Here is a 57,671-nt window from a genome sequence, read left to right as displayed (position 1 = left end):
ACGACGCCCTTGGAGTAGCGGACCACGGTCGGCGCGTCCTCGACCTGGACGGCCTCGCGGAGCTGGGCGCGGAGCTGCTCGGCGTCGCGCGGGGCGGCGATGCTGAGGCCGGGGACGACCTGGAGCATCGACATGTCCCACATGCCGTTGTGGGAGGCGCCGTCGTCGCCGGTGACCCCGGCCCGGTCGAGGACGAAGGTGACCCCGCAGCGGTGCAGGGCGACGTCCATGAGCACCTGGTCGAAGGCGCGGTTGAGGAAGGTGGCGTAGACGGCGAAGACCGGGTGCAGGCCGCCCGTGGCCAGGCCCGCCGCGGAGACCGCCGCGTGCTGCTCGGCGATGCCGACGTCGAAGATGCGGTCGGGGAAGGCGTCGGCGAACTTCTTCAGGCCGACCGGCTGGAGCATCGCGGCGGTGATGGCGACGATGTCCTCGCGCTCGCGGCCCAGCTTGACCATCTCGTCCCCGAAGACGGACGTCCAGCTCGCGGCGGCGGCCTTGATGGGCAGGCCGGTGTCGGGGTGGATGGGGCCGATGCCGTGGAAGCGGTCGGCCTCGTCCTGCTCGGCGGGCTCGTAGCCGCGGCCCTTCTCGGTGAGGCAGTGCACGATGACGGGGCCGTTGAACCGCTTGGCGCGGGTCAGGGCCGACTCCAGGGCCTCGATGTCGTGGCCGTCGATGGGGCCGACGTACTTCAGGCCGAGGTCCTCGAACATGCCCTGGGGGGCGATGAAGTCCTTCAGGCCCTTCTTGGCGCCGTGCAGGGTCTCGTAGAGCGGCTTGCCGACGACCGGGGTGCGGTCCAGGAGTTCCTTGGTGCGGGCGAGGAAGCGCTCGTAGCCGTCGGTGGTGCGCAGGGTCGCCAGGTGGTTGGCGAGGCCGCCGATGGTGGGCGCGTAGGAGCGCTCGTTGTCGTTGACGACGATGACCAGCGGGCGGTCCTTGGCCTCGGCGATGTTGTTCAGCGCCTCCCAGGCCATCCCGCCGGTGAGCGCGCCGTCGCCGATGACGGCGACGACGTGCTGGTCGCGTTCGAGGAGCTGGTTGGCCTTGGCGAGGCCGTCGGCCCAGCCGAGGACGGTGGAGGCGTGGCTGTTCTCGATGACGTCGTGCTCGGACTCGGCGCGGGACGGGTAGCCGGAGAGGCCGCCCTTGCCGCGCAGCCTGGAGAAGTCCTGGCGGCCGGTGAGCAGCTTGTGGACGTACGCCTGGTGGCCGGTGTCCCAGAGCACCCGGTCGGCCGGGGAGTCGAAGACCCGGTGCAGGGCGATGGTCAGCTCGACCACGCCGAGATTGGGTCCGAGGTGGCCGCCGGTCTTGGAGACCGAGTCGACGAGGAAGGTACGGATCTCCTGGGCCAGCCGGTCCAGCTCCTCGGGGGTGAGCCGGTCCAGATCGCGCGGTCCCGTGATGCGGGTCAGCAGCGGCACCCGTGCCTCCTTGCAGTAGAGCTGATCGAGCTGTTGCCGGGCCTGTCGAGTCTAATGTTCCGCCCGCGCCGACGTACCGCAGGTGGTGCGTCGTACGTCACGCGTCCGCCCGTACGGCTCCGGATGGCCGTATCGCTCCGGATGGCCGTACGGCACGACTGTGCCCGGCACCGCCGTTGGTGCCGGGCACAGGGTCGTGCGGAGCGGAGGTCAGGCGCGGCCCGCCGTCCGCTGGGTCTTGCGGGTCACGGAGTCGATGACGACCGTGGTGAGCAGGACGCCCGCGGTGATCATGTACTTGACCGGCTCGGCGATGGACTCCAGTTGGAGGCCGTACTGGATGGAGACGATCACCAGCACACCGAGCAGCGCGTTCCAGGTGCGGCCCCGGCCGCCGAAGAGGCTGGTGCCGCCGATGACGGCCGCAGCGATCGCGTTCATCAGCAGGTCACCGGTACCGGCGCTCTGGTTGGCTGAGGCGATCTTGGAGGCCAGGAAGAGGCCGCCCATCGCCGCGAAGCCGCCGGAGATCGCGAACACCGAGATCCGCACCGCGGTGACGTTGATACCGGCGCGGCGGGACGCCTCGACGCTGCCGCCGAGGGCGAACACCTTGCGGCCGTAGGTGGTGCGGCGCAGCAGGAAGTCCGTCGCGATCAGGAACACCAGGAAGATCACGGTGGCCAGCGGCAGGCCCTTGTACTGGTTGTACATGTAGGCCGCGGCGAACGAGACCACCGCGAGCAGCGCCGTGCGCAGGATGGTGTCGTTGAGCGGCCGGGAGGGCACGCCCACGGCCTCGCGGCGGCGGTTGCCGAGGAACGAGCTGACGAAGAAGACGCCGGTCACCACGGCGGCCAGCACGTAGGCGGCGGCGATGTCGGTGAAGAAGTACGTGGTCAGCTGGCCGATGAGGCCGTCGCTGTCCAGGTTGATGGTGCCGTTCTCACCGAGGGTCTGGAGCATGAAGCCCAGCCAGAACAGCAGACCGGCGAGGGTGACCGCGAAGGCGGGGGCGCCCAGGACCGCGAAGAAGAAGCCGTGCACCGCGCCGATGGCGGCGCCCGCCGCGACGGCGATGACCACGGCCAGCCACTCGGGCAGCCCCTGGTTGACCGCGAGGACGGCGGCGATGGCGCTGGCCGCGCCGGAGACCGAGGCCACCGACAGGTCGATCTCGCCGAGCAGCAGCACGAAGACGATGCCGACGGAGATCATGCCGGTGCCGACCATCGTGACGGTGATGTCGCTGATGTTCTGCGCGGACAGGAACGCCGAGTTCAGGCTCTGGAAGACGACGCAGATGATGACCAGGCCGAGGACGACCGGGAGGGAGCCCAGTTCACCGGCCTTCATCTTCCGCTTGAACTCGCCGACGTAGCCCGCCAGGCCCTGTTCGCGGACCAGCAGGCGCGGGTCGACGGCGGTGACCGCGGCGGCGGCGGCCTCGGGGTTCTCGACGACGTGGTCGTCCTTGGCGAGGCTGGTGGAGGTGTTGTCGGTGCTCACTGGGAAACCTCCCCGGTCGTGCGCGCCGCACGGCGGGTCACGGCGTTGTCGGTGGCGCCGGTGATGGCGGAGATGATCTCCTCCTGCGAGGTCGTCTTGACCTCGAAGACGCCGTTGTTCTGACCGAGGCGGAGCACGGCCACCTTGTCCGCGACGGCCTTCACGTCGGCCATGTTGTGGCTGATGAGGATGACCGCGTGGTTGCGCTCGCGCAGCCGTTCGACCAGGTCGAGGACCTGGGCGGTCTGCTCGACGCCGAGGGCGGCGGTGGGCTCGTCGAGGATCACCAGCTTGGGCTCGCCGAGCATGGAGCGGGCGATGGCCACGGTCTGGCGCTGACCGCCGGAGAGCGAGGCGATCGGGATGCGCACGCTGGGGATGCGGATGGAGAGCGTCTGGAGCAGCTCGCGGGAGCGGCGCTCCATCTCGATCTCGTCGAGGACGCCGAACTTCCTCAGCTCACGGCCGAGGAAGAGGTTGCCGACGACGTCGATGTTGTCGCACAGCGCGAGGTCCTGGTAGACGGTCGCGATGCCGAGGGCCTGGGCGTCGTGCGGCTTGTTGATCGATACGGCCTTGCCTTCCCATTCGATGACGCCCTCATCGATGGGGTGCACGCCGGCGATCGTCTTGACCAGCGTGGACTTTCCGGCTCCGTTGTCGCCCACCAGGGCGACCACTTCACCGGCGTGGACCTCAAGCTCGACGTCGGTGAGCGCCTGGACGGCACCGAACCGCTTGGAGACCCCGCGCAACGCCAGCACGGGCGTAGCGGACACGTGAACCATCTCCTTCGCCGCCTGACCCGGCGGGAGGTTGTGCAGGAATGCGGGTGGGGGGCGGGGGAAACCCGCGGATGTTCCGTCCGGCGCCCCGCGGGTAGCTTGCGGGGCTGTCTGACACGGGGCGCCGGAAGGAGCCTGGGCGCCGCGCCGTCCCGGGGGTGGTACGGCGGCCCGGTACGGGAGTCCTGCGGGAACTCCCGTACCGGCCGGGTACCCGGACCCTCGCGAGCCCGCGTACGGGAACCCTGCGGGGATTCCCGTACCGGCTCGGGGCGGACGCGCGGCGGCTGGTGTTACTTGATGCCGAGCTTGTCGCAGGCGGCCTTGTACTTGGCCGTGCAGATCTCGTCGGCCGTGTAGACGCCGTCCTTGATGACGGTGTCGTTGATGTTCTCCTGCGTCAGCGAGGTGACGTCGACCAGGACGGACGGGACGGCCTTGGCGCTGTCGCTGTCGACCTTGTCCTTGGCGATGGCGCCGAGGTCCTCGCCCTTGGCGAGCGCGACGGCCATGGCCGCGGCGGCCTCGGCCTCGGGGGCGTACGGCTTGTAGACGCTCATGAACTGCTCACCGGCGACGATGCGCTGCACGGCGGCGAGTTCGGCGTCCTGGCCGGTGACGGGGACGTCGATGCCCGCGGCCTTCAGGGCGGTGATGATGCCGCCCGCCATGCCGTCGTTGGCGGAGTAGACGCCGACGATCTTGTCCTTGCCGATCGCCGAGATCGCCGCCTCCATGTTGGCGTTGGCGTTGTCCGGCGACCACTCCTTGGTGTCGTACTCCTTGCCGACCTTCACCTTGCCGTCGAGGACGGAGTGCGCGCCCTCCTTGAACATGGCGGCGTTCGGGTCGGTGATGGAGCCGTTCATCATGACGATCTGGCCGTCCCCGGCCTTGTCGCCCAGCGCCTCCAGCAGGGCCTCGCCCTGGGTCTTGCCGACCTGCACGTTGTCGAAGGACGTGTAGGCGCTGATCGGGCCCTCGGCGAGGCGGTCGTAGGCGACGACCTTGATGCCCTGGTCGACGGCCTTCTGCACGGAGTTCTTGATCGCCTTGGCGTCCACGGCGTCCAGGATCAGCACGTCCACCTTGTTGGTGATCATCGTGTCGACCTGCTGGGCCTGGAGGTTGGCGTCCTGGCGGGCGTTGTTGTACTGGATCTCCGCCTTGTTGTTCGTCAGCTCCTTGATCTTCTTCTCGATCAGGGGGCGGTCGAACTTCTCGTACCGCGCGGTCTTGTTCTCCGGAAGCAGGAGACCGACCTTGATGTTGTCGCCCTTGGCGGCCGACTTGGTGGAGTCGCCGCTGCCGCCGTCCGCCTCTTCGGCGCTGCCACAGGCAGCGAGCGAGACGGCCATCGCACCGGCGGCGATGGCAACGGCGGCACGACGCATACGCGTGTTCACTTCAGAAACCTCCCTGACGAGGCCGCGTCGTTGCGGCCGAGGTGGCTGGAAGTCAACTCGGCCACACGTGCGACGTCAAGAAGTAAATCCTTAACGGGTTGGCAACGGTGCCATCCGTTCTCTAAGTGAAGGCAGGTGCCGCGGTGTGCAGGGTGCCCCCCGCACTTCCGTCCAGAAGGGTTGAATCACCCATCTCGCTGAGTGCCAGGGCGAGCGCCCCGAGCACCTCCGCACGGCCACCGAGGGCCCCCGGGAGAACGGAGAGTTGACGCGCCGCGCTGGGGATCGCGTAGCGGCCGACGGACTCCCTGATCGGCCCGAGCACCAGTTCTCCGGCCTCGGCGAGATCGCCGCCGAGGACCACCCGGCTCGGGTTCAGCAGATTGCACAGGTTGGCGACTCCACTGCCGATGTGGCGGCCGACGTCGGCGATCACCCGACGGCAGCCCGGGTCTCCGTCCCGCGCCAGCCGCACCACGCCCTCCATCGTCAACTCGGTGCCGTGGCTGGGCTGGAGCAGCGGGAGCACATAGCGTGCCGCCGCGAAGGTCTCCAGACAGCCGCGGTTTCCACAGCGGCAGACGGGGCCGGACTCATCGAGTGTAATATGCCCGATTTCTCCCGCCGTGCCGCCGGGGCCGCGGTAGATCTTCCCGTCGATCACCAGACCCGCGCCGACACCGCTGGCGACCTTGATGTACGCCAGGTCCCGCACACCCTTGCCGCTGCCCCAGACCAGCTCGCCGAGGGCGCCGAGGTTGGCGTCGTTGTCCACGTGCACCGGCACCCCGAGGCGGGCGCGCAGCTCCTCGGCGGGCTTGGTGCCGCCCCAGCCCGGCAGGATGGAGGTCGAGCCCAGCGTCCCGGACTCCACGTCGATCGGACCCGGCACGCCAAGGCCCACCCCGGCGACCTTGGAGCGGTCCACGCCGGTCGCCGCGATCAGCCGGTTGACCAGCTGTTCCGCCCGGTCCAGGCCCTGGGCCGCGGAGGCGTCGACGTCCATCGGCTCGGACTCCTCGGCCAGTACCTGGTGGGCGAGGTTCCCGACCGCGACGCGCAAATGCGTGTGCCCGAAGTCGACGCCGACCACGATCCCGGCGTCGCCGCTCAGCGAGACGCTGCGGGCCCGGCGGCCCCCCGCCGACGTCGGCGTGACCTCGACGGTCCCGCCTTCCTTCAGCTCCCGGACGATGTTGGAGACGGTCGCCGCGGACAGCCCCGTCGTCCTGGCGATCTCCGCCTGGGTCAGCGATCCGGCCAGCCGCACGGCCCGTACGACACGCTCCAGGTTGGCTCGGTGCAGCGACGACTGCGACCCCGGAGTCTCCACGACGACCTCCTGCGCGCGGGGCCGCTTCTATGAGGCCCCGTCCATGTCCAACTAGTGAACTCTAAGCTGAGCCGTTCGGGGTGCCGCCCGTCAAGAGGTTGAACAGTTTCCGTGAACACGCACAGAACGGCGCACGCCGTCACCAGGGGCGGGAACGGCGTGCGCACGGGGCACTGCGGAGGGCTACGGGCGATTGTCTCCAGAAGCAGAGGTCGGGCGGCTCACTTGAGCGTGGCCGAGGTCAGGCCCGCCTGGACCTGGCGCTGGAAGGACAGGTAGACCACCAGCATCGGCACCATCGCGATCGTGACGCCCGCGAACAGGGCGGGCAGGTCGGAGGCGTAGCCCTGCTGCTGCTGGAGCTGGATCAGGCCCTGGGTGAGGACGTACCGCTCGGGGTCGTCGCCGCTCTGCGGCTGCATCAGCACCGTGGGCAGGATGAACTGGTTCCACTGGCCGAGCGTGTTGAAGATGCCGACGCTGATCAGACCGGGCTTGGCCATCGGCAGCATCACCTGGAAGAACGTCCGGGTGTGCGAGGCGCCGTCCAGGATCGACGCCTCGAAGACCGCCGTCGGCAGGGTCCGGAAGAAGGCGTGCATGAAGAAGACCGTGAACGGCATCGAGTAGGCGACGTACACCAGGATCAGGCCCTGGTAGGTGTTGAGCATGTCCAGCCGCCGGACCATGAAGAACAGCGGCACCAGCGCCAGGAACACCGGGAACATCGCGCCCGCGACGAAGAAGTAGTACAGCAGCCGGTTGCCCCAGAACTCGTAGCGGGCGAGCACGTACGCCGCCATCGAGCCCAGCAGCATCGTCAGCGGCACCGAGAAGGCCAGCACGATGACCGTGTTCAGGAAGTAGTCCCCGATGCCCTTCTCCCAGGCCCGGGAGAAGACGTCCAGGTCCCAGTTCTGCGGCCAGCCGAAGGCCGAGCCGCCGATCTGGGCGTCCGTCTTGAAGGAGCTGAGCACCAGCCACAGCAGCGGCAGGACGATCAGCACCGCCCACAGGACGAGGAAACCGTGCGAGAAGGCGTTCAGGACGACGCCCTCGCCGCGCCGCTCCCCGGTGCGGACGGGGGCCTTGTCCGCGGTGCCCCGGACGGGGGCGGGCGGCTCGGCCTCTTTGGTGGGTGCGCTCATGGTGGTCTCCCTCCTTCCTCAGAACTCGACGCGCTCGCGACGGGTGGCGCGCAGCATCACGACGGACAGGATCAGGGTGAGCAGCAGCATGACGACGCCCATGGCGCAGGCGTAGCCGCTCTTGCCGTAGATGAGGAAGTTGCGCATCAGGACGGTCGCCATGACCTCGCTGTGGTGGTCGGGGCCGCCGCCGAACTCGCCGCGGGGCACGGTCATGGTGGAGACGAGGATGAACATGTCCATCGCGACGATGCCGAGGTAGACCCAGGCGGTCTGCACGGAGTCCCACAGCAGCGGCAGGGTGATGCGGAAGAAGGACTGGGAGCGGCCCGCGCCGTCGATGAGCGCGGCCTCGTAGATGTCCTTGGGGATGGACTGCATGGCGGCGGAGAACAGCACGAGGTAGAAGCCGACGCCGTGCCAGACGACCACGGCGATCAGCATCCACAGCACCAGGTCGGGCTCGTTGAGCCATTCCACCGGCTCGCTGGCGTCGACCAGGCCCACCTTGATGAGCAGGCCGTTGAGCATTCCGCCGCCGTCGCTGCGGTACACCGCCTCGAACAGCACCGCGAGAATGGCCAGCGACAGCACCTGCGGGAAGAAGTAGACGACTTTGTAGAACCGGGAACCGGCGACGCCGGAAACGCCGCCCGCCCTGCCGCGCCCGCCCGCGTTCAGCATGAACGCGAAGAACAGGGCGAGCAGGATGGTGATCACCGGGATGAACACCAGGAACAGGATGTTGTGCCAGATGGCCCGCATGAAGACGTCGTCCTGGAACAGCGCCTTGTAGTTGTCCAGGCCGACGAAATTGAAGGTCTGCGACTGGCCCTTCCAGTCGGTCAGCGAATAGCCGAACGTCTGGATGTACGGCCAGATGACGAAGATCAGGTAAAGCGCCACGGGAGCGAAGAGAAATCCCGCGACGAACCGATACTGCCCTTTGCGCATTGGCGTTCCTGCCTGCCCCTGGTGTTCCCGATGGTGACCTGACGTCCCCCACAGGGCCTGCCGTCTGGATCATGCCGCGGACGCGGGGCCTGGCACCCGCGTCCGCCGCGTCGTCGTCACTCGCCGACTCCCCCAAGCTCTCGGCTGCGCTCGGGCAGGGGCACCCACGCCCCCGCTCACCGGCGTGGTAGGGCGCCCGCCGGTGTCCTGCGACCTGATCCGGACAACAGGCCCTCGCCGCTATTCGCGGCGGTTGTTCTTGGCGGCCGGGTCCTTGGCGGCCTTGTCGACGGCGGCCTGGGCCCGCTTCAGCCACTCCTTGGGCTGGATGCGCTTGGCCATCAGCTCGTTGGACGCGTTCTGGATGGCGGTGTCCATCTCGCTGTACCACTCGGTGTAGAGGTACCGGAAGGTGTTGTCACCGGCCGCCTTGGACGCCTCGACGGTGGACTGGGTGCCCGGCCGCAGTTGCACGCTCGGGTCGACGCCGTCCTTGAGGATGGTGAGCGAGTTGGCCTCCTTGGCGAACAGCGTCGACCACTCCTTGGAGAGCATCATCCGCATGAACTCCTTGGCCCCGGCGAGGTTCCTGGCCTTGGACGGGATGATGAACGGCTCGCCCGAACCGGCCCGGATCGCCTCGAACGGCATCGCGCTGCCCTCAAGCAGGGGCATCGGCAGGAACTTCATGTCGAAGTCGTCCGGGGTCTGCTTGAGCTGCTCGTTCTCCAGCCAGGAGCCGGAGGTGATGAAGGCGGCCTTGTACTGGTTCCAGCGGGTCTGCGACTCGGTGTGGGTCAGGCCGTTCGTGCCGGGCATCAGGTAGCCCTTCTCGACCACGTCGTAGATCGCCTCGACGGCGGCCTGCGCGGCGTCGGAGCCGACGAACGCCTTGGGGTCCAGGTTGTCGATCGCCTTCATGGCGTCCAGACCGCCCTTCTTGGCGATCAGGTCCATGATGGCGACGTTGATGTAGTACGGGTACTTGCCCTGGTGGGCGAGGCCGCCGATGCCCTCGGCCTTGGCGTCCTTGCAGATGGCGAGGAAGTCGTCCCAGGTCTCGGGCGCCTCCCAGCCCTTCTCGGCGAAGAGCTTTCCGGAGTACCACAGGCCCCACACCGTGTAGATGTAGTTGAGGGCGACGACCTTGCCCTCCTGCAGGCCCGGGTCGAGGGTGCCGGGGATGACGGTGTCGCGGACCTTCTTGGCCGGGTCGTCGACCGACGGGGCGTCCAGCACCTCGGCGAGGTCGAGGAGCTGGCCGTTCTTGTAGAGCACATCGATCTTGATCTTCTGGGCGCCGGAGTTGTCCACGATGTCCGGCGGGTTGCCCGCGTTGAACCGGGGCTGGAGCTTGCCGGTGATCTCCTGGGTGCCGGTGTGGCTGGAGGTCACGCCCCACTTCTTCTGGAAGGCGGCCTCCCACGCCTTGGCGTAGTCGTCGCCGTAGCCGCCCTTGAAGATGACGACGTCGAGCTTGCTGCCGTCCTTCACCCCGAAGGGGTTCTCCTTGGAGACCTTGCCCTGGGAGTCGTCGTCACCGGAGTCGTCACCGCCGCCGCTCGCGCAGGCGGACAGGAAGCTCATCGCGGGTACGGAGACCAGGCCCAGCGCCGCGGACCGCTTGATCAGGGAGCGTCGGCCGACGCCCGTGCTGCCGGTGGGCTCGACGGAACCGTTGTTCTCGGCGGAAGTGGATCCCATGCTCAAGTCCTCGCCTTCTTCCAGGACTCAGGCGGTGAACCGGATCCTCCCCGGCACCGCGGTGGGGTCTTGCAGGGTCTTGCGGGAAGCCGTGCAGGAAGTCGTGCAGGAAGCGGTATAGCAAGTGGTACGGGAACGTGCGGGAAGCCTCGCGGCGTGTCGTGCGGGTCGTACCGTGCGTGCGAAGTGCCGACAGGTATAGTCCACTTCCCGCCAGCGGAGCAAGATCGAATGCAAGGTTCGCCGTTGGTCTTTTCCGAGTTGAGACCTCGCGGAAATATGAGCCACCTGTGGGTGGCTTGCCGGAAAAATCCGCGACATTGGCCTCGAATGCCACGAGCAACACCCTTGACATCGCTGTCCACTTGACCACCTACTGATCCTTGCGCCCCCAAGGTGACAACGTTGTCCGCAGCGCAGGGAGGTACTCGGTAATGCAGCGCAGAACCCGGCCCAGAGGTGGGCCCGGATGGAGTACGGCGGTCGTGCTGACGGCCGCCTTCGTCATGGCCGTGGGCTCCCAGGGCGCCGCGGTCGCCCTGCCCGGCGCCCCCGCGGCGCCGGACCGGGAGTTCGCGTCCTCGTTCGAGGCGGACGACCCGGCGCCCGGCTGGCGCAACACCGTGGACACCGCCCCGGACGGCACCAAGCGCGCCTCGGGCGTCGACGGCGGCTACAGCAGCGGCATCCCCGGCAACGTGACCGACAAGGTCACCGACGTCCGCGCCAACGGCGAGAACTCCGGCGCGGGCGAGGTGAAGGAGAACCTCGTCGACGGTGAGCCCGGCACCAAGTGGCTGGTCTTCGAGTCCACCGGCTGGGCCGAGTTCGACCTCAAGGAGCCGGTGCGGCTGAAGACGTACGCGCTCACCTCCGCCAACGACTTCGCCACCCGCGACCCCCGGGACTGGACCCTGAAGGGCTCCACGGACGGCACCACCTGGCAGACCCTGGACACCCGCGCGGGCGAGACCTTCGCCGAGCGCTTCCAGACCCGCACCTTCGACCTCGCCGAACCGGCCGAGTACTCCCACTTCCGCCTGGAGATCACCCGCAACAACGGCGCCTCCGGCATCCTCCAGCTCGCCGACGTGCAGTTCTCCACGGGCGACGAGGACGGCCCCGTACCGCCGGACATGCTGTCCCTCACCGACCGCGGCCCGACCGGCTCGCCCACCGCGAAGGCCGGGGCGGGCTTCACCGGGAAGCGGGCCCTGAAGTACGCCGGTCAGCACACGGCCGACGGCAGGGCGTACTCGTACAACAAGATCTTCGACGTGAACGTGGCCGTGGACCGGAACACCTCACTCTCCTACAAGATCTTCCCCTCCATGGCCGACGGTGACCTGGACTACGACGCCACGAACGTCTCCGTCGACCTGGTCTTCACGGACGGCACCTCGCTGAGTGAGCTGCGCGCCACCGACCAGCACGGCTTCCCGCTCTCCCCGCGCGGGCAGGGCGCGGCGAAGGTGCTGTACGTCAACCAGTGGAACAACGTCGTCTCCCGCGTCGGCTCGGTCGCCGCGGGCAAGACCGTCGACCGCATACTGGTGGCCTACGACTCCCCGAAGGGCCCGGCGAAGTTCCGCGGCTGGATCGACGACGTCTCCCTGCGGCCGGTCGCCCCCGAGAAGCCGAAGGCCCACCTCTCCGACTACGCGGTCACCACCCGCGGCACCCACTCCACCGGCGGCTTCTCCCGCGGCAACACCTTCCCGGCGACGGCCGTCCCGCACGGCTTCAACTTCTGGACGCCGGTGACCAACGCGGGCACGCTGAGCTGGCTGTACGACTACGCGCGCGCGAACAACGCGGACAACCTGCCGACGATCCAGGCGTTCAGCGCGAGCCACGAGCCGAGCCCGTGGATGGGCGACCGGCAGACGTTCCAGGTGATGCCGTCCGCCGCGTCCGGCACCCCGGACACCGGCCGCGCGGCCCGCGCCCTCGCCTTCCGCCACGAGAACGAGACGGCCCGCCCGCACTACTACGGCGTCCGCTTCGAGAACGGCGTCAAGGCGGAGATGACGCCGACCGACCACGCGGCGATGCTCCGCTTCACCTACCCCGGCGACGACGCGAGCGTCCTCTTCGACAACGTCACCGACCAGGCGGGTCTGACCCTCGACAAGGAGAGCGGCACCTTCACGGGCTACTCGGACGTGAAGTCCGGCCTGTCCACCGGCGCCACCCGCCTCTTCGTCCACGGCGTCTTCGACAAGCCGGTGACGGACGGCGCCGCCAGCGGCGTCAAGGGCCACCTCCGCTTCGACGCGGGCGCGGACCGCACGGTGACGCTGCGCCTGGCGACCTCCCTCATCAGCGTCGACCAGGCGAAGGACAACCTGCGCCAGGAGATCCCGGAGGGCCAGACGTTCGAGTCGGTCCGGGACGCCGCCCGCGCCCAGTGGGACGGCATCCTCGGCAAGGTGGAGGTGGAAGGCGCGACGCCGGACCAGCTCACCACCCTCTACTCCAGCCTCTACCGCCTCTACCTCTACCCCAACTCGGGCTTCGAGAAGGTCGACGGCAAGGACAAGTACGCCTCCCCGTTCTCCCCCATGCCGAACCCGGACACGTCCACCCACACCGGCGCGAAGATCGTCGACGGCAAGGTGTACGTCAACAACGGCTTCTGGGACACGTACCGCACGACGTGGCCCGCGTACTCGCTGCTGACGCCGACCAAGGCGGGCGAGCTGGTCGACGGCTTCGTCCAGCAGTACAAGGACGGCGGCTGGACCTCACGCTGGTCCTCCCCCGGCTACGCCGACCTGATGACCGGCACGTCGTCGGACGTGGCGTTCGCGGACGCGTACGTCAAGGGCGTCGACTTCGACGCGAAGGCGGCGTACGAGGCGGCCCTGAAGAACGCGACGGTCGTGCCCCCCTCGGGCGGCGTCGGCCGCAAGGGCATGACGACGTCCCCCTTCCTCGGCTACACCAGCACGGCGACCCACGAGGGCCTGTCCTGGGCCCTGGAGGGCTATCTGAACGACTACGGCATCGCGCGGATGGGCCAGACCCTGTACCGCGAGACGGGCGAGAAGCGCTACAAGGAGGAGTCGGAGTACTTCCTGGACCGGGCCCAGGACTACGTCAACCTCTTCGACTCGAAGGCGGGCTTCTTCCAGGGCCGCGACGCTGCCGGGAACTGGCGCGTGGACTCCGCGAAGTACGACCCGCGCGTCTGGGGCCACGACTACACGGAGACCAACGGCTGGGGCTACGCCTTCACGGCCCCCCAGGACAGCCGGGGCCTGGCGAACCTCTACGGCGGCCGGGGCGCGTTGGCGGACAAGCTGGACGAGTACTTCTCCACCCCGGAGACGGCGTCCCCCGAGTTCGTCGGCTCCTACGGCGGCGTCATCCACGAGATGACCGAGGCGCGGGACGTCCGGATGGGCATGTACGGCCACTCCAACCAGGTCGCCCACCACGCGGCGTACATGTACGACGCGGCCGGGCAGCCCTGGAAGACGCAGGAGAAGGTCCGCGAGGTCCTCTCCCGCCTCTACACCGGCAGCGAGATCGGCCAGGGCTACCACGGCGACGAGGACAACGGCGAGCAGTCGGCCTGGTACCTCTTCTCCGCCCTCGGCTTCTACCCGCTGGTCATGGGCAGCGGCGAGTACGCGATCGGCTCCCCGCTCTTCACCAAGGCGACCGTGCACCTGGAGAACGGCCGGGACCTGGTGGTCCGCGCCCCGCACAACAGCGCGCGGAACGTGTACGTGCAGGGCGTGAAGCTCGACGGCAAGACCTGGAAGTCGACGTCACTCCCGCACGCGCTGTTGGCCAAGGGCGGCGTCCTGGAGTTCGACATGGGCCCGCGCCCGTCCTCCTGGGGCACCGGCGACGACGCGACGCCGGTCTCCCTCACCAAGGGCAACCAGAAGCCGACCCCGCGCGCGGACGCCCTGAAGGGCGACGGCGCCCTCTTCGACAACACGTCGGCGACGGAGACGGCGGTGACGGGTGCGGTGACCTTGCCGGTCCCGACGCCCACGAAGGCGACCCAGTACACGCTCACGTCTCCGACGGACCACTCGAAGGCGCCGTCCGCCTGGAAACTCCAGGGCTCCAACGACGGCACGACCTGGCGCACGCTGGACACCCGCAGCGGGGAGTCCTTCGCCTGGGACCGCCAACTGCGCGCGTTCACGGTGGACCGACCGGGGGCGTATGGGCAGTACCGGCTGGTGCTGGAGGGGGATGCGGTGACGCTGGCGGAGGTGGAGCTGCTGGCGTGAGTACCGACTGAGGCGGGGCCCCGGGGCTTCGGCTCCGGGGCCCCGCGTGCGTCCAAGGCCGGGGAGGGCGACGACTATGGCCTCGGCCTGCGTGAGCGCCGACCGCTCGGGTAATGCTCAACCGAATGCCTGCGTAAAGCCGCGCCCACCCGCCTGGAGTCCCCATGCCCCCGCCCGTCCCGCCCGACGGCATAGACCCGGCCTGGCTACCCCCCGCCGCCTTCCGCCCCCTAGGGTCCCGGCGGACGCTGATCCGGGGGCGTGGGGGGCCGTTGGTGGAGACGGTGTACGGGGAGGTCGCGGAGGCGTGTGCTCGGTTCGGGGGGTCGGTGGGGTGGGGCGGCGGGGCGGCGTGTGACCTGGTGCTGGACGTTGCTGGTGAGGCGGGCGACGACGAGTCGTTCACCCTCGTCCGCGACGCCGACGGCCCGACCACCGTCACCGCGTCCGGTGGGCGTGGGCTGCTCCACGGGCTCTTTCACCTGCTCCGGCTGGGCGAGGGCGCCTTCCGGGGGCGGTGGGAGCCCGAGGTCCACCGTCCCGCCCTGCCGCTCCGGATGCTCGACCACTGGGACAACGTCGACGTGCACCCGGTGATGGGGCAGGTGGAGCGGGGGTATGCCGGGGGCTCGATCTTCTGGGTGGACGGGCGTGCCCGTCACGAGCCTCAGCGCGTCCGCGCCTACGCCCGGCTGCTCGCCGCCTGTGGGATCAACGCCGTGGCTGTCAACAACGTCAACGTGCACGAGACCGAGGCGCGTCTGCTCACCGACCGGATCGGTGAAGTCGCCGCGCTCGCCGCGCAGTTCCGTGCCTACGGCATCCGCACCCACCTCTCCGTCACCTTCGCCGCGCCGATCGTGCTGGGTGGGCTGGCCACCGCCGATCCGCTGGACGCGGAGGTGCGGGAGTGGTGGGGCGAGGCCACCCGGCGCGTGTACGACGTCATCCCCGACTTCGGCGGGTACGTCGTCAAGGCCGACTCCGAGGGGCAGCCGGGACCCTTCGCCTACGGGCGCAGTCACGCCGACGGGGCCAACATGCTCGCCGCCGCCCTCGCACCCCACGGCGGTACGGTGCACTGGCGGGCCTTCGTCTACGACCACCGGCAGGACTGGCGGGACCGGTCCACCGACCGGGCACGGGCCGCCTACGACCACTTCGCCCCGCTGGACGGGGAGTTCGCCGCGAACGCCGTGCTCCAGGTCAAGCATGGGCCCATGGACTTCCAGGTACGGGAACCCGTGTCGCCCGTCATCGGGGCCCTGCCCCGGACCCGGCTCGCGGTCGAACTCCAGGTCACCCAGGAGTACACGGGGCAGCAGCGGCACGTCTGCTGGCTGGGGCAGATGTGGAGCGAGGTGCTGCGGTTCCGGCTCGACGGGGAGACCCCGGTCGGACAGCTCGCGGACGGGCTCGTCGGTGTGTCCAACGTCGGGGACGACCCCTACTGGACCGGCCACCCCCTCGCCCAGGCCAACCTCTACACCTTCGGGCGGCTCGCCTGGGACCCCGGCGCCGACCCCCGGCGCGTCCTCGACGAGTGGATCGCCCTCACCCATCCCGGCGCCCCCGACGCCCTGGTCAGCGGGCTGCACGCCGTCCTCGACGGGTCCTGGCGGTCGTACGAGAAGTACACCGCTCCCCTCGGCGTCGGGTTCATGGTGCAGCCGGGGCACCACTACGGGCCCAGCGTCGACGGGTACGAGTACAGCCCCTGGGGCACCTACCACTTCGCCGACCGCGACGGCGTCGGCGTCGACCGCACCGCCGCCACCGGCACCGGGTACGCCGCCCAGTACGCCAAGGTGTGGGCCGACGTCTACGAGTCGGCCGCGAGCTGTCCCGACGAGCTTGTGCTCTTCTTCCACCACCTTCCCTACGGGCACCTCCTGCGCGGTGGCTCCACCGTCATCCAGCACATCTACGACACCCACTTCGACGGGGTGGCGGAGGTGACGGCGGCCCGGGACACGTGGGCCTCCCTCCGGGACCTCGTCGAGCCCTCTCGGCACGCGCGCGTCGCGGAGCTGTACGAGGAGCAGCTTCGGTCCGCCCGGGAGTGGCGGGATCAGGTCAACAGTTACTTCTTCCGGAAGTCCGGGGTGCCCGACGCCCACGGACGGCGCATCCACTGACCCGCCCTGACGTGCCGTCACGCCGTGAAGTGCTCCTCCGTCTCGGCGATCAGCGGGCGGCTGCCGTGCAGGAGGGAGAGCAGGAACGGGGCGGCCAGCAGGGCGGGGGCGGCCTCGGTGAGCAGGGCGGTCGACACCGCCGTCAGGAGCAGCAGGGACGCCGCCGCGAGGGTGGCGCGGACGTGCCGGAGCAGGAAGTAGGCGGCGAGGCGGGCGGTGTCGCGGGCGCGGAAGGTGAACAGGGAGGTCAGGACCAGGGCGTGGGCGCCCCAGAGGAGGGAGGCCGCGCCGATCAGCGCCAGGAGCGCCGCCCACCAGCCCGGTAGGCCCGTGGCCGGGAAGTGGGTCAGGGTGAAGGCGATCACCGTCAGCCACGCCAGCAGCGGGGTCCACAGCTTCAGCGCGGGCCACGCGTTGAGGCGCCAACCCCGCCCGTAGGCGCGGGCCGGGTGCAGGTCGGTGAGGTCGCGGTCGCGGTGGTGCAGGGCGTAGAGGGCGGCGGACAGGGCCGGGGCGAGCGGGAGGAGGCAGAGGGCGGCCAGGGGGAGGTTCGCGGCGTCCGGGGACAGGAGGAACAGCCCGGCGAGGCCCGGAAGCGCCGCCGCCAGCAGCAGCGCCTCCACGGTGACCAGGGTGTGGACCAGGGCGACGGCGCGGGACAGCGGCCCCGCGCCGAAATCCGTCGTCGAGGTCATGGAGTCGCGGTCATCGTGCCGTGGGCTGCCTGCCCAGCAGCCGTCCCTCGTCCCACCACGACGGCGCCTCCTCCACCACCGGCGTCAGTTCGGCGAGGGTGATCTCGTGCCGGGCCAGGGTGAGCGTCAGGTCGGCGCGTCCCTCGGCCAGCGGGACGCGGGCGTGGCTGTGGGCGGGCTCGGCCGCCTCGTGCAGGACGTCGAGCTGGGCGGGCTTCGGTGAGCGCGGGCTGCCCATGTGCCGCCAGGCGGTGTAGGCGTTGCCGCGTTCCTCGTCGACGGAGGAGCGCCGCAGGAAGGCCCACGAACCGCCCGCGACCGGCACCGACAGCCGTACCGTGTGCCGCTCCGGGCCGGGTGTCTCGCCGGACGCGTCGACCGGCGCCCAGGCCAGTACCGTGACGCGGCCGTCGCGGTGCCGGGTGACGAGGTGGTCGGTGCCGTGGGCCAGCAGCTCCTCCCCCGAGCGGGCCAGGAAGGCGTACAGGTGGTACGTCGGCTTGCGGAGCTGGCGGTGGGTGAGGAGGCCGAAGCCGCCGTGGAAGAGGGCGGTCGGGACGCCCGCCTCCTCGAAGACGTCGCTGAAGGTCCAGTAGGAGAAGGAGTCGGCGTGCGCGTGCCCGGCCGTGACGACGGGGGCGAGGTAGGCGGCGTTGAAGGCGGTGTCGTGGATGAGGTTGTCGGGGCAGTAGGAGGAGTTGAACTCGGTGATGTGCACGGGGAGGTCGGCCAGCAGCGTGTCCTTCAGGACCCGGCGCGGCGCGGCGAACTGGTCGAGCAGGTCGTCGGCGGGGGCCAGGGTCTGGTGGGTGCCGAAGGGGACGTGCTGTCCGGGGCCGGAGGAGTAGGCGTGCCGGGAGACGAAGTCGACGGGGACCCGGCGGCGGTCGGCGAAGTCGGCGAACGAGACGAGCCACTCGTCCGCCGCGGGTGAGATGGCGGGGCCGCCGACCTGGAGCTCCGCGTCGACCTCCTTCACCGTGTGCGCGGTGATCTCGTACAGGCGGTGGTACGCCTCCTCGTCGGTGTTCAGCCAGAACATGGGGAGGTTGGGTTCGTTCCACACCTCGATGGGCCAGGTGCGGACCTCGTCGAGGCCGTAGCGGTCGATGAAGTGCGTGAGCGTGGCGCGGACCAGGGCGGCCCACTCCTTGTGGTCGGCGGGCGGGGTGATGTTGCCGCGCCACCAGAAGACCGTCTCGTCGCCCGAGGCCAGCTCGGACGGCATGAAGCCGAGTTCGAGGAACGGGCGGATGCCCGTGTCGAGGAGGGCGTCGACGACCTGGTCGGCGTAGGTGAAGCTGTGGTGGACGTGCCGGGTGCCCTGCCAGTCGTAGGGGCGGTGGATGCCCATGCCGTCGCTGAACAGGCCGTGGCCGCGCAGGTACCGGAAGCCGATGTCGCGCTGGAGGAGGCGCAGCGACTGCTGGTAGTCGTGGCGCAGGGCGAGGTCGAGGCGGCCGGTGCCGACGCACTGGCGCCAGGCGTCGGGGAAGGTGCCCTGGGGCTCGGCGGGGACGTGGATCATGCGTGCTCCTTCTGGAACCTGTCATGGGCCGCGTTGTGCAGTTCGATGAAGCGGTCCATGTTCTTCGCCTTCAGTTCGGAGACGTAGTCGTCCCACTCGGACAGCGGGCGCTTGCCGAGGACGAACTGGAGGGTGTTCTGGGTGACGTGGTCCTTGAGCGGGGTGTCCCAGAGGGTGGCCTGTTCCTGCTCGGTGGACTTCAGGGGGTGGGCGGGGTCGACGGGGAGCTGCTCGCGCTGGGACATGGCGTCCTCGAACTCCTTCTCGTCGGGGCCGAAGGAGGAGGAGACCAGGTCCCAGCTACCGCCGTAGGTGAAGACGCCGTTGAAGAAGCCGTAGTCCTTCTGGAGGTCCTTCGGGGCGTCGGGGTCGGAGCCCATGAGGCTGATGCCGTCGGCGAGCTGGTAGCGGCTGTCGGCGTGGGTGTACGTGGTGCCCTCGACGCCCCACTTGCAGAAGCGCTGGCCCTCGTCGGAGTACCAGAGCCAGTCCACGAACTGCATCAGCGCCACGAAGTCGTCGCCGTCCAGGGCCTTGCTGGAGATCATGACGCCGTTCTCCAGTCGGGAGCCGCCGAGGACGACCGGTCCGGCGGGGCCGAGCGGGACGGGGATCATGTCGATGGTGGCGCCCTTGACCTGCTTGCCGAGGTTGTAGCGGTAGTTCTGCACCAGCTCCTGCGGGTTGGCGCTGATCGCGAAGGACCGTTCCGACAGGAGCTTCCGCACGGCCTCGTCGTCGGTCTGGGTGAAGCTCTCGGGGTCCATCAGCTTCTCGGCGACGAGGGTGCGCAGGTACTCCACGAACTGCCGGTAGCGGTCGGTGGCGCCGGTGAAGACGAACCGTTTCTCCTGCGCGTCCCAGCTTGTGTTGTCGTAGGCCCAGCCCGCCTTGACGCCGTACGCCTGCCCCAGGCAGCGGGTGAGGGCCCCGGCGGGGAAGGGGGTGTTGGTGCTCCAGCGGTCGGAGAGGGGGTAGCGGTCGGGGTACTCGGCCTTGATCGCCTTGAAGACGTCGTACACCTCGTCCCAGGTGGTGGGGGCGGTGAGGCCGAGGCGGTCCAGGACGTCGGTGCGCAGGGCGAGGGAGTAGCCGGACTTGACCTTCTCGTGCAGGCCGGGCAGGAGGTAGAACCTGCCGTCGGACTGGCGGATGGAGTCCAGCTCGGGGGCCAGGTCCCACTTCTTCACCGCCGCCTGGAAGTGGGGCATCAGGTGGGTGTAGTCGCTGACCGGGAGGATCGCGCCGGAGGAGACGAAGGCGACCTCGGAGGGGTGGTACGTCTTCGGGATCAGTACGGGGGCGTCGCCCGCGCCGATGAGGAGGCTGCGCTTCTTCTCGTAGTCGCTGAGGGGGACGTTGACGGGCTTGAGGGTGATGCCGGTGCGGCGGGTGAGTTCCTTCCAGAACAGCCAGCCGTCCTTCATGGGGTAGGCCGGGTTGTCGTTGTGCAGGACGGAGAACGACAGCGGCTTGGCGGCCTTGAACTGGTCGCCGACGCGGTACTTCCGCATCGCGCCGTCCTGCTTCTTGCTGAGGTCCTTGGGGTCGCCGCCGTCGTCGCCCCCGCCGCAGCCGGTGAGGACGGTGAGCGAGGTGAGACCCGCGGCGGCGAGGAGCTGTCGGCGGGACAGTGGTCCGGGGTTCATCGGGGCTCCCTGAGGTGAGTCATGGGGGGACGCGCTCAGCCCTTGACCGCGCCGAGCATCACGCCCGAGACGAAGTAGCGCTGGATGAACGGGTACACACAGAGGATCGGCAGGGCGGTGAGCACGATCGTCACCGCCTGGATGTTCGCGGCGACCTGGGTGAGCTGCTCGGTGGTGGCCCCGGCGTTGCCGCCGCCGGTGGCGCCCGCGATCAGGTTGCGCAGGTAGACGGTGACCGGCATCAGCTCCGAGCGGTCCATGTAGAGGAACGCGCCGAACCAGGAGTTCCAGAAGGACACCGAGTAGAACAGCACCATCGTGGCGACGACCGCCTTCGACAGCGGCAGCACGATCCGCAGCAGGATGCCGTACGTGCTCAGCCCGTCGATCTGCGCGGCCTCCTCCAGCTCGGTCGGCAGGCTCTCGAAGAACGCCTTCATGACGAGCAGGTTGAAGACGCTGATCGCGTTCGGGACGGCCAGCGCCCAGAGGGTGTTCTTCATGCCGAGGCTGGTGATCAGCACGTAGTTCGGGATCAGCCCGCCGGTGAAGAACATGGTGAACACCGCGATGCCGACGAGCAGTCCGCGGCCCTTGAGGTGCCGCTTGGACAGGACGTAGGCGTAGCACGTCGTGAGGACCATCGCGATGACGGTGGATACGGCGGTGTAGAGCACGGTGTTGCCGTAGTTCCGCCAGAACATCGCGTCCTTGAAGACGATCTCGTACGTGGTGAGGTTGAACCCCTTGGGCCACAGGGTGACCTCACCGGCGCGGATCTGCCGTTCCCCGCTGAAGGAGCGGGCGACGATGTTGGCGAAGGGGTAGAGGGTGACCACGACGACGAGGGTGAGGATCACGCCGTTGACGCCCTGGAAGATTCGGTAGGAGCGGCTCGGCCGGATCACCACAGGCTCGTTCCCACCGTGCGCCGGGAGAGCTGGTTGGCGGAGGTGATCAGCACCAGGCCGATGACCGCCTCGAACAGGCCGATGGCGGCGGCGTAGCTGAAGCTGTTGGACTCAAGGCCGGTGCGGTACAGGTAGGTCGAGATGACGTCGGCGGTCGGGTAGGTCAGCGGGTTGTAGAGCAGCAGGACCTTCTCGAAGCCGACGGCCATGAAGGTGCCGATGTTGAGGATCAGCAGCGTGATCATGGTGGGGCGGATGCCGGGCAGGGTGACGTGCCAGATCTGCCGCCAGCGGCCCGCGCCGTCGATGCGGGCGGCCTCGTAGAGGTCCTCGTCGATGGTGGTGAGCGCGGCGAGGTAGAGGATGGTGCCCCAGCCCGCGGTCTGCCAGATCTCCGAGCCGACGTAGACGGCGCGGAACCACTCCGGTTCCTGGATGAAGCGGACCGGGTCGTGGCCGAACCAGCCGAGGACGTGGTTGACCGGGCCGTCCGTGGCGAGGATCTGGATGGTGATGCCCGCGACGATCACGATCGACAGGAAGTGCGGCAGGTACGACACCGACTGCACGAAGCGCTTGAGCGAGCGACGGCGGACCTCGTTGAGGAGCAGCGCGAGCACGATCGGGATCGGGAAGCAGAACACCAGCGTGAGCCCGCCGAGCCAGAGGGTGTTCCGGAAGACCTGCCAGAAGGTGGGGTCGGTCAGGAACATCTCCACATAGCGCAGCCCCACCCACTCCTCACCGAAGATCGACCCGCCCGGCTCGAAGCGGCGGAAGGCGATCACGTTGCCGATCATCGGCAGGTAGCGGAAGACCAGGAAGAACAGCAACGGCAGTACGGCCAGCGAGTAGAGCTGCCAGTCCCGGCGCAGCGCCCGTCGCCAACTGGTCGATGTCGCGGAAGTGCTCATGCATGGGCCTCCCGGTCTTTCTTCGAAACTTTCGGACGCGCTCCGGTAACTTTGCGGCAAAGTTAGGGGCGGCTGTAAGGGGTGTCAATGGGTGAGGCGAGGGGATGGATGGATGAACCGGAGGGATTTCAAGCCACTCCCGAGGCGAAACATTCACCTTCATAGCCGCAACGATCGGACGCTTGCTCCCGAACCCGCCCCGAACGCACCAGGAGGTCCCGTGCCCGCCTTCGACCTGCCACTGGAAAAGCTGCAGCGGTACCGCCCGGACGTCGACGAACCCGACGACTTCGACGACTTCTGGCGGCGGACGCTGACGTCGGCGGCCGAGCGCGAACCCGTGCTCTCCGCGCGGCCCGTGCCGACCGGTCTGCGGCTCGTCCGGACCTGGGACGTCACCTTCCGCGGCTTCGCGGGCGACCCGGTGCGCGCCTGGTTCAGCCGCCCCGCCGACGCACCCGAGGCCCTCCCGGCGGTCGTCGAGTACGCGGGGTACGGGCGCGGTCGCGGCTATCCGCACGAGCGGCTGACCTGGGTGAACGCCGGGTACGCCCATCTGCTGATGGACAACCGCGGCCAGGGCGACCAGTACGGCAGCGGCGGCGCCACCCCCGACCCGCACGCCACCGCGCCGGGCGGCCCGGGACCGGCGGTCCGGGGGCTGCTCTCGCCGCACGACCACCACTACCGGCGTCTCGTCACCGACGCCGTGCGCGCGGTCACGGCGGTGCGCGCCCTGCCCGGCGTGGACCCGGCGCGGGTCGCGGCGGTGGGCAACAGCCAGGGCGGCGGCCTCGCGCTGGCCGTGGCGGGCCTGGTCCCGGACCTCGCCGCGGCGCTGGTCACCGCCCCGCTGCTGTGCGGCATCCGGCGCGCGCTGGACCTCTCCGACACGGGGCCCTACGGCGAGATCGCCGCGTACCTCGCCGTCCACCGGGGCGCCGAACGCTCCGCGCACCGCACGCTCGCCTACCTGGAGGGCGTCTCCTTCGCCCGGCGCGCGCACGCGCCCGCGCACTTCGGCGTCGGCCTGCGCGACACGGTGTGCCCACCGAGCGGGGCGTACGCCGCGTACCACCGCTACGCGGAACTCACCGGCACCGATCCGCGCCGGGAGATCCACGCCTACCCCTACAACGGCCACGAGGGCGGCGACGCGGCCCACGTCCGCCGCCAACTGGACTGGGCGGCGGGGGTGCTGGCGGGGTGAGGGGCTGGCGGGGTGGAAGCGGAGAGGCGCGACGGGTTCCGGTCCGCAGCGTCAATGGGAGCGCTCCCACCCCTTGGGGGTGGAAGGTATCGCCGGGAGCGCCGGATGTAAACAGGGCGGACCGGACACGGGCACGTACGACGCAGGGCCGCGCCCCCGGGGTGCCCCGGGAGCGCGGCCCTCGACGACCGTCCTGTACCGCTTACTTGCGGATCAGGTTGCGCAGCACGTACTGCATGATGCCGCCGTTGCGGTAGTAGTCCGCCTCGCCGGGGGTGTCGATGCGGACGACCGCGTCGAACTCGACGCCCGTGTCGGTGGTGACCTTGACCGTGCGCGGGGTGGTGCCGTCGTTCAGCTCGGTGACGCCGGTGATGGAGAAGGTCTCCTCGCCGGTCAGGCCGAGGGAGGCGGCCGAGGCGCCCTCCGGGAACTGGAGCGGCAGCACGCCCATGCCGATCAGGTTGGAGCGGTGGATGCGCTCGTAGGACTCGGCGATGACGGCCTTGACGCCGAGGAGGGCCGTGCCCTTGGCCGCCCAGTCGCGGGACGAGCCGGAGCCGTACTCCTTGCCCGCGAGGACGACGAGCGGGATGCCCTGCTCGATGTAGTTGCGGGAGGCGTCGTAGATGAACGACACCGGACCGCCGTCCTGGGTGAAGTCGCGGGTGTAGCCGCCCTCGGTGCCCGGCGCGATCTGGTTGCGCAGGCGGATGTTGGCGAACGTGCCGCGGATCATCACCTCGTGGTTGCCGCGGCGGGAACCGTAGGAGTTGAAGTCGCGGCGCTCGACGCCGTGCTCGGTGAGGTACTTGCCCGCGGGGGTGTCGGCCTTGATGGCACCGGCCGGGGAGATGTGGTCGGTGGTCACCGAGTCACCGAGCTTGGCGAGGACGCGGGCGCCCGTGATGTCGGAGACCGGGGTGGTCTCCATCGTCATGCCCTCGAAGTACGGGGGCTTGCGGACGTACGTCGACTCGGGGTCCCACTCGAAGGTGTTGCCGGTCGGGATGGACAGCGCCTGCCACTGGGCGTCGCCCGCGAAGACGTCGCTGTAGGACTTGGAGAACATGTCCTCGCCGATGGCGTTGGCGACGACGTCGTTGACCTCGGCCTCGGAGGGCCAGATGTCCTTCAGGAAGACCGGGTTGCCGTCCTGGTCGGTGCCGAGGGCGTCCCTGGTGATGTCCACCTTCATGGAGCCCGCGATGGCGTACGCGACGACCAGCGGCGGGGACGCCAGGTAGTTCATCTTGACGTCGGGGTTGATCCGGCCCTCGAAGTTGCGGTTGCCGGAGAGCACCGAGGTGACGGCGAGGTCGTGGTCGTTGACGGCCTTGGAGACCTCCTCCGGCAGCGGGCCGGAGTTGCCGATGCAGGTGGTGCAGCCGTAGCCGACGAGGTTGAAGCCGACCTTGTCCAGGTACGGGGTGAGGCCCGCCTTGTCGAAGTAGTCGGTGACGACCTTCGAGCCCGGGGCGAGGGTGGTCTTCACCCACGGCTTGCGGGTGAGGCCCTTCTCCACCGCCTTCTTGGCCACCAGCGCGGCGGCGACCATGACGTACGGGTTGGAGGTGTTGGTGCAGGAGGTGATCGCGGCGACGGTGACGGCGCCGTGGTCGATCTCGTACGACGACCCGTCGGGCGCGGTCACGGTGACCGGGTTGGACGGGGCGCCGTTCGGGGCGACCGCCGGGGCGTCGGAGGCGGGGAAGGACTCGACACCGGCCTCGTCGACGCTGTCGACGTAGTTGCGGACGTCCTGCTTGAACTGCTCGGCGGCGTTGGCGAGGACGATGCGGTCCTGCGGGCGCTTCGGACCGGCGATCGACGGCACGACCGTCGACAGGTCCAGCTCCAGCTTCTCGGAGAAGTCCGGCTCGGCCTGCGGGTCGAGCCAGAGGCCCTGCTCCTTGGCGTACGCCTCGACGAGCGCGACCTGCTGGTCGCTGCGGCCGGTCAGGCGCAGGTAGTTCAGCGTCTCGTCGTCGATCGGGAAGATCGCGGCGGTGGAGCCGAACTCCGGCGACATGTTGCCGATGGTGGCGCGGTTGGCGAGCGAGGTGGCGGCCACGCCCTCGCCGTAGAACTCGACGAACTTGCCGACGACGCCGTGCTTGCGCAGCATCTCGGTGATGGTGAGCACCAGGTCGGTGGCGGTGGTGCCGGGCTGCAGCTCGCCGGTGAGCTTGAAGCCGACGACGCGCGGGATGAGCATGGAGACCGGCTGGCCGAGCATCGCGGCCTCGGCCTCGATGCCGCCGACGCCCCAGCCGAGGACGCCGAGGCCGTTGACCATGGTGGTGTGCGAGTCGGTGCCGACCAGGGTGTCGGGGTACGCCTTGCCGTCGCGGACCATGACCACGCGGGCGAGGTGCTCGATGTTCACCTGGTGGACGATGCCGGTGCCCGGCGGGACGACCTTGAAGTCGTCGAACGCGGTCTGGCCCCAGCGCAGGAACTGGTAGCGCTCCTTGTTGCGGCCGTACTCCAGGTCGACGTTCTGCTTGAAGGCGTCGTTGGTGCCGAACTTGTCGGCGATGACGGAGTGGTCGATGACCATCTCGGCCGGGGAGAGCGGGTTGATCTTGTTCGGGTCGCCGCCCAGCTCCTTCACGGCCTCACGCATCGTGGCGAGGTCCACGACGCAGGGCACGCCGGTGAAGTCCTGCATGATCACGCGGGCGGGCGTGAACTGGATCTCCTGCGCGGGCTGGGCCTGGGAGTCCCAGCCGCCGAGCGCGCGGATGTGGTCGGCGGTGATGTTCGCGCCGTCCTCGGTGCGCAGCAGGTTCTCCAGCAGGACCTTCAGGCTGTAGGGGAGCCGGGCCGAGCCCTCCACCTTGTCCAGGCGGAAGATCTCGTACGACTCGTCGCCCACCTTCAGCGTGCTGCGGGCGTCGAAGCTGTTCGCCGACACGACAGTCTCCTTCATTTATGTGCGCGTACCACCGCAATCCTGCCGCCACGCCGTCTTGGCCGATCCGCTAAGGTAAGGCTAAGTTAGGTAACCCTTACTGGGGTGGCGGGCACGGTGCGCCTCGGCAGATATCTCGATGTCGAGATAACTCTAGTACATGCGGGCGGGATGGTCATGCCCGGCTCCCCGGGTACCCGGTGTCGGCCGGTGCGGTGACGCGTGGGCATCACTAAGAACCCTCCGGGAGCGCACGAAAAAAGGGCCCGGCGACCGCTTGCGCGCGGTCGCCGGGCCCTGGGCGCCGGATCAGCCGGTGGCGCCCTTCTCCGACAGCATCTCGGCCGCCCCGGCGGGGGTTCCGGCGGCCGCCAGTTCGTCTCCGGCCACCTCCACCCCGTACCGCTTGGCGAGGATGACGCTCAGCTCGATCAGGACCAGGGAGTCCAGGTCGAGGTGGTCGAACCGGGTGTCGACGCCCGTGTCGGCGGGGACGTCGAAGTGCGTCTTGAGGAGGTCGAGCACGGCTTCCGGGTCGAGGGTGACTCGCCCTGTCATGGCGTTTCCTTTCGCAGAGCTGTGGTCAGGCGGGAGTGGTCCCCGGCCAGGTCAGTACGGCGGAGCCCCAGGTCAGACCGGCGCCGAAGGAGGTCAGCAGCAGCCGGTCACCGAGCCGGAAGCGGTCCTGGGCGGCGGCGTCGGCCAGGGCCAGCGGGATCGAGGCGGCCGAGGTGTTGCCCACCTGCTCCAGGTGGGTGACGACGCGCTCCGGGTCCACCCCCAACTGCCGGGCCAGCGCGTACAGGATGCGCAGGTTCGCCTGGTGCCCCACCACGTGGTCGACCTGGTCGAGGTCCCAGCCCGCGGTGGCGAGCACCGCCGACGACGACTGGGCCATCCGGCGGACGGCGTGCGGGAAGACCTCCCGGCCGTTCATCCGCAGGTACTGGTCCTCGGGTGCCAGCGCGCGGTCGGTGGACCGTGGCCGGGAGCCGTTGCCCGGGATGACGACCAGGTCGTGGAGCGTGCCGTCCGAGCCCAGGTCGAAGCCCAGCAGCGCACCGGCCTCGTCGGTGGTGCCGCGGCGCAGCACCACCGCTCCGGCGCCGTCGCCGAAGATCACCGCCGTGGTGCGGTCGGCGGGGTCGAGGTAGGGGCGGAAGGTTTCGGCTCCGATGACGAGCACGCGTTCGGCGTGCCCGGCCACCAGGGCGGCGGACGCGGTGGCGAGCGCGTAGACGAAGCCCGAGCAGCCCGCCCCCACGTCCAGGGCGGCGACCGTGCCGAGGCCGAGGCGGGCCGCCACCTCCGGCGCCGTGGCGGGGACCTGCCGGTCCGGAGTGGAGGTGGCCACGACCAGCAGGCCGATGTCCCCGGGCGCGTCGACCTGCGCCGACTTCAGCGCCCGGTGTCCCGCCTCGACGGCGAGGTCGCTCGTGGCCACGCCCGGGTCGGACCAGTGGCGCTGCCGGATGCCGGTCCGCTGGACGATCCACTCGTCACTGGTGTCCAGGCTGCGGGTGAGGTCGTCGTTGGTGACGACCCGCCGGGGCACATGGGTGCCGAGCCCGGCGAGGACGGCGGCGGGTGCGCTCATCGTCCGTCACCTCCCGCGCCCGCGTGCTGGGCGGGCGCCTTGAGGAGGTGTGCCACGGCGACCCGGGTCCGTACGCCGTGCAGGGCCCCGACCACCTCGGCCGACCTCCAGGTCCCGGCCGCCGTGGGCAGCAGCAGGGGCTGTTCCAGACGGGCCGTCACCTCACCGTCGGGCGGGGGCGGGGTGCCGTCGTCGAGCGTGAGGGTCGCCCGCCGCATCCAGAGGTTGTTGCTGTGGGCACGGTCGACGCCGTCCAGTGTGTAGAGCATGACCTGGCCCAGCTGCATCACGGCGACCAGGGTGTCGATCATGCTGGCCGACGCGTCGCCCCGGGCGTCCCCCGCCCCGTCCGGGACCAGTGCCACCCGGGCCGACGCCCGGGGGTCGTCCTCGTCGTCGCCGGTGACGCGCACCCCGGTGAGCAGTTGCCGACGGGCCGCGTGCGGGACGCCGTAGGGCGCGTCGATCCACGGGCCGGGCAGCTCCTCCTCCAGGTAGTACGCGCCGGGGCCGCCGACCGGCTGACGGCCGGGGCTGTGCCGGGCCCGTACCCGCGCCGACAGTGATCCGACCCGGCAGTCCAGGGTGGTCGACCACTGCTCACCGGCCGTCTCGGCGGCGACGAGCCGACCGCTCACCGGCACCTTCGCCAGGCCCTCCTCGTCCGGGCTGGACCCGGCCTTCATCTCGATCGACCGCACCTCGAAGCGGGCGTCCGGGGCGAGGCCGTAGGTGTGTGCCGCGTACAGGCCGGTGAGCCGGGCGGCGAAGAGCATCACGTCGATGGAGCTGAGGTGGGGCCTCTGGTTCTGGCCGCCCTTGCGGGACCAGACGCCCGGGATGGCGAGGTGGGCGGTGGCCTCGACGGCTCCGACGGCCCCGGCGTCGGCGGGCGTGATCGTGAGGTCGGTCAGCGAGTGTTCGACGCGCTTGAACCCCTCACCGAGGAATCTGCTGTCTCGTGGTCCTAAGAAGTCGTCGATGGACGCGAGTTCCAGGGAAGGCACAGGTGCTCCTGTTCCCGCCGAAGAACCCCGCCACGTTCAACGGCGGGAGCGGTTCGCTCACTCGCCGCTGACTGCGGTGAAGGCTTCGGCGATGGCATAGCTGTCCTCGTACATGTGATAACGGACTATCTGTCCGTCTTCTACCGATAAGTGCAGTGCGTAGGCGTTGGTGAAGGTCTTTCCGGTGGCCAGCACCCCGAAGGCGGACTCGGCCATGACCACGGCGTGGGGCCCGTCGACGAGGCGGGCGTGGAGGGTGAAGCCCCGCGGCGCGGTCAGCACCTCCGGGAAGACCTGGAAGAACTCGGAGATCTCCGGCCGGGTGGACCGGGTGCCCGTCCAGGGCACCCGCGGGCTCCCCGCCACGCGGAAGTCCACGCGGTCGGCGAACAGGTCGAGCAGCCCGGGCAGGTCCCCCGACCCGAACCTCTCGAAGAACGCGTCCACGACCGCCGCGGTGCTCCGCTGCTGCGCTGTCGTCATCTCACGTCACTCCGCCCTGGACCGCTCGACCGCTCGGCCGCCAGGGCCGCGCGGCCCGCCAGGTGGATCGCCGTCATCTGCGTGACGCGTTCGCCGAGGTGCTCGGCGGTGGCGATGTCCGCCTTGTGCATGAGGTCAGGGGGCAGGTCACCGGGCAGGGTGGCGGCGGCGCCGTTGAAGTAGCCGAGCCGGTTGAGGTCGTCCTCGCTCTCGTGGCTGAGGTGCCAGCCCGGGAGCAGGCCGAGGCTGACCCAGATCATGCCGTGCTGGGCGCCCAGCGTCGCGAAGTAGCCGAGGGTGGAGTCCTTGTCGCCCGCCTTGCAGGCGCCGATGGTGAACCCCGACCCGAGCTTGTCCTTCCACGCCTGCCGCGCCCAGCGCTTGTTGGTCGACTCGGCGAAGGTGTGGAACTTCCCCGACGCCGATCCCATGTAGGTGGGCGCGCCGAAGATGATCGCGTCGGCCTTGTCGAGGGTCTCCCACTTGGTGTCGTCCATGGCGTCGACGGTCAGCATGTTCACTTCGGCGCCCGCGGCCAGCGCTCCGGCCCGCACGGACTGTGCCAGTACGTCCGTGTGCCCCCTGCCCGAGTGGTAGGCGACGACGATCAGGGGTGGCTTTCCCATTCTGCTGTTCTCCTTCGACCGGAGGGGCGTGTGAGATGACGTCAGATGACTGACGGAACGCGGGGTTTCAGGCGCCCGCCGGGACCCGCTCGTGCTCCATGCGGAAGTCCTGGCGGCCGTACTCCTCGCGGGCCAGTTCGATGGCCTCGTCCGTGCTCATGACGGGGGTGAGGTCGAAGATCCCGGCGATGGCCTCAAGGCGCTCCGCCACGGTGCCGCCGACCACGTGGTACGGGATCTCCAGCTCGTCCAGGGTGGCGAGCAGCATCCCGTCGATGGTCGTGCGGAACTCGTCGTTCATCGGCCGGTGGCCGTCCGCGGCGATCGGCAGTTCGTGGCGCAGGTGGACGTAGGCGTCGTAGGTGGCCTTGACGTGCTGCTTGAAGGCCTGCCCGTACTGGTCGACGACCTTGGCGAAGAAGGCCATCTCCTCCGGCGTCGTCGTCGACAGGCCGTTCCCCCTGCGGCGGTGGCGTTGGGGTTCATGCCGTACCGGAGGCGGGCGGCGCCGTAGAGCCACTCCTGGAGGGAGGAGCCGTCGGAGATGAAGTGGTCTCCGAGGAGGGCTTCCTGGACCGCGCGGCCGGTGTGGCGGCGCATGGTGAGCTGGAGGAACTGCGCGGGCGTCACGTCCGCGAGCTTCACGCCCGGCAGGGCCTCCGGCATGATCTCCCTGATCGTGCGGGCGAGCGAGCGCGGTACGCCGGTGTAGTGCGACAGCGCCATCACCGTCGAGGTCTTGCCTGATGAGTAGGTTCCGGACACGGCTATCTTCATGGGTTCTCCAGTTCCGGACGGCGCCCCGCGTACGGCAGGGCGCCGCCGCGCACGGCGAAGATCGCGAGAGGGGGGACCGCCAACCCGGTCGATCTCCAGTTCGAGCACCGAGAGGTGCGAACCCGGATTCCGGTGGCTTCCACTTCCACAGAACGGGCCGAAAAAGGCAGCAGCTCCCATTCACTGCCATACGACCGCTTTCGGGCAGGGGGAGCGTTCGGCCAGCGTGACACGGACGACAACTTCGCGCCAACAGTGCTCAGGCGTGACGCGGGTCACATCAACCGCCGTCTGTCTCCCCGGAGTTGGAATCCGGGCGGCATCGGGCGCCCCGGGCCTGCCCCTATGGAGCAGGCCGCAGACGCGGGGCCCGGCACGAGTCCGGGTTCCCGGTGCTTGACGGCTGCTCAGGGTGACGTCGCGGGTGGCTGGAACGCCGCTGGAACGGGCGGGGCCGCACGCGGCGGCGCGCGGTGCGGGCAGGGGGCCCCGGGCGGCGGCCCCACCTGGTGGTTCATGGCGGAAAACGGCCGCGGCGGACGGCCTTCGCATCGTGCCGCGGGCGGCTGCGGGCGCGCGCGGGGCACGGAAAGCACTGCCGTCGGCGTCGCGCAGCCCGCATGATGCTCTGACGACACAGCGGGGGTCACTCCGGACGAGGCCGCGGACACCGACGGCCGGGTCCTTCGGGCGTGCGCCGTCCGCCCGCCGGGAGGCGACCGGCGGGCGCCACCCGGGCGGGTCCCGGGGCGGGCACGGCACCTGCCACGCGACGGCCCCTTCGCGCGCCGTACCGCCGGAGGGGGCGCTCCCTCCGCGGCGCCGCACCACCGCACCGACGAGGAGGACGCATGTCCGTGGCCGAACCGGAAGACGTGTACGCGGCCGTCGAGGAGACCGCCGGGCTGCTGAACGTGCCCTGCGCGCGGGAGAAGGTCGGGCCGGTCCTGGAGGCGTTCGCGCCGTTCGAGGGCGGGTTCATCTTCAGTGCGACGGCCGGTGAACGGGGCGGCGACCTCGACCTGACCATCCAGGTGCCCCGGGCGATCCCCGACCCCTACGCCCACGCCCTGGAGCGCGGCCTGCTGCCGCGCACCGGCCATCCCGTCGGCTCGCTGCTGTCCGACCTCGACGGCCGGGGCTTCGTCGAGGAGTACCTGATCGACGTCGGGGTCGTCGGCGGGCTCAACAAGGTCTACGTGCACTTCCCGCACGCCGTGCAAGGGGTGGCCGCGCTCTCCTCGGTGCCGTCGATGCCGTCGGCGCTGGCCGCCAACGCCGACTTCTTCGCCCGGCACGACCTCGACGGCGTCGCGATGATCGCGATCGACTACCGGCACGAGACGGTCAACCTGTACTTCCCCACCCCGGGCGGGATGGAGCCGAAGACCGTCCTGTCGTTGCTCCAGGAGATGGGGTTGCCGGAGCCGGATGAGGAACTGCTGGAGTCCGTCCGCAAGACGTTCCGGGTCTACTTCACGCTGGGCTGGGACTCCTCGCGGATCGAGCGGATCAGCTTCGCCCGCCCGGCGGACATGCCGCTGATCAGGGCCCGGACGGAGCCGGAGATGGTGCGTTTCCTGACCGGCAGCCCCTACACCTACGACGGTGAGCGGTTCAGCATCTCGATCGTGAAGTGGTCCCCGGAGGGCCAGTGGTTCAACGCGGGCTCCTACTACCAGTTCGGGCCGCTGCAGCGCGAGGTGTTCAAGAAGATCCGCGGGTGAGGCGCCCGCCCGAGCGCCCATCGCCCCCTTCCCGAGCTAGGACCCTTCCCGAGCTAGGACCCTTCCCGAGCTAGGAGTTCAGCGAGCCCATGACCGAACAGAGTGCTGAGCGAAGTGTCCGCGTCGTCGACGACTTCTACCGCGCCCTCCAGGCCAAGGACCTCGACGCGTTCGCGCGCCTGTGGGCGGCGGACGCCGTCTACCGGGTGCCGGTCACCCCGGACGGCGTGCCCGGCGAGTTCACCGGGCGCGCGGCGATCGTCGCCGGACTGGGCGGGTTCTTCTCGCTGTTCGGCGAGGTCCGCTTCACCTGGCAGGCGGAGGCGATGGCCGACCCGCGGCGGGTGCTGGCGACCTGGGAGATGGAGATCGAGCTGCTGGCCGGGGGCACCTACCGCAACCGGGGCACGTCCGTCTTCCAGCTTGAGCGGGGGCTGATCACACACTTCACCGAGCACGTCGACACCGCCGCCTTCCTGGCGCTGTTCTCCGCCCGCGCCGCCACGGCGCACCGGTTCTTCGCCCTGCTGGACGGCGGTGACCTGGAGGCGTGGGGCGAACTGTGGGACCCGCACGGCACCTGGAACGCGCCGTACGCCCCCGGGCGGCTTCCCCACCCCGTCGAGGGCAGGGCCGAGATCGTCGCCGCCTGCCGCGAACTTCTCGCCGGTAAGGAGTCGTTCGGCGTCGAGGTGACGGGGGTGCACGCGGCCGTGAACTCCGACGCCGTGTGCGTGCAGTACCGCCCGCGCGCCGGGGCGGCCGGGCAGGCGGACGGCGGGGAGGCGGTGGCGGTCCTGCGGTTCGCGGGCGGGCTGGTCAGCGCCTGGCACGACTACGCCGGTCCCCGTCCGTCCGGGGACGGCGCCGCCGTGGCCACGCCGGGCGCGGGTGCGGCGCGATGAGGGCACGGGGGACGGCGACGGCGCGGCCTCACGCGCGCGGGGCCTCCTTCGGCCAGGGACCGTTCAGAGGAGACGCAGGGCGATGACAGCCGTGGACAAGGACCTGCCCCGAGGGGCCGACGGGGCCGAAGGAACTGGGGGCGCGGCCGGGGCCGATCCGCGGCGCTGGCTGGCGCTGGCGGTACTGGCGGCCATGCAGTTCATGCTCATCATGGACATCACCGTGGTGAACGTCGCCCTGCCGGACATCCAGTCCGGTCTGGACTTCTCCCCGGGCGGTCTGGCCTGGGTGGTCAACGCCTATGTGCTGGTGGCCGGGGGCTTCCTGCTGCTGGGCGGGCGGCTGGCGGACATGTTCGGCCGACGTCGGATCTTCCTGGCCGGTGTGCTGGTCTTCGGGCTGGCGTCGGCCGCGTGCGGTGCCGCGACCGTGTCGGGGACGCTGGTCGCCAGCCGCTTCGTGCAGGGGCTGGGCGAGGCGCTGGCCGGGCCCGCGGCGCTCGGGCTGATCCCGGTGCTGTTCCCCGACCGCAAGGAGCGCATGAAGGCCCTGGGCATCTGGGGCGGGCTGTCGGCGGTGGCGGGCTCGATCGGCGCGGTCGTCGGCGGCATGGTGACCGACCTGGTGAACTGGCGGTGGATCTTCTTCATCAACGTCCCCATCGCGGTGGTCGCGCTGGTGCTGGTGCCGCGGGTGATGCCGGAGAGCCGGATGGCCCGGGACAGCCGCCGCCTGGACACCGTCGGGGCGGTGACGGCCACCGGCGGCCTGGTCGCGGTGGTCTACGGCCTGCTCCAGGCCGCCGACCATTCCTGGGGCTCCGGGCGGGTGCTGCTGCCGCTGCTGGGCGGCGTCGCCCTGCTGCTGCTGATGGTGGCCTGGGAGGCCCGCACCCCCGACCCGATGATCCCGCTGCGGTTCTTCACCAACCGCACCCGGGTGACGACCAACGCGGTGAGCGTGGCCATCTTCGCGGCCTTCTTCACCTACATGTTCCTGTTCACCCTGTACGTGCAGCAGGTGCACGACTACTCGCCGCTGAGGACGGGTCTGGCGTACATCCCGCTGACGCTGACCGCGCTCGCCGGTGCGGGCACCTCCACCGTGCTGATGCCCCGGATCGGGGTGAAGGCGGTCCTGACCGTCGCCTTCTCCGGCGCCGCGGTGGCCCTGTTCGTCGCCGCCGCGGGCTTCGCGCCCGACGCGTCCTTCGCCAGCGGGTTCCTGCCCGGCCTGGTCCTGTTCGGGTTCTTCAACGGCCTGGCCTACCCGGCCCTGGTCAACGGGGCGCTGCACGAGGTCACCGGCCAGGACTCCGGCCTGGCCTCCGGCGTGCAGACGGCGATGCAGCAGACCGGTGCGGCCCTCGGTCTGGCCACCCTGGTCCCGTTCGCCTTCCGCTACGTCGACGACCACGTCGCCGACGGCACGCTTCCGCGGGTGGCGCAGAGCGACGGGTACGCGCTGGCGTTCCGGATCGGGGCGGTGGTCCTCGCCGTCGCGGCGGTGGCCGTCGTCGTGGTGCTGGAGAAGGTCAGCGGCGAGATGCGCGACCCGATCGCCGAGGCCGCGGCGGCGGCCGACGGCGCGGAGGCCGAGCCGCGGCCATGAGTGCCCCCTATGGGGGTATCCGGACTGGCAGTACGGATACCCCCATCTCGGCGGGAGGCAGGATGCCCCTCACGTTCCGCAAGAGCTTCCGGATACTCCCCGGAGTAAGGCTGAACATCAACAAGCGTTCATGGTCCGTCACGACCGGCGGCAGGAAGGGCCCGCGCCACACCCACAGCAGCACGGGACGTCGTACGACATCGATGGATTTGCCCGGACCTTTCGGATGGCGTCGTACGACGTCACGCAGGCGGCGTTGACGGTCCGTCACCCGAATGGACCCCCCGGGAGGCGCCATCTCATATCTGAGATAGCCTCAACCTCATGGCAGACGACTACCTCGTACGCATCGGTAAGCTCATCCGCGACGCCCGGCAGCACCGGGGCTGGACGCAGGCGCAACTCGCGGAGGCGCTCGGCACCTCGCAGAGCGCCGTCAACCGCATCGAACGCGGTAACCAGAACATCAGCCTTGAGATGATCGCCCGCATCGGTGAGGCGCTGGACAGTGAGATCGTCTCACTGGGCTACGCCGGTCCGATGCACCTGCGGGTGGTGGGCGGCCGTCGCCTCTCCGGTGCCATCGACGTCAAGACGAGCAAGAACGCCTGCGTGGCCCTGCTGTGCGCCTCCCTGCTCAACCGGGGGCGCACGGTGCTGCGCCGGGTCGCGCGCATCGAGGAGGTCTACCGCCTGCTGGAGGTGCTCGGCTCGATCGGCGTCCGTACGCGCTGGATCAACGGCGGCGTGGACCTGGAGCTGTGCCCCCCGGCCGAGTTCGACCTGGACTCCATCGACGCGGACGCCGCGGTGCGCACCCGCTCGATCATCATGTTCCTCGGCCCGCTGCTGCACCGCATGGACCGCTTCAAGCTGCCCTACGCCGGTGGCTGCGACCTCGGCACCCGGACCATCGAGCCGCACATGATCGCGCTGCGCCGGTTCGGGCTGGACATCGCGGCGACGGAGGGCCAGTACCACGCGGTCGTCGACCGCACGGTCCGCCCGGACCGGCCGATCGTGCTGACCGAGCGCGGGGACACGGTCACCGAGAACGCGCTGCTGGCCGCCGCCCGGCACGACGGCGTGACCGTCATCCGCAACGCCTCCTCCAACTACATGGTCCAGGACCTGTGCTTCTTCCTGGAGGCCCTGGGCGTCCGGGTCGAGGGCATCGGCACCACCACCCTCACCGTGCACGGCGTCCCGAACATCGACGTCGACGTGGACTACTCGCCCTCCGAGGACCCGGTGGAGGCGATGAGCCTGGTCGCCGCGGCGGTCGTCACGGAGTCGGAGCTGACGGTCCGTCGGGTGCCCATCGAGTTCCTGGAGATCGAGCTGGCGGTCCTGGAGGAGATGGGCCTCGACCACGACCGCACCCCGGAGTACTTCGCCGACAACGGCCGCACCCGGCTGGTCGACCTGACGGTCCGCCCCTCCAAGCTGGAGGCGCCGATCGACAAGATCCACCCGATGCCGTTCCCCGGCCTGAACATCGACAACGTCCCCTTCTTCGCCGCGATCGCCGCGACGGCCCAGGGCAAGACCCTCATCCACGACTGGGTCTACGACAACCGCGCCATCTACCTCACCGACCTCAACCGGCTCGGCGGCCGACTCCAGCTCCTCGACCCGCACCGCGTCCTGGTCGAGGGCCCCACCCGCTGGCGCGCCGCCGAGATGATGTGCCCTCCGGCGCTCCGCCCCGCGGTCGTCGTCCTGCTGGCGATGATGGCGGCGGAGGGCACGTCGGTGCTGCGCAACGTGTACGTCATCAACCGGGGGTACGAGGACCTGGCGGAGCGACTGAACTCGATCGGGGCGCAGATCGAAATTTTTCGGGACATCTGACCGGTGTGGTGTCGTGCCCCTTGGAGACAAGGGGCACGACACCACGACATGCAAGCTGACCTGCGGGTACTCGCGTTCGGCTCAGGCGGGCGTGTTCTGGGTCAGCCGATCGCCGCAGCCGACCGCGGAGCGGTCCGGAGCCTTGCCTTCCTGCCGTGGAACACTTTCGGACACCAAGCGGGAAGGTCCATTTCGTTGAGTTTCGGAAGTGGCACCCTGCGGGAGCGCCGATAAACCGGTAACTATCCCCCGCATCGTCGGCGCCCGCTTCGGGTTTCGTTGGTATTTCGTAGCTCCCCACGCTCCGCTCAAGGGCGACCTAGTCGAACGTCGCCTCAGAGCCGCGCAAAAGGTGACCGTAAGGCGTCACATCCCGCGATTGACACCCCGTCAGCCCCAACCTACTCTCCGTTCAGGTTGGCGAACGTTGAACGGTATATCGAACAATCGTGGTCACGTCGGTTCCAGCGTCGGTCAAGAGCCGCCCCCGACACGGCTGGTCTCCGGACCGTGGTCCAACAGCACGCGTCGCCCGCCCGTACACCTCCACTGATCGCCGCCTTCCGCACTTCGGCGCCAGCGCGAACACAGAAGAGGAATCCCATGGGTAGCATCACGCGCCGTCACACGATGTCATCGCCGCCCGGACCGCGCACGCGGCCAACGTGGCGCGTCATGGCGCTCTCCACCTCGTCGGCGCCGCCGACCATCGGCCCCTGAGACGTCCGGCTCCTTCACCAGGTCTGAAACCCGGACGGCGGCGACGAGGCCCATCGGCGAATTCCCACCGACGGGGCTTCAACCGCGGGCCCGCTCGCCTCCTGGCAGGCCCGCTCCCCGGAACTCCCCTGTCCACCCCCCACCATCCGACAAGGAGCACAACATGACCGTGAACAGGCGTACCTTCCTTGGACTGGGCGCAGCCGGAGCCGTGGCCGCCGTCCATGCGTACGGCACCACCGCGGCAACGGCGTCCCCGCTCGCCCCGGTGGCCGCGCCGACCCAGCGCTTCGCCATCGGGGTGAGGGAGTACGCCTGGAGCCGCGGCAACCGTCGGCTGACCACCCGGATCTTCTACCCCGCCACCGGCACCCCGGGCGGCAACCCCGTCGTCAACGCCCCCGTCGCGGACGGCGTCTTCCCCATCTGCGAGTTCAGCCACGGCCTCGGCGGCAACCCGGAGAGCTACGCACCGCTGGTCCGGCCCCTGGCCGAGGCCGGATTCGTCGTCCCCGCACCCGTCTTCCCCACCACCTCCAGCGGCACCTCGGGCAACATCCAGGACGTCTACAACGGAAACCAGTCCATGGACGTCTCCCAGGTCATCACCAACACCCTCGCCCTCAACACCACGGCAGGCGACCCGTTCGCCGGGCACCTCGACACCACCACCGGCGTCGGCGTCGCCGGTCACTCGCTGGGCGGCATGACCACCCACGGGCTGCTGACCGCCTGGCCGGACAGCCGGATAGCCGCCGCCGTGCCCTTCGCCTGTGTCGACATGGGCAACCCCAGCACCACGGTCACGGCCAAGGTCCTGTTCGTCCACGGCGATCAGGACCCCGTCTGCCAGTACTCCTCCGCGCGCCAGGCCTACGGGGAACTGCCCGCGCCCAAGGCGTTCCTCACCCACCGCGGCACGGGCCACGACCAGTACATATGGAGCGGCTACAACCACACCCAGACCGTCGCCACCTACGTGGACTGGATGCGCTGGAGTCTCTACGCCGACACCGCCGCCCGCGACCGCCTCCCCGCCGACGCCACCTCCAACACCAGCACCACCACCTGGGAAGCCGTCCTCACCCCCCTCCCCGCCGGGCGGATCGTCAGCCTCCGCTCCCGGGCCAACAACCAGTACGTCTGCGCGGAGAACGCCGGAGCCAACGCGCTCATCGCCAACCGCACCGCCATCGGCGACTGGGAACGATTCGACCTGCTCGACCTCGGCGGCGGCGCCGTCGCACTGCGCGCCCGCGTCAACGGCCGATACGTCTGCGCCGAGAACGCCGGTGCCAACCCCCTCATCGCCAACCGCACCGCCATCGGCCCCTGGGAGACCTTCCAACGCGTGAACAACTCCGACGGCACCACCAGCCTGCGCGCACAGGCCAACAACATGTACGTCAGCGCCGGAAACGCCGGAACCACCCCCCTCACCGCCAACCGCACCACGATCGGCCCCGCCGAGTCGTTCGACCTCACCAACCTCTGACTCAGCCCGCCGACGTTCCGTCCGGCCAACCGAAGGAGACACCCGCCCATGTCCTGGCCCGACCGTCCTCACAGCCGCAGGGGGGTGCTCGCTTCCGCGGCCGGACTCGCCGCGGCGGCCGCGGCACCTCTGGTCCACCCCACGGCGGCCCGCGCCGCCACCGCGTCCACCGGCACGGCCGCGCCGTCCGTCGGGCCCGCCGCCACGCAGATCACCAACCCCGTCATCTGGCAGGACTTCGCGGACATCGACATCATCCGCGTCGGCGACACCTACTACTACTCCGCCTCCACCATGCACTACTCCCCCGGAGCGCCCATCCTGCGCTCCTACGACCTGGTCAACTGGGAGTTCGCCGGCCACTCCCTGCCCCGCCTTGACTTCGGCGCCAAGTACGACCTCAACGGCGGGCGCGGCTACGTCCGCGGCGTCTGGGCGTCGTCCCTCGCCTACCGCCCCAGCAACAGCACCTTCTACTGGCTGGGCCAGATCGACTTCGCCCAGACGTACGTCTACACCGCCTCCGCCGTCGAAGGGCCCTGGACCCGGCACACCACCCTGCCCACCTACTACGACGCCGGGCTCCTCGTCGACACCGACAACACCATGTACGTGGCCTACGGCAACACCCAGATCAGCGTCGCCCAGCTCTCCGCGGACGCGCGCACCCAGGTCCGCGCGCAGCAGGTCTTCAGCACGCCGTCCAGCATCGGAACCCTGGAAGGCTCCCGCTTCTACAAGATCAACGGGAACTACTACATCTTCCTCACCCGCCCCGCCAACGGCCAGTACATCCTCAGATCCACCTCCGGCCCCTTCGGCCCCTACACGCTGCGGCAACTCCTCCTCGACCTCCCCGGGCCCATCGCTGGCGGCGGCGTCCCCCACCAGGGCGGTCTCGTACAGACCCAGAACGGCCAGTGGTACTACATGGCCTTCGTCGACGCCTACCCCGGCGGCCGCGTCCCGGTCCTCGCCCCCATCGCCTGGACCTCGGACGGCTGGCCGCAACTGCAGCTCGTCAACGGCGCCTGGGGCACCACCTACGCCGCTCCGAGCCTCCCTCCACCACCCCGCCAGGTCGAACCCCTCACCGGCGTCGACACCTTCGACGGCACCACCCTCAAACCGAAGTGGGAGTGGAACCACAACCCGGACACCACCAGGTACACCGTCAACAACGGACTCACCCTGCAGACCGCCACCGTCACCGGCGACCTCTACTCGGCCCGCAACACCCTCACCCACCGGATCCAGGGCCCCACCTCCACCGCCACCGTCACACTCGACTACTCCGCGATGCGGGACGGCGACCGCACCGGGCTCGCCCTTCTGCGCGACTCCTCCGCCTGGATCGGCATCAAACGCGACAACGGCGCCACCAGAGTGGTGATGGTCAACAACATCACCATGGACACCAACTGGAACACCACGAACACCGGTACCGAAGTCGCTGGCACCGCCGTCTCCGGCGGGCGCATCTGGCTGCGCGCCACCGCCGACATCCGCCCAGGCGCCGGCCGCCAGGCCCTCTTCTCCTACAGCACCGACGGTGCCAACTACACCCGCCTCGGCCCCGGCTTCACCCTCAAGAACGACTGGCAGTTCTTCATGGGCTACCGCTTCGCCCTCTTCAACCACGCCACCCAGGCCCTCGGCGGCACCGTACGCATCGCCCGTTTCGAACTGGCCGCCCAGCCCACCACCAACCCGACACCTGTGGTCAGCCTCCGCTCCCGGGCCAACAACCAGTACGTCTGCGCGGAGAACGCCGGAGCCGACCCACTCATCGCCAACCGCACCGCCATCGGCGACTGGGAACGATTCGACCTGCTCGACCTCGGCGGCGGCGCCGTCGCACTGCGCGCCCGCGTCAACGGCCGATACGTCTGCGCCGAAAACGCCGGTGCCAACCCCCTCATCGCCAACCGCACCGCCATCGGCCCCTGGGAGACCTTCCAACGCGTGAACAACTCCGACGGCACCACCAGCCTGCGCGCACAGGCCAACAACATGTACGTCAGCGCCGGAAACGCCGGAACCACCCCCCTCACCGCCAACCGCACCACGATCGGCCCCGCCGAGTCGTTCGACCTCACCAACGTCTGACCGGCCGCGGACGAGGAGCGCGCCCCCGGGCGATTCGGGCCCTGGAGCGGCGCTGGACAACAGCTTCTCGCGCAAGGGACGGGCACGCCTCTTCGCGGACACCTCAGCGCCTGCCGGTGGTACCGGGTCGGGCGCGTCCCGCTCGCCGGGCAGACCGCACACCCGTTCCCCACCGCCGGGGTGTCGGTCGGCGCCGGGACGCCCGACGCGGTCAACCGGGCCTGGAGGCTGGCCGCCGAGGCGCTCCGCGCGGTCCCCGAGGGCCGGGCTGCCCGCGCCCGCTGAACAGCGCGTACGCGGTGGACCCCGCCCTGCTCGGCATGGTCCGCCCCGTTCGCAGGACACTGTGTCCCGTCCTCTCCCGCCTCCGGAGTGCCGTACCACCGGGCGGGGACCACTTGGGCATACGCCCCTGACCGAAGGGGTCAACGAAAGGAACAGCCCGATGAGTCGCAACAGCCTCGACGCCGTGGTCAACTCCGTCTGCCAGGAGAAGCCCGTGGTGATCGTGCACGTGCTCAGTGGCGGATACATCACCAAGGAGGCCGACCTCCAGATCCGCGCCTACCCGCTCAAGGCCAACACGGACAAGCGGCACCTGTGGCAGGTCATCTGCGAGGACTCAGCCGACGGCCTGGTGACCTACCGGTTCCAGAGCGCCATGGCCGACAAGAAGCAGATGGCCATCGACCCGAACAACCCCACCGGCACCGGTGTGCTCCTCCAGGACGCCCGCCCCCTGCACGAGTCCGGTCAGCAGGCCGACGCGCAGCGCTGGTACATCCGCGACCTGTGTGACGGCTGCTACGTCATCAGCCCCTTGCTCTTCCCGGACCTCGTCCTGGGGCCGATCGACAAGGTGACCGACATCAACGCCTGCTTCCGGCTCGTCGAAGCCGTCGGAGGCGTCGCGCCGCTGACGAGCTGCGTCCAGTTCGCGCCTCCCACCGCCCCCCTGGACCCGCTGTGCGCCCGTTCCGCCCGGGGCGGGTCCGGCGACGCGCAGCGCTGACACCCCGCGGCAGCCGGGTGGCTGACTCGTCCTCCCGGTGAGTGGGCTCCTCCGAGCCGGTCCCCGGTGAGGTGACGCCCGCCAAGCGCCATAGGAGAGGCCCCCGGGCAGTCGGTCGAGACATCGGACGTCTCCACCACACCGCCGCGGGGGCCTCGCCCGTGAGGGAGGCCAGCGCCACAACGCCGTGCACCCATAACGTATTGCGATAACTTCCTTCCCGAGGCGCGGACAACCGCTCAGGCAATGGCCGTCGGCGCCCAGAAACACCCACAGGGATATACGCCGCTCCTCACCGCCGCTCACGGTCGGGTCGGACAGCGCGCCGCCGAGGCACGGGCCAGTAGGACGTCCGGCTCAGGATGAGGGCGAGTTCCGCGCGCAGCCGGTCGTAGGGGTTGCCGAGGTCCAGGCCGGCGAGGTGCTCGATGGAACGTAGCCGGTAGGTGAAGGTGTGCCGGTGCACGTAGAGGCTTCTGGCCGCCGCCGTGACGCACAAGTTGTGCGCGAGGTAGGAATTGAGGGTGTCCAGGAGGTACCGGTGTCGTCCGGAGGTGTGGAGCGGGCCCAGACACGAGGTGATGAACTCCTGCCGCTTCTCGGGCGGCATGTCCAGGGCGGTGATGAGCGGGAGTGCCTGTTCGCCGTCCACGCTCACACCGTAGTGTCGGGCGATGATCGCGGCCACGGCGGCCAGGCGGGCGGCGCGGCTGGTGTCGCCGTCCTCGACCGGCACCACCCCGTGCGGACCGAACAGGTCGGCCCGATGGGGGCGTTGATCGGTGAAGGCGGTGAGGTGTTCACCCGTCACCGCGATCATCGCCGTGGGATTGGCCGCCCGGAACTCGTTGAGCGACTCCTTGGCCCCCGGTCCCAACTGCGCCGCCGCCAGACACCACCGGGGGGAGCCGGTGCGTTCGCGACCAGAGGCGGGTGTCGTGGTGACCCGGCCCCGCCGTGGGGCGGGGAGGGCGGTCGGCGGCGCCCCGTACTGGCGGACGACGGCCTTGGACGCCAGGCCGAACACACACAGCACCCGATGACTGAAGTCCGCCTCCTCGTGTCCTCTCCCGCCCGGTTCCGCGGGCCGGACCGGCGCAGCGCCGGAAGCAACGCGGCGGCACAGGCATGTTGCTGGAGCAGGGATTCCTCGCAGGTGAACCCGGCCCGCTGGTGGGCGCCCGCACGCGCGGCGAACAACGCGCCCAGCCGCGCTCCGGGCAGGGGCCGCGCGAGCGCGGTCGTCCAGGCGGCGAGGTCCTCTCTGACCAGTGCGGTCAGGGAAGGTTGGTCCGCCGACCGGCCCGGACTGGTCCGCGCCAGCACTTCCCGGGTGATCTGGTCGATGTGGGGCAGCAGTTGGGCGACCGCGGCCGCGAGGGCGTGTCGCTGCCGGGGACCGCTCTCCACCGCACATGCAAGGTCTTCCACGAATACTCCTCGTAGGAATCGTGACTCCGGTAAGACGTTCTGGTTCCGATGAGAACCAGATTGCATTCCGGGTTGGCGTGAACCAATGGACACTCTGCATGAAAAAGTTCGACAGGCGAATCGTTTCTTTATTCCTCCTGACTGAATTACGCGAAAGAAGACGCATAATCCGCTCCCCGCGGCTTGCGAGTGGGGACTTCCGGGTAAGCGTGACCGAATGAGGATGGCGGTCGAACAGTCGCACATTCCGCGCGGTTCATATGGGCATACAAAGTAGCTCGCCGCGTCATCGCCAGGCTTTGTACCTCTTGGCCGAAGCGTACTCGAATCGCTTCTCCGAATTCCGTGGCGCCGCTGCAATGAACAGGCCACCAGAGAACAGTCGGCGGACACCACCCCGACGCGCGGCCGACGCACGGACGGTCCGGCGTCCGCCGCAGGTCGACACGCGCCCGGCCCGGTGCCGGGGCCGACAGGAGCCCGAACATGACGCAGCCCGTCCCCACCACACCACGCCCCGCCGGGACACGGCCCCCGGAGCTGGAGATCCTCATCCCCGCCTACAACGAGGAACACAGGTTGCCGACCACGCTCCGGGCGCTCGGCGCCCACCTGAGCCGCCTGCCCCTGCGTACGGCGCTCCGTGTCATCGACAACGGCAGCAGTGACCGTACCGCGGAGGCGGTTGACCGCGTGGCGGCCGAGGGGGTGCCCGTGACCGTGACCGGGTGCGCGCAGCGCGGTAAGGGAGCCGCCGTCAAACGCGGCGTGACCACCTCCCCGGCCCGCTGGACCGGCTTCTGCGACGCCGACCTGCCGACGCCCGTGACAGCGGTGGACCACGCGGTACGCCTGCTGCTGGAGGGCTGGCCGGTGGTCGTCGGCTCCCGCCGCTGCCTCGGCGCCCAGCTCCCCGTGCGGCAGCCGCTCCACCGCCGACTGGGAGGGGCCGGGTTCCGGCTGCTCACCAGACGCCTCTCCGGTCGGGTGACGGACACGCAGTGCGGTCTCAAGTTCTTCCGCACGTCCGTGGCCCGGGAACTGTTCGCGGGTGTCTCGTGCACCGGATTCGCGTTCGACGTGGAGGCGATCGCCCGCGCCCGGACCCTCGGCGTGAAGGTCGTGGAGTTCCCCGTGGCCTGGAGCGACCAGCCGGGTTCGAGATTCCGCGCCGGGCGGGACGGGTTGCGGGTCGCGGGCGAACTGTGGCACCTGCACCGGGCCCGCCACGGCACCCAGAGGCCCACGCCGTGACCGCCCCCAGCCTGGCGTCGCTGTTCCCCGGCGTGGCGCAGTGGCGTGGCCGGCACGTGGTGCTGTGCAACTGGCGCGACCAACGGCATCCCGACGCGGGAGGCGCCGAGGTCTACTGCGAACAGGTGGCCCGACGGCTCGTCGCCGCGGGAGTGCGCGTGACCTACCTGACGGCCCGCCCGCGCGGCGCACCCCGCCGTGAGGGCACCGACCACGGAACCGTGGTCCGCGTGGGCGGACGGTTCGGCGTCTACCCGCTCGCCCTCCTGTGGCTGGCCCGGCACCGCCGCCGCGTCGACGCCGTCATCGACTCCCAGAACGGCGTTCCCTTCTTCGCCCCGCTCGCGGTGCGGCGCCGTACCCCCGTCCTCCTGCTCATCCACCACGTCCACCAGCGGCAGTTCGCCCTCCTCCTGCCACGGCCGCTCGCCGCGCTGGGCCGCTGGCTGGAGTCGGCCGGCAGCCGCGTCGTCTACGGATCCCGGGCCGTCTGCACCGTCTCGCCGTCGTCCCGCGCGCAGATCCGCGGCGAGTTGGGGTTGAAGGGCCCGATCCGGCTGGCACCGCCGGGCCACACGCCCGTGGCGCCCGGCGCCCGCGCCTCGCGCCCGCGCATCGTGCACGTCGGACGGTTGACCCCGCAGAAACGTCTGCACCTGTTGTTGCGCGCCCTCCCCGCCGTCCGCGCGGCCGTACCCGGCACCGAGCTGCACCTCATCGGCGACGGCCGCTGCCGGACCCAACTGGAGGCGCTCGCCCGTCAGGTGGGCGTCCACGACCACGTCGTGTTCCACGGGCGCCTGCCGACCCCGGACCGCGACGCGCTGGTCGCCTCCGCGTGGCTGACCGTCTACCCCTCCCTGCGCGAGGGCTGGGGCATCGCCGTCATGGAGGCCGCGTCGGCCGGTGTCCCGGCGCTGGTGCACGACGTACCCGGTCTGCGCGACGTCGTCCACCACGAAGAGACCGGCTGGCTCCTGCCGGAAGGCCGCACCGACCTCGGCGCCGCCGTCACCCGGGCGCTGCGCACGGTGGCGGACACGGCACGCGCGGACAGGTACGCCAGGTCCTGCCGAGCGTGGGCGTCGCGTTTCACCTGGACCGCCACCACGGGGCACCTGCTGGCCGCCCTCACGGCCGAACGCGACCGCCTGTCCGCGAACGTCCCCGAGCGGGTGTCCGACTCCTGCACCGTGGTCACCCTGCCCCACAGCCTGCTGCGACGGGCGGACACGAGCGCGTTGCGCGTCACCGACCTGATGGACACCCGGGGCCCACGGGCCGCACTCCTTCTGACCGGCGTCGACGAGCAAGGCGCCCGGGAGATCGTGGCACGGACCGGGGTCGACCCGTCCGACCCTCACGTGCGGACCCGGCTCGCCCGCCACAGCGACCTCCTGGGCTGGGAACGGCACCCCCCGGCGCCACGGCCGCCAGCGGCGCCCGGGCCCGGTGGGCCGCGGGCGACAGGGGTCCGGTCGGCACGGCCGACGAGCGGGCGATGACCACCCGTCGGCCCGGCTCCCGACCCGCTCCCCCGTCGGCCGCCGCCGACGCGCCACGCCGCACCCCACGGCCCGCGGTCCTCCTCACCGGCTCCGCGCTGCTGACCGGCGCGGTCAACTACGGCGGTTCCGTGCTCGCGATGCGCCTGCTGACGCCGCCCGAGTACGCGCGCTACGCCGCCGTCGCCGCCGTCCTGCTGGTGGTCGGGGCCCTCGCCGGAGCGACCATGCCGCCCCTGGTGGCACGGGTGACCGCGCGCCAGGCCACGGCGGGGCAGGTCTCGTCCGTGACCGGGCCCTGTCTGCGGATCGCCGTGGCGGCGGCGCTGGTGTGCGCGGTCGCCGCGGGCGCGGTGACCCTTCCGTACGCCACGCCCGGTCTCCTCACCGTGATCGCCGTGGCGGTGGCGGCCCTGTGGGTGAACGCGACCGGCCTCGGGCTGACGCAGAGCCGTCAGGCGTTCCGTTCCCTGGCGGTGCTGTGGACGGCGGAGGCGGTGCTGCGCGCCGCCGTGACAGCGGTGGCGGCGGCGACGGGCGGCGGCGACACCGGCGCGATCGCCGGGTTCGCCGCCGCGGCCGGGAGTACGGCGCTGGCCGCGCTGGCCGTACGACCGCGGCGGACCAGCGGGCCGGACACCGCGGCGGTGCCGAAGCACCGCACCGACGACCGGGCACGGGGGCCGGAAGGGGCGGGTGCGACCGCGGCATCCACGACCGGACCGATGTGGCGACAGGCTCTGGCCATCGGCCTCCTCCAGGCGCTGGTGTATCTGCTGCCCGCGCTGGACGTGGTGGTGGCCGCCGCCGTCCAGGAGGGGGACGCCGCACTCGCCCCGTACCAGGCGTTGCTGCTGCCGGCCAGGGTGCCCGTGTTCGTCGCCACCGCGCTCGCCGCCGTGCTGCTGCCACGGCTGACCCGGTGCCCGGCGTGGGGCCCGACCCACGGGGCGCTGGGGCAGGCGCTGCGGCAACACGCGGCCACCGTGTCCGTCCTGGTCGCCGCGACGGCGACCTGTCCTCCCGAGATCCTCGCCCTCGCCGTTCCCCCGGCCTACGCCGCCTCAGCCGACCTCCTCGTTCCGCTGGGCATCGCGGCGGGCGGACACGCCACCCTCGTCCTGCTCGTCACCGTCTTCCTGGCCTGGGGTCCGCTGCTGCCGGTGGCGGTCACCCTCGCCCTGGTGTGCCCGTTCGCCGCTCTCGGCTACGGCGTCGCCGCCAGCGGGACGCGGGCACTGGCCTGGACGTCGGCCGCCGTCGCCGTGGCAACGGCCGGTGCCGTGGCGGTGCTGGCGTGGCGCCGGGCCGGGCGCGTCCGCCCCGGCCGCGGGGCGGGGTGCTCCCTGCTCGCCGTGCCCGTCCCGGCACTTGTCCTGGGAGCCCTGCGCCCCCATCCGCTGCCCTGGTGCCTGGCCGCGGTCGCCCTCGCCGGTGCCGCCACCGGGTGGGTCACCCGGCGGCAGCGGCGCGCGGGCCCCTTACGGGTCCTGCACCTCGCCTTCGAGGACCCCCGCGCGCCCGGGGCGGGCGGCGGCTCGGTCCGCACCCACCAGGTCAACCGACGTCTGGCCGCCAGCGGCGTACGGGTCACCGCGGTCTGCGCGCCATGGCCCGGGTGCACGCCGACGACGCGTGACGGCGTGCGCTACGTCCCCGTGCTCCGCCGTCTGGCCCCCGTCCTGCGCCACCGGTTCCCCTGCCAGTTGGCGTACTTCGCGGCCGTGACCGTAGGTCTGCCCCTGCTGGTACGCCGCACGGACCCGGACCTCGTCGTCGAGGACTTCGCCGCCCCGTTCTCCTCCGTCTGTGTGCCGTGGTGGACCCGGCGCCCCGTGGTCGGCGTCGTACAGTGGCTGGCCGCGCGGGAGAAGGCCCGGGACTACCGCCTGCCGTTCGGTGCCGTGGAGCGCCTGGGCCTGCGGTCGCACACCACCCTCGTCACGGTCAGTGAGGGTCTGGCGGAGGAGGTGCGCCGCCGTCGGCCACAGGCCCACGTCGTCGCCCTGCCCAACGGCCTGGACGCCGGTGCGGTCGCCGCCCGGCCACCGCGCGACGGGAACCACCTGCTGTATCTCGGGCGACTGGAACACACCTCCAAGGGGCTCGACGTCCTGCTGCGGGCCTACGCCAGGGTCGCCGGGGAGGTGGACACCGACCTGTGGATCGCGGGCGACGGTCCGCACGCGCGGGCCCTGCGCGAGCTGGCCGACCGGCTGGGAACCGGCCGTCGCGTGCGATGGCTGGGACGCGTCGACGGGGACGCGCGCTTCGCGCTCCTGGCCTCGGCCCGCCTGGTGTGCGTGCCGAGCCGGTACGAGACCTTCGGTCTGGTGGCGGCCGAGGCACTGGCGTGCGGCACCCCGGTGCTGTGCTTCGACATCCCGTGCCTGCGGGACCTGGTCACCAGGGAGACCGGAGTGCGCGTGCCGCCCGGCGACACCACCGCCTACGGTGACGCCCTCGCCGCCCTCGCCCGTGACCCCGAGCGCTGCCGACGGCTGGGAGCCGCGGGCCCGGCGTCCGTGCGCCACCTCGACTGGCGGGAGACCGCGCACCGGCAACTCGCGCTCTACCGCACGGTGGCCCGCCACACGCGCACCGTGTGACGTCCCCCGCGCGGCAGGACCGTACCCGGGTCCTGCCGCGGAACGGAATCGGCCACAACGGCCAGCACACCCATCGGCGAAAGGACCACGTGTCATGCTCCGCGCCCTGTCCCACCACCCGGGCGCCCGGCGCCCGGCCGCCTTGTTCGCGCTGTTCGGCGGAGCGCTCACCCTACGGCTCACAGCGGTGCGGCAGGCATACGACATCCACGTGGACGAGTGCTACTACGTCGCCATCAGCCAGAGCCTGGCGGACGACGGCGAACCGGCTTTCGAGGGCGGGTACTTCGCACTGCACCCTCCCGCGCTGTTCGCCCTGCTCGCGGGCGTCCTGCGCGCCACGCACGGCCCGCCCGACCTGGCTGACGCGGTCCTGGCCCTGCGGCCGGTCATCGCCGTCATCGGGGCGCTGTCGGTCACCGCGCTCACCGCACTGCTGCTGCGCACCGTACGCCCGTCCGTCGCCTGGGCCACCGGCCTCCTCCTCGCGCTCGACCCCTTCCTGAACCGGTTCGACAGCCGCGTGTTCCTGGAGACCCCGACGATGGCCGCCGCCGCCCTCGGGATGCTCGTCCTCACCCGCGCGGCCGGGCGGCCGGGCGGTGCCCGTGGCGCCGGGTGCGCGGCGGGGCTGCTGTTCGCCGTCTCCCTCACCACCAAGGACTGGTACGTGCTGGCGACCCTGCTGCCCGTGGTCGTCCTCGCGGTCCTCTCACGCGGAGCCGTGCGCCGGACGTACCTGACCGCGGCGGCGGTGGCGGCCGGGGGCTACGGCGGCTACCTGGCGGCGACGATCGCCACCGGTCACTGGGCCGACTGGCGGTCGCAACGGTTCCACGGGCTGCGACGGGCGGCGGGCCTGGACCGGCTCACCGGGTTCGGCAGCCCCGACAACACCGCCGTGCTCTCCGGTCGGCTCCATGCCCGCCTCGGCGACCTGGGGGTGTCCTACGCCCTTCTCGCTCTCGGAGCCTGCGCCACCTGCTGGTTGGTGTGGCAACGGCTCAACCGCCCCCGCCTGTTCACCAGACGCCCCGGGCGGACGGTGGTCACGGTATGGGCGGCCTGCTCGCTGCCGACGCCGCTGTACGCCGCTCTCCTCGGCACCGTCGAGGAGCAGATGTTCTACCCGGCGCTGCTCGTGTGCGCCCTCGCCCTGGCCGTGACCGCCGACCTGCTCCTGCCCGCGCGTCCGCGGCGGCACCCAGGGTCACGGACCCGGCCCCGGCACCGCCGCACGGTGTGCCTGGGCGCGGTCTGCGCGCTGACCACCGCCGCCCTCTGCGCCGACACGGTGGTCTGGAGCCGGACGCACGGGCGGCACGACGACGCGCTGCGGCGGACGATCTCCTGGATCGACGCCCGGGTCGGCCAGGACGAGACGGTCCGCGCCACGGACGACACCCTGGCCGTGCTGCTCCCCGAGGCCCGCCCACCGGACTGGGACAACGGCCGCACCCACTACAAGTCCCCCCGGCTCCCCGACACCGACTACGTGCTGGTCACCCGGGAGCTGGTGCGACAGGGCTACGCCTTCATCGACCCGGCCCTGCGCACGGAACTGCGGCGCCGGGCACGCCTGGTGCACACGGAGACGGGCCCGACCGCCGGAGCCGTCGAGGTGTACGACACCAGGCGACTAGCTGGCCGCACTGTCCAACAAGTGCGCTGATACGGCTTATGCGTGACTCGCGGAGCGCATCCCCTCCTTGTGCACGGCCGCGGACAGATCGCGGGGGTGGCCCCGTCGGGCGCGGACCGGCACGGAAAGGAAGGCACATGGCGAAGGAACTGGTCCGTGCAGCGGCACGGCAGGGTGACCGCGGGAGCCGCCGGACCGCCCGGATCGTCTCCGCCGCGCTGACGGTGGCGGCGGTGACCGGGACCGCCCTGGCCTCCGCACCGGGCGCGAGCGCCGCGGAGGAGGGCCGCACGGTCATCGAGTGCCCGACGGAGGACAGGACGACGTGCGTCAGCCTGGCGAAGATGGACGGCGGTACGTACGCCGCGGTGGCGGACTCCCAGGGCCGGGTGTACTCCATCGACAACAGCGGCACGGCCTGGGAGATCTCCTCCGACGGCATCCGTCAACTGGCCAGCGGCCTGGGCTGGGTGACGGCGGTGGCCTTCGACGAGGACAGCCGCATCCTGTACTTCGGCGACGGCGGCGGCGACATCAACAAGCTGGCACTCGACGCCGAGAACCCGAAGCCAGAGCGGATCCTCGACGAGGACGAGCTGTACGACCACGTCATCGACGGTCTGGCGCTCCGGGACGGGACGCTCTACCTCGCGGTCAACGACCAGATCCGCACGGTGGACCTCACGGCGGAGGAACTCCGCAGCCAGGTGGTGGTCGGACACCTGCCCACGGACAGGTCGCTGGTGGTGGAGGGCAACGCGGTCTATGTCGTCGACGACGGCGCGCTGTGGAAGCAGCGGATCGACAAGTCCGGCTACAGGGTGGAGAAGGTCGCCGACCTCGGCAGCGACGACACCTACGGTCTCGTCCGGGACGGTGCTGGCAACTTCTTCTACGTCGGCGGCGGCGACCTTTACCGTCTCCCCGCCGGTAGTACGCAGCCGGAGAAGGTGGCGACCGGTATGAAGGCCCAGCGCGACGGGGCCCTGACCATGGACAGCCAGGGCAACCTCTACCTCGGCAACGACGCGGGCGACGTCTGGCGCCTCGCCGGCGTCGGGGTGCCCGTCGGCGGCAGCGGCGACCCCGACCCGTACACCGACCTGGAGATCGCCGACGTACCCCACGTATGGACGGTCGCGGGCCGCAACGCCGTACCGCGTGTCAAGGTCACCAACACCGGCAGCACCCACGTCGGGAAGGAGGACGTCACCCTCAAGCTCGGCCCCTCCGGCGTGCGTTGGGCCTACAACGTCGTCTACTGGGAGAAGGACGGCCAGACCAACGAGGTGCAGTGCACCAAGGACGACGAGGACGCGACCGTCTCGCACTGCCCCGGCGTCGGCCTGGACCTGGACCCCGGTCAGTCGGTGGAACTACGGACCGAGGTGGGCACCAGCGCGGACCTGAAGGTCTGCGAGTTCCCGTCCCTGACGTGGCAGATCGCGGGTCAGAGCGGCCGGTCCACCTTCGTCGTCAAGGACAAGGACGGCAACCCGGCGCAGTGCGACTGACGGCGCACCACCCCCGTCGACCCGGACCACCAGGCCCCTCAAGGCCGGGTGAGCACCTGGAGCAAGGCCCCCGGTGAGCGCGTACCGCCCCCACCGGGGGCCTTCACCACGGCGAGAACCACCACCGAGGAGACCTCCGAGGAGAATGAGAGATGACCAGTCGATCACCGCGTCAGCCGTCACCGGGGCGACGGCCGCCGCTGAGCCGCCGACGGGCCCGGCCCTCGGGCACCCCCGTCACGCGCCGACCCGCGCGGGCGGCCGTGTGCGCCGTCACGGCGCTGCTGTGGCTGTCGTCGTCAGCGGCCCCCGCCCCCGCCTACGCCACGGACCTGTCGGAGAGCCGCGCACGGGTCCTCACGCTGGTGAACGACCACCGTGCCGTCGCCGGGTGCCGCGCCGTGCGCCCCAGTCCGGCGCTGCGCCGGGCGGCCCAGCGTCACAGCGCGGAGATGTCCCGTCGGGGCGTCTTCTCCCACCGCGGCGCCCGGGGTTCGGGGCCCAGCGACCGGGCCCGCGCGGCGGGCTACCGTCCGTCCCGGCTCGCGGAGAACATCGCGGTCGGCCAGCGCACCGCCGCCCAGGTCGTCACCGCCTGGATGCGGAGCCCGCCACACCGCCGCGCCCTTCTCAACTGCGCCTACCTCGACATCGGCCTCGGTGTCGTGCCCTCGCCGGATGGCCCGTGGTGGACCCTGATGCTGGGGACAACCCACAGTGGACCGGCATGGAGCCGGTCGACGGCACGGCCCTCGCCGTCATCGCCACACGTGTCCGACCCGTCTGTGTAGGGGCGTTGAGGTGCTGGTCAGCTTCTGGCAGTGCGGAGGCTTCGGGCGGTGATGTCGCCGTGGGCGGAGGACGACCGCGCCGCGCACCTCGGGCCAGCCCGCAAGTGCTTGCAGCAAGACGACCGCAAGCCATTGCGGGCGTGGCCCCAAGGTGAGCCCGCAACCTGCGTCAACTCTCGCCACCCGTAGGCACGTCCTCCGGAGACGGGTGTCGCGAGACCCCTTTACGCCGCCGTCACGCGCGAGTAACTTCGCGCTGCCGTAAGGGTTTTCTGCAAGTTGCCGTCAGCCCTTTCACGCGGCGTCCCCCACTCCTCCCTGGAGACACGCATGAGACGCACCCGCACGCGGCTGCCCGGACGGCTGCTGGCCACCGCCGTGACCGTCGGCGCCGTCCTGGGGTTGGTTTCCGGCCCCACCCCGCTCCCCACCGCTTCCGCCGCCACCACCGACACCACCGACCCCACCGCGACCGTCTTCTACTACACGAAGACGAAGAACTGGACGCGGTACAACCTGCACTACGCCCCCGACGGCGGCGCCTGGACCCCCGTCCCCGGCGTCGCCATGGAGGCCGCCTGTACCGACTGGGTGAAGAAGACCGTCAGTCTCGGCGGCGCGACCGGTCTCCAGGCCACCTTCAACAACGGCTCCGGCACCTGGGACAACAACTCCGGCAGGAACTACGCCCTCGGCACCGGCGCCATCACCGTCAAGGACGGCGTGATCGCCCACTCCGACCCCTGCGCCGGTACGGAGGACCCCGGCTCCGGTGACGGCAACAAGGCCACCGTCTACTTCTCCACCCGCACCCTCGGCTGGACCACCGCCAACCTCCACTACCAGCCCGCTGGCGGCGCCTGGACCGCCGTCCCCGGCGTCGGGATGCGGGCCGCCTGCACCGGCTGGTGGAAGAAGGACGTCGACCTCGGCACGGCCACGTCCATGAAGGCCGCGTTCAACAACGGCAACGGCGTCTGGGACAACAACAAGGGCGCCGACTACACCCTCCCCACCGGCGTCACCACCGTCGCCGACAACAAGGTCACCGCCAACGCCGCCGACCCCTGCGCCGAGCAGACCCCCGACACCCAGGCACCCACCGCCCCCACCAGGGTCAGCACCCAGGCGGACGGCGTCTCCGTCGTGCTGACCTGGGAGCCGTCCACCGACGACCGGGGCGTGACGGCGTACCAGGTCACCCGCACCGGCGGCACCAAGGGCGACACGGTCACCACCGTCGGCTCCACCGTCCTCTCCGACGCGGGCCTGGAGGAGAGGACCACCTACACGTACACCGTCCGCGCCCTGGACGCGGCGGGCAACGTCTCCCCGGCCTCGGCCGCCGTCCAGGCGACCACCGGCACCAAGCCCCCCACGCCCACCGCGGGCAGCCCCCTGGGCACCGACCCCCGCAAGGACCCGATCTACTTCGTCCTCACCGCCCGCTTCAACGACGGCGACACCAGCAACAACCGAGGCGGCAGCCAGCACGTGAAGTCCGGCAACGCGGCCAACAACGACCCGATGTTCCGCGGCGACTTCAAGGGACTGATCAACAAGCTCGACTACATCAAGGGCCTCGGCTTCTCCGCCGTGTGGGTCACCCCGGTCGTCCTCAACCGCTCGGACTACGACTACCACGGCTACCACGGCTACGACTTCTACCAGGTCGACCCGCGCCTGGAGTCCGCGGGCGCCTCCTACCAGGACCTGATCAACGCGGCCCACGCCAAGGGCATGAAGATCTACCAGGACGTCGTCTACAACCACTCCTCCCGCTGGGGCGCCAAGGGCCTGTTCACCCCGACCGTGTACGGCGTCCGCGACGCCCAGTGGAGCTGGTACTACGACGAGAGGCAGCCCGGCTTCGAGTACGACGGCCTGACCGTCGACCCCAAGAGCGGCAAGTCGTACTACAACGGCGACCTCTGGTCCACCGCCGAACCGTCCGGCAACACCTGCGTCAACTGGGGCCAGCCCACCGGCGCCAAGAGCCCCGAGGGCTACACGATCTACAACTGCCAGTGGCCCAGCCCGACGTCGGGCATGTTCCCGAAGGCCCTCTACCACCACTGCTGGATCGGCAACTGGGAGGGCGAGGACTCCCGCTCCTGCTGGCTGCACGAGGACCTCGCCGACTTCGACACCGAGAACGCGCAGGTGCAGAACTACCTGATCGGCGCGTACAACAAGTACATCGACATGGGCGTGGACGGCTTCCGCGTGGACACCGCCGTCCACATCCCCCGCACCACCTGGAACCGCCGCTTCCTCCCCGCCATCCAGGAGCGCGTGGCCCAGCAGCACGGCATTGAGGCGGCGAGGAACTTCTTCGTCTTCGGTGAGGTCGCCGCCTTCGTCAACGACAAGTGGAACCGGGGCTCGGTCAACCACTCCGCGCAGTTCTACACGTGGAAGGAGCGCGGGGAGTACAGCGCCGACGACGAGCGCGCGGCACTGGAGATGTACGAGTACGAGCAGCAGCAGGGCACCGGCAACCAGCCCACCTCCACCAACGCCTTCCTGGAGGGCAACGCCTACCACACGCCCGACCACAGCCGGTTCTCCGGCATGAACGTCATCGACATGCGGATGCACATGAACTTCGGTGACGCCAGCAACGCCTTCCACAACGGCAGGGACTCCGACGACAGCCACAACGACGCCACGTACAACGTCGTCTACGTCGACAGCCACGACTACGGCCCCAACAAGAGCGGTGAGCGCTACACCGGCGGCACCGACGCCTGGGCCGAGAACATGTCGCTGATGTGGACCTTCCGCGGCATCCCGACCCTGTACTACGGCTCGGAGATCGAGTTCCAGAAGGGCGCGAAGATCGACTGCGGCCCGACCTGCCCCCTCGCCACCACCGGCCGCGCCTACTACGGTGACCACCTCGCCGGTGAGGTGAGGTCCTCCGACTTCTCCGAGGTGGACTCCGCGACCGGCACGGTGGCCACCACGCTGGCGCGGCCCCTCGCCCAGCACGTCCAGCGCCTGAACCAGATCCGCCGCGCCGTCCCCGCCCTCCAGACGGGCCAGTACTCCACGGACGGCATCAGCGGCGACATGGCCTTCAAGCGCCGCTACACCAACGGCTCCACGGACAGCTTCGCCCTGGTCACCGTCTCCGGCGGCGCCACCTTCACCGGCGTCCCGAACGGCACGTACCGCGACGCGGTCACCGGCGACACCCGTACCGTCACCGACGGCAGGCTGACGGTCGCCGCCCCGGGCAAGGGCAACCTCCGGGTGTACGTCCTGAACGGCCCCGGCCAGATCGGAACGCCGGGTCCCTACCTGAAGTAGCCCGAACGCCGTCCCCCTGGCGCCCGGCCGGACGCCAGGGGTGACGGGTGGCAGGGGTGCGGTGTTCGCCACAGGAAGCCCACTTCGACCGAAATCGCCCGCGCCGAGGGAATCCCGCGCCGACATGCTGACAGGCCCGAGTAACGGACCGCCGACCTAGGGGGACACAGTGTCGTGCATCGGCACATCGACACATCGACAGCGAACAGCTCCCTGAGTACGCCAAAGGGGCAGACCGATGACCTTTCAGCCGCGCGAGCTTCTCCCCGACCGCTCCGCCCGCGACCTCTTCGGCGCGGAGGTACGCCGTCACCGCGAGAAGCCTGGGCGGCGTTCATAGCGAGCGTCACCAGGTAGTTATACCCCCCGGGGTATAGGGGCCGATGGTCCCTCACTCGACCCCCCGGGGCTCTAGGGTCCGCACCCCCAAGTGCGGTCGACTGGTGCCAAGGACAAGTAGGGACACCAGGGAAGAGACACACCGTGCCGCAGGACATCGATCTCCACCGTCTTGACGTCGTGCACGTGGACGGCGACGCCTACGCCGTCGACGTGCGCGGTCACCGGGTGCTGGTGGACCAGCCCCGTACCGTGGGCGGGGCGGACACCGCGCCGACGCCCGTGGAGTTGTTCGCCGCCTCACTCGGGGCCTGTGTCGCCTTCTACGCGGGGCGCTTCCTGCACCGGCACGGGCTGGCGCGGGACGGGCTGCGGGTGCGGACGGAGTTCGTGATGGCGGACCGGCCCGCGCGGGTCGAGTCGCTGCGGGTCGTCGTCGTACCGCCGCCCGGGTTCCCCCCGGAGCGGCGGGACGCGCTGCTCGCCGTCGCCTCGCACTGCACGGTGCACCACACCCTCAAGCGCCCGCCCGGCGTCGACATCGAGCTGGGTTAGCGGTCGTCAGCGGTTGTGGGGGAGCCTGCCCAGGAGGCTCGCCATGCCGCAGGTGTCGGTCAGGGCCGAGTAGACCAGGCCGCCCGCGATCGCCGCCGAGAGGAGTTGGAGGGCGGGGTGGACCAGGGCGGCCAGGAGCAGGCCCAGGAGGACCAGGGTGCCCGCGGTGAAGCGGACCTGGCGTTCCATGGTCCAGACCGAGCGCGTGGCGCAGGCCGCCGGGCGGTGCAGGGGGTGGCCCTGCGCCGCCCAGGCCGTCGTGCCGCCGGTCAGGGTGGCCGTGCGGATGCCCTCCGCGGCCAGGA

The 57,671-nt window shown here is 70.5% G+C and carries 41 protein-coding genes and 1 pseudogene (2 of these 42 only partly in view); 20 read left to right on the top strand and 22 right to left on the bottom strand.

The window, feature by feature from the left end:
- From dxs to ngcE, 8 genes are all read right to left on the bottom strand, one after another.
- Positions 1-1,430 carry the 5' portion of a 1-deoxy-D-xylulose-5-phosphate synthase gene (dxs, locus tag ACFQZ6_RS27710; RefSeq protein WP_381614082.1) on the bottom strand. It extends 493 nt beyond the left edge of the window, so the window shows 1,430 of its 1,923 coding nt (coding positions 1-1,430); it begins with the start codon at positions 1,428-1,430; its stop codon lies off the left edge, out of view.
- Between the two features lie 210 nt (positions 1,431-1,640).
- Positions 1,641-2,939, bottom strand: a complete 1,299-nt coding sequence (locus tag ACFQZ6_RS27705; RefSeq protein ID WP_381614079.1) for a sugar ABC transporter permease — start codon at positions 2,937-2,939, stop codon at positions 1,641-1,643.
- Positions 2,936-3,727 carry an ATP-binding cassette domain-containing protein gene (locus tag ACFQZ6_RS27700; RefSeq protein ID WP_381614076.1) on the bottom strand — a complete coding sequence of 264 codons (792 nt, stop codon included), beginning with the start codon at positions 3,725-3,727 and terminating at the stop codon, positions 2,936-2,938. The genes ACFQZ6_RS27705 and ACFQZ6_RS27700 overlap by 4 nt, the downstream gene beginning before the upstream one ends.
- 290 nt (positions 3,728-4,017) lie before the next feature.
- On the bottom strand, positions 4,018-5,118 hold the full coding sequence (locus ACFQZ6_RS27695) for a sugar ABC transporter substrate-binding protein (protein ID WP_381618694.1): 1,101 nt from the start codon (positions 5,116-5,118) through the stop codon (positions 4,018-4,020).
- Between the two features lie 133 nt (positions 5,119-5,251).
- Positions 5,252-6,463, bottom strand: a complete 1,212-nt coding sequence (locus tag ACFQZ6_RS27690; protein ID WP_381614073.1) for an ROK family transcriptional regulator — start codon at positions 6,461-6,463, stop codon at positions 5,252-5,254.
- Between the two features lie 221 nt (positions 6,464-6,684).
- A complete protein-coding gene (locus ACFQZ6_RS27685; protein WP_381614070.1) occupies positions 6,685-7,611 on the bottom strand; it encodes a carbohydrate ABC transporter permease in 927 nt (308 codons plus the stop codon).
- 18 nt (positions 7,612-7,629) lie between these two features.
- Positions 7,630-8,565 (bottom strand): carbohydrate ABC transporter permease, encoded by a 936-nt coding sequence (locus ACFQZ6_RS27680; protein WP_381614067.1) that lies wholly within the window; start codon positions 8,563-8,565, stop codon positions 7,630-7,632.
- A 240-nt stretch (positions 8,566-8,805) separates the two neighbouring features.
- Positions 8,806-10,269 carry an N-acetylglucosamine/diacetylchitobiose ABC transporter substrate-binding protein gene (gene ngcE, locus ACFQZ6_RS27675; protein WP_381614064.1) on the bottom strand — a complete coding sequence of 488 codons (1,464 nt, stop codon included), beginning with the start codon at positions 10,267-10,269 and terminating at the stop codon, positions 8,806-8,808.
- 434 nt (positions 10,270-10,703) lie between these two features.
- Here ngcE and ACFQZ6_RS27670 point away from each other — a divergent pair, with 434 nt between their 5' ends.
- Both ACFQZ6_RS27670 and ACFQZ6_RS27665 read left to right on the top strand, forming a co-directional pair.
- Positions 10,704-14,525 (top strand): GH92 family glycosyl hydrolase, encoded by a 3,822-nt coding sequence (locus ACFQZ6_RS27670; protein ID WP_381614061.1) that lies wholly within the window; start codon positions 10,704-10,706, stop codon positions 14,523-14,525.
- Between the two features lie 164 nt (positions 14,526-14,689).
- Positions 14,690-16,663 (top strand): alpha-glucuronidase, encoded by a 1,974-nt coding sequence (locus tag ACFQZ6_RS27665; RefSeq protein ID WP_381614058.1) that lies wholly within the window; start codon positions 14,690-14,692, stop codon positions 16,661-16,663.
- A 17-nt stretch (positions 16,664-16,680) separates the two neighbouring features.
- Here the strand turns inward: ACFQZ6_RS27665 and ACFQZ6_RS27660 are convergent, their stop codons facing one another.
- The 5 genes from ACFQZ6_RS27660 to ACFQZ6_RS27640 are packed head-to-tail and all read right to left on the bottom strand — an operon-like array spanning position 16,681 to position 22,360.
- Entirely contained in the window at positions 16,681-17,358 is a 678-nt protein-coding gene (locus ACFQZ6_RS27660; RefSeq protein ID WP_381614055.1) for a hypothetical protein, read from the bottom strand.
- Positions 17,359-17,368: 10 nt separating this feature from the next.
- Positions 17,369-18,886, bottom strand: a complete 1,518-nt coding sequence (locus ACFQZ6_RS27655; protein WP_381614052.1) for a GH39 family glycosyl hydrolase — start codon at positions 18,884-18,886, stop codon at positions 17,369-17,371.
- The gene (locus ACFQZ6_RS27650) at positions 18,883-20,535 is read right to left on the bottom strand and encodes an ABC transporter substrate-binding protein (RefSeq protein WP_381614049.1); all 1,653 of its coding nucleotides are present in this window, start codon (positions 20,533-20,535) and stop codon (positions 18,883-18,885) included. The genes ACFQZ6_RS27655 and ACFQZ6_RS27650 overlap by 4 nt, the downstream gene beginning before the upstream one ends.
- A 35-nt stretch (positions 20,536-20,570) precedes the next feature.
- Positions 20,571-21,443, bottom strand: a complete 873-nt coding sequence (locus tag ACFQZ6_RS27645) for a carbohydrate ABC transporter permease (protein ID WP_381614046.1) — start codon at positions 21,441-21,443, stop codon at positions 20,571-20,573.
- Positions 21,440-22,360: an ABC transporter permease gene (locus tag ACFQZ6_RS27640; RefSeq protein WP_381614044.1), complete on the bottom strand. Its 921-nt coding sequence runs from the start codon at positions 22,358-22,360 to the stop codon at positions 21,440-21,442. Before ACFQZ6_RS27640 ends, ACFQZ6_RS27645 begins: the two co-directional genes overlap by 4 nt.
- Positions 22,361-22,580: 220 nt before the next feature.
- Between ACFQZ6_RS27640 and ACFQZ6_RS27635 the strand changes: the two genes are divergently transcribed.
- Complete coding sequence (locus tag ACFQZ6_RS27635) at positions 22,581-23,570, top strand: acetylxylan esterase (RefSeq protein ID WP_381614041.1); 990 nt, start codon at positions 22,581-22,583, stop codon at positions 23,568-23,570.
- A gap of 202 nt (positions 23,571-23,772) precedes the next feature.
- On the opposite strand, the gene acnA is transcribed toward ACFQZ6_RS27635, so the two are convergent.
- The 7 genes from acnA to ACFQZ6_RS27600 form a co-directional block, all read right to left on the bottom strand.
- Positions 23,773-26,490, bottom strand: coding sequence for an aconitate hydratase AcnA (gene acnA, locus ACFQZ6_RS27630; RefSeq protein ID WP_381618691.1), 2,718 nt, complete (start codon positions 26,488-26,490; stop codon positions 23,773-23,775).
- A gap of 306 nt (positions 26,491-26,796) precedes the next feature.
- Positions 26,797-27,045, bottom strand: coding sequence for an acyl carrier protein (locus ACFQZ6_RS27625; RefSeq protein WP_381614038.1), 249 nt, complete (start codon positions 27,043-27,045; stop codon positions 26,797-26,799).
- Positions 27,046-27,070: 25 nt separating this feature from the next.
- Positions 27,071-28,084, bottom strand: coding sequence for a beta-ketoacyl-ACP synthase III (locus tag ACFQZ6_RS27620; protein ID WP_381614035.1), 1,014 nt, complete (start codon positions 28,082-28,084; stop codon positions 27,071-27,073).
- Positions 28,081-29,091, bottom strand: coding sequence for an AvrD family protein (locus ACFQZ6_RS27615; protein WP_381614032.1), 1,011 nt, complete (start codon positions 29,089-29,091; stop codon positions 28,081-28,083). The genes ACFQZ6_RS27620 and ACFQZ6_RS27615 overlap by 4 nt, the downstream gene beginning before the upstream one ends.
- Positions 29,092-29,148: 57 nt before the next feature.
- Positions 29,149-29,574 (bottom strand): nuclear transport factor 2 family protein, encoded by a 426-nt coding sequence (locus tag ACFQZ6_RS27610; RefSeq protein WP_381614029.1) that lies wholly within the window; start codon positions 29,572-29,574, stop codon positions 29,149-29,151.
- A complete protein-coding gene (locus ACFQZ6_RS27605) occupies positions 29,571-30,200 on the bottom strand; it encodes a flavodoxin family protein (RefSeq protein WP_381614026.1) in 630 nt (209 codons plus the stop codon). The genes ACFQZ6_RS27610 and ACFQZ6_RS27605 overlap by 4 nt, the downstream gene beginning before the upstream one ends.
- A 67-nt stretch (positions 30,201-30,267) precedes the next feature.
- Complete coding sequence (locus tag ACFQZ6_RS27600) at positions 30,268-30,627, bottom strand: AAA family ATPase (protein ID WP_381614023.1); 360 nt, start codon at positions 30,625-30,627, stop codon at positions 30,268-30,270.
- 117 nt (positions 30,628-30,744) lie between these two features.
- On the opposite strand from ACFQZ6_RS27600, the gene ACFQZ6_RS27595 reads away from it, so the two are divergent.
- From ACFQZ6_RS27595 to ACFQZ6_RS27555, 9 genes and pseudogenes are all read left to right on the top strand, one after another.
- Positions 30,745-30,912, top strand: coding sequence for a hypothetical protein (locus ACFQZ6_RS27595; RefSeq protein WP_381614020.1), 168 nt, complete (start codon positions 30,745-30,747; stop codon positions 30,910-30,912).
- Positions 30,913-31,834: 922 nt separating this feature from the next.
- Entirely contained in the window at positions 31,835-32,704 is an 870-nt protein-coding gene (locus tag ACFQZ6_RS27590; RefSeq protein WP_381614017.1) for an aromatic prenyltransferase, read from the top strand.
- An 89-nt stretch (positions 32,705-32,793) separates the two neighbouring features.
- Positions 32,794-33,609, top strand: a complete 816-nt coding sequence (locus tag ACFQZ6_RS27585; protein ID WP_381614014.1) for a nuclear transport factor 2 family protein — start codon at positions 32,794-32,796, stop codon at positions 33,607-33,609.
- 82 nt (positions 33,610-33,691) lie between these two features.
- Complete coding sequence (locus ACFQZ6_RS27580; protein WP_381614011.1) at positions 33,692-35,221, top strand: MFS transporter; 1,530 nt, start codon at positions 33,692-33,694, stop codon at positions 35,219-35,221.
- Between the two features lie 62 nt (positions 35,222-35,283).
- Positions 35,284-35,481: a DUF4236 domain-containing protein gene (locus ACFQZ6_RS27575; RefSeq protein ID WP_381614008.1), complete on the top strand. Its 198-nt coding sequence runs from the start codon at positions 35,284-35,286 to the stop codon at positions 35,479-35,481.
- 64 nt (positions 35,482-35,545) lie between these two features.
- A complete protein-coding gene (locus tag ACFQZ6_RS27570) occupies positions 35,546-37,075 on the top strand; it encodes a helix-turn-helix domain-containing protein (protein ID WP_381614005.1) in 1,530 nt (509 codons plus the stop codon).
- An 883-nt stretch (positions 37,076-37,958) separates the two neighbouring features.
- Positions 37,959-39,290, top strand: a complete 1,332-nt coding sequence (locus ACFQZ6_RS27565) for an alpha/beta hydrolase (RefSeq protein WP_381614003.1) — start codon at positions 37,959-37,961, stop codon at positions 39,288-39,290.
- 48 nt (positions 39,291-39,338) lie between these two features.
- Positions 39,339-40,982 (top strand): annotated as a pseudogene (locus tag ACFQZ6_RS27560) (glycoside hydrolase family 43 protein); the annotation flags it as partial.
- A gap of 862 nt (positions 40,983-41,844) precedes the next feature.
- Positions 41,845-42,411, top strand: a complete 567-nt coding sequence (locus ACFQZ6_RS27555; RefSeq protein WP_381614001.1) for a hypothetical protein — start codon at positions 41,845-41,847, stop codon at positions 42,409-42,411.
- Positions 42,412-42,703: 292 nt separating this feature from the next.
- Here ACFQZ6_RS27555 and ACFQZ6_RS27550 read toward each other — a convergent pair whose 3' ends face one another.
- Positions 42,704-43,447, bottom strand: coding sequence for a PucR family transcriptional regulator (locus ACFQZ6_RS27550; RefSeq protein ID WP_381613998.1), 744 nt, complete (start codon positions 43,445-43,447; stop codon positions 42,704-42,706).
- Between the two features lie 881 nt (positions 43,448-44,328).
- Between ACFQZ6_RS27550 and ACFQZ6_RS27545 the strand changes: the two genes are divergently transcribed.
- The 8 genes from ACFQZ6_RS27545 (at position 44,329) to ACFQZ6_RS27510 (ending at position 57,366) form a co-directional block, all read left to right on the top strand.
- Positions 44,329-45,096 (top strand): glycosyltransferase, encoded by a 768-nt coding sequence (locus ACFQZ6_RS27545; RefSeq protein ID WP_381613996.1) that lies wholly within the window; start codon positions 44,329-44,331, stop codon positions 45,094-45,096.
- On the top strand, positions 45,093-46,601 hold the full coding sequence (locus tag ACFQZ6_RS27540; protein WP_381613993.1) for a glycosyltransferase family 4 protein: 1,509 nt from the start codon (positions 45,093-45,095) through the stop codon (positions 46,599-46,601). The genes ACFQZ6_RS27545 and ACFQZ6_RS27540 overlap by 4 nt, the downstream gene beginning before the upstream one ends.
- Entirely contained in the window at positions 46,598-49,210 is a 2,613-nt protein-coding gene (locus ACFQZ6_RS27535) for a glycosyltransferase (RefSeq protein WP_381613990.1), read from the top strand. The genes ACFQZ6_RS27540 and ACFQZ6_RS27535 overlap by 4 nt, the downstream gene beginning before the upstream one ends.
- A gap of 94 nt (positions 49,211-49,304) precedes the next feature.
- Positions 49,305-50,882 (top strand): hypothetical protein, encoded by a 1,578-nt coding sequence (locus ACFQZ6_RS27530; RefSeq protein WP_381613987.1) that lies wholly within the window; start codon positions 49,305-49,307, stop codon positions 50,880-50,882.
- 107 nt (positions 50,883-50,989) lie between these two features.
- Positions 50,990-52,366 (top strand): hypothetical protein, encoded by a 1,377-nt coding sequence (locus ACFQZ6_RS27525; RefSeq protein ID WP_381613984.1) that lies wholly within the window; start codon positions 50,990-50,992, stop codon positions 52,364-52,366.
- A 152-nt stretch (positions 52,367-52,518) separates the two neighbouring features.
- Positions 52,519-53,157, top strand: coding sequence for a CAP domain-containing protein (locus tag ACFQZ6_RS27520; RefSeq protein ID WP_381613981.1), 639 nt, complete (start codon positions 52,519-52,521; stop codon positions 53,155-53,157).
- A gap of 330 nt (positions 53,158-53,487) precedes the next feature.
- The gene (locus ACFQZ6_RS27515) at positions 53,488-56,472 is read left to right on the top strand and encodes a carbohydrate binding domain-containing protein (protein ID WP_381613978.1); all 2,985 of its coding nucleotides are present in this window, start codon (positions 53,488-53,490) and stop codon (positions 56,470-56,472) included.
- Positions 56,473-56,955: 483 nt separating this feature from the next.
- Positions 56,956-57,366: an OsmC family protein gene (locus ACFQZ6_RS27510; protein WP_381613975.1), complete on the top strand. Its 411-nt coding sequence runs from the start codon at positions 56,956-56,958 to the stop codon at positions 57,364-57,366.
- Positions 57,367-57,372: 6 nt separating this feature from the next.
- Here ACFQZ6_RS27510 and ACFQZ6_RS27505 read toward each other — a convergent pair whose 3' ends face one another.
- A protein-coding gene (locus ACFQZ6_RS27505) for a rhodanese-like domain-containing protein (RefSeq protein ID WP_381613972.1) crosses the window boundary here: on the bottom strand, positions 57,373-57,671 show its 3' portion. The gene runs 226 nt beyond the window's last position; the window shows 299 of its 525 coding nt (coding positions 227-525); its start codon lies beyond the right edge, outside the window; the stop codon is at positions 57,373-57,375.

This window comes from Streptomyces flavalbus, from assembly GCF_042674625.1.
GTDB classification, from domain to species: Bacteria; Actinomycetota; Actinomycetes; order Streptomycetales; family Streptomycetaceae; genus Streptomyces; species Streptomyces flavalbus.
The sequence above is the reverse complement of the archived record's forward strand: the minus strand, read 5'-3'. Positions and strand labels throughout refer to the sequence as shown.

Bases quoted from the DNA above. Each gene is read 5' to 3' on its own strand.
- ACFQZ6_RS27605 (WP_381614026.1), bottom strand. From the start codon at position 30,200: ATGGGAAAGCCACCCCTGATCGTCGTCGCCTACCACTCGGGCAGGGGG.
- ACFQZ6_RS27620 (WP_381614035.1), bottom strand. From the start codon at position 28,084: ATGAGCGCACCCGCCGCCGTCCTCGCCGGGCTCGGCACCCATGTGCCC.
- ACFQZ6_RS27595 (WP_381614020.1), top strand. From the start codon at position 30,745: ATGAAGTGGTCTCCGAGGAGGGCTTCCTGGACCGCGCGGCCGGTGTGG.
- ACFQZ6_RS27515 (WP_381613978.1), top strand. From the start codon at position 53,488: ATGAGACGCACCCGCACGCGGCTGCCCGGACGGCTGCTGGCCACCGCC.
- ACFQZ6_RS27640 (WP_381614044.1), bottom strand. From the start codon at position 22,360: ATGAGCACTTCCGCGACATCGACCAGTTGGCGACGGGCGCTGCGCCGG.
- ACFQZ6_RS27585 (WP_381614014.1), top strand. From the start codon at position 32,794: ATGACCGAACAGAGTGCTGAGCGAAGTGTCCGCGTCGTCGACGACTTC.
- ACFQZ6_RS27665 (WP_381614058.1), top strand. From the start codon at position 14,690: ATGCCCCCGCCCGTCCCGCCCGACGGCATAGACCCGGCCTGGCTACCC.
- ACFQZ6_RS27625 (WP_381614038.1), bottom strand. From the start codon at position 27,045: ATGACAGGGCGAGTCACCCTCGACCCGGAAGCCGTGCTCGACCTCCTC.
- ACFQZ6_RS27685 (WP_381614070.1), bottom strand. From the start codon at position 7,611: ATGAGCGCACCCACCAAAGAGGCCGAGCCGCCCGCCCCCGTCCGGGGC.
- ACFQZ6_RS27655 (WP_381614052.1), bottom strand. From the start codon at position 18,886: ATGATCCACGTCCCCGCCGAGCCCCAGGGCACCTTCCCCGACGCCTGG.
- ACFQZ6_RS27610 (WP_381614029.1), bottom strand. From the start codon at position 29,574: ATGACGACAGCGCAGCAGCGGAGCACCGCGGCGGTCGTGGACGCGTTC.
- ACFQZ6_RS27570 (WP_381614005.1), top strand. From the start codon at position 35,546: ATGGCAGACGACTACCTCGTACGCATCGGTAAGCTCATCCGCGACGCC.
- ACFQZ6_RS27695 (WP_381618694.1), bottom strand. From the start codon at position 5,118: ATGCGTCGTGCCGCCGTTGCCATCGCCGCCGGTGCGATGGCCGTCTCG.
- ACFQZ6_RS27680 (WP_381614067.1), bottom strand. From the start codon at position 8,565: ATGCGCAAAGGGCAGTATCGGTTCGTCGCGGGATTTCTCTTCGCTCCC.
- ACFQZ6_RS27660 (WP_381614055.1), bottom strand. From the start codon at position 17,358: ATGACCTCGACGACGGATTTCGGCGCGGGGCCGCTGTCCCGCGCCGTC.
- ngcE (WP_381614064.1), bottom strand. From the start codon at position 10,269: ATGGGATCCACTTCCGCCGAGAACAACGGTTCCGTCGAGCCCACCGGC.
- ACFQZ6_RS27520 (WP_381613981.1), top strand. From the start codon at position 52,519: ATGACCAGTCGATCACCGCGTCAGCCGTCACCGGGGCGACGGCCGCCG.
- ACFQZ6_RS27600 (WP_381614023.1), bottom strand. From the start codon at position 30,627: ATGGCCTTCTTCGCCAAGGTCGTCGACCAGTACGGGCAGGCCTTCAAG.
- ACFQZ6_RS27670 (WP_381614061.1), top strand. From the start codon at position 10,704: ATGCAGCGCAGAACCCGGCCCAGAGGTGGGCCCGGATGGAGTACGGCG.
- ACFQZ6_RS27525 (WP_381613984.1), top strand. From the start codon at position 50,990: ATGGCGAAGGAACTGGTCCGTGCAGCGGCACGGCAGGGTGACCGCGGG.
- ACFQZ6_RS27530 (WP_381613987.1), top strand. From the start codon at position 49,305: ATGCTCCGCGCCCTGTCCCACCACCCGGGCGCCCGGCGCCCGGCCGCC.
- ACFQZ6_RS27650 (WP_381614049.1), bottom strand. From the start codon at position 20,535: ATGAACCCCGGACCACTGTCCCGCCGACAGCTCCTCGCCGCCGCGGGT.
- ACFQZ6_RS27535 (WP_381613990.1), top strand. From the start codon at position 46,598: ATGACCACCCGTCGGCCCGGCTCCCGACCCGCTCCCCCGTCGGCCGCC.
- ACFQZ6_RS27575 (WP_381614008.1), top strand. From the start codon at position 35,284: ATGCCCCTCACGTTCCGCAAGAGCTTCCGGATACTCCCCGGAGTAAGG.
- ACFQZ6_RS27555 (WP_381614001.1), top strand. From the start codon at position 41,845: ATGAGTCGCAACAGCCTCGACGCCGTGGTCAACTCCGTCTGCCAGGAG.
- ACFQZ6_RS27580 (WP_381614011.1), top strand. From the start codon at position 33,692: ATGACAGCCGTGGACAAGGACCTGCCCCGAGGGGCCGACGGGGCCGAA.
- ACFQZ6_RS27700 (WP_381614076.1), bottom strand. From the start codon at position 3,727: ATGGTTCACGTGTCCGCTACGCCCGTGCTGGCGTTGCGCGGGGTCTCC.
- ACFQZ6_RS27545 (WP_381613996.1), top strand. From the start codon at position 44,329: ATGACGCAGCCCGTCCCCACCACACCACGCCCCGCCGGGACACGGCCC.
- ACFQZ6_RS27565 (WP_381614003.1), top strand. From the start codon at position 37,959: ATGACCGTGAACAGGCGTACCTTCCTTGGACTGGGCGCAGCCGGAGCC.